The sequence below is a fragment of the Pseudomonas chlororaphis genome, assembly GCF_001921865.1.
Lineage (GTDB): Bacteria > Pseudomonadota > Gammaproteobacteria > Pseudomonadales > Pseudomonadaceae > Aquipseudomonas > Aquipseudomonas chlororaphis_D.
Genome location: NZ_MSCT01000020.1, coordinates 452,456 through 509,045, shown reverse-complemented (window position 1 = coordinate 509,045; position 56,590 = coordinate 452,456). Strand labels below are relative to the sequence as shown.

Annotated in this window: 50 protein-coding genes and 4 tRNA genes (2 of these 54 cut by a window edge); 23 read left to right on the top strand and 31 right to left on the bottom strand. The window is 63.8% G+C overall.

Annotated elements, in window-relative coordinates; translation table 11 throughout:
* From ileS to ispH, 4 genes are all read left to right on the top strand, one after another.
* A protein-coding gene (gene ileS / locus BTN82_RS25370) for an isoleucine--tRNA ligase (protein ID WP_075121804.1) crosses the window boundary here: on the top strand, positions 1-2,756 show its 3' portion. It extends 76 nt beyond the left edge of the window; the window shows 2,756 of its 2,832 coding nt (coding positions 77-2,832); the start codon falls outside the window, past its left edge; the stop codon is at positions 2,754-2,756.
* Positions 2,749-3,261, top strand: coding sequence for a signal peptidase II (lspA, locus tag BTN82_RS25365; RefSeq protein WP_075121803.1), 513 nt, complete (start codon positions 2,749-2,751; stop codon positions 3,259-3,261). The genes ileS and lspA overlap by 8 nt, the downstream gene beginning before the upstream one ends.
* Positions 3,254-3,706, top strand: a complete 453-nt coding sequence (gene fkpB, locus BTN82_RS25360; RefSeq protein WP_075121802.1) for an FKBP-type peptidyl-prolyl cis-trans isomerase — start codon at positions 3,254-3,256, stop codon at positions 3,704-3,706. The genes lspA and fkpB overlap by 8 nt, the downstream gene beginning before the upstream one ends.
* A gap of 123 nt (positions 3,707-3,829) precedes the next feature.
* Positions 3,830-4,777 (top strand): 4-hydroxy-3-methylbut-2-enyl diphosphate reductase, encoded by a 948-nt coding sequence (gene ispH, locus BTN82_RS25355; protein ID WP_075121801.1) that lies wholly within the window; start codon positions 3,830-3,832, stop codon positions 4,775-4,777.
* Here the strand turns inward: ispH and BTN82_RS25350 are convergent, their stop codons facing one another.
* The gene (locus tag BTN82_RS25350) at positions 4,778-5,302 is read right to left on the bottom strand and encodes a GspH/FimT family protein (protein ID WP_075121800.1); all 525 of its coding nucleotides are present in this window, start codon (positions 5,300-5,302) and stop codon (positions 4,778-4,780) included.
* 133 nt (positions 5,303-5,435) lie between these two features.
* On the opposite strand from BTN82_RS25350, the gene BTN82_RS25345 reads away from it, so the two are divergent.
* From BTN82_RS25345 to thiO, 7 genes are read left to right on the top strand one after another with little or no spacing between them, the layout of a single operon-like run.
* Entirely contained in the window at positions 5,436-5,906 is a 471-nt protein-coding gene (locus tag BTN82_RS25345) for a GspH/FimT family protein (RefSeq protein WP_075121799.1), read from the top strand.
* Positions 5,903-6,346, top strand: coding sequence for a type IV pilus modification protein PilV (pilV, locus tag BTN82_RS25340; RefSeq protein WP_148169613.1), 444 nt, complete (start codon positions 5,903-5,905; stop codon positions 6,344-6,346). The genes BTN82_RS25345 and pilV overlap by 4 nt, the downstream gene beginning before the upstream one ends.
* Positions 6,343-7,053: a PilW family protein gene (locus BTN82_RS25335; RefSeq protein WP_075121797.1), complete on the top strand. Its 711-nt coding sequence runs from the start codon at positions 6,343-6,345 to the stop codon at positions 7,051-7,053. The genes pilV and BTN82_RS25335 overlap by 4 nt, the downstream gene beginning before the upstream one ends.
* Positions 7,054-7,064: 11 nt before the next feature.
* Complete coding sequence (locus BTN82_RS25330; RefSeq protein WP_261793020.1) at positions 7,065-7,541, top strand: PilX N-terminal domain-containing pilus assembly protein; 477 nt, start codon at positions 7,065-7,067, stop codon at positions 7,539-7,541.
* Positions 7,528-10,617 (top strand): pilus assembly protein, encoded by a 3,090-nt coding sequence (locus BTN82_RS25325; protein WP_075121796.1) that lies wholly within the window; start codon positions 7,528-7,530, stop codon positions 10,615-10,617. The genes BTN82_RS25330 and BTN82_RS25325 overlap by 14 nt, the downstream gene beginning before the upstream one ends.
* A gap of 13 nt (positions 10,618-10,630) precedes the next feature.
* The gene (locus tag BTN82_RS25320; RefSeq protein WP_075121795.1) at positions 10,631-11,032 is read left to right on the top strand and encodes a type IV pilin protein; all 402 of its coding nucleotides are present in this window, start codon (positions 10,631-10,633) and stop codon (positions 11,030-11,032) included.
* A gap of 60 nt (positions 11,033-11,092) precedes the next feature.
* Positions 11,093-12,187, top strand: a complete 1,095-nt coding sequence (gene thiO, locus BTN82_RS25315; RefSeq protein WP_075121794.1) for a glycine oxidase ThiO — start codon at positions 11,093-11,095, stop codon at positions 12,185-12,187.
* Here the strand turns inward: thiO and BTN82_RS25310 are convergent.
* The 3 genes from BTN82_RS25310 to BTN82_RS25300 form a co-directional block, all read right to left on the bottom strand.
* Complete coding sequence (locus BTN82_RS25310; RefSeq protein ID WP_075121793.1) at positions 12,184-13,506, bottom strand: sigma-54-dependent transcriptional regulator; 1,323 nt, start codon at positions 13,504-13,506, stop codon at positions 12,184-12,186. The two genes, thiO and BTN82_RS25310, sit on opposite strands and share 4 nt — an antisense overlap.
* Before the next feature lie 289 nt (positions 13,507-13,795).
* Complete coding sequence (locus BTN82_RS25305; protein ID WP_075121792.1) at positions 13,796-14,029, bottom strand: PP0621 family protein; 234 nt, start codon at positions 14,027-14,029, stop codon at positions 13,796-13,798.
* A gap of 130 nt (positions 14,030-14,159) precedes the next feature.
* On the bottom strand, positions 14,160-15,182 hold the full coding sequence (locus tag BTN82_RS25300; protein WP_075121791.1) for an outer membrane protein assembly factor BamD: 1,023 nt from the start codon (positions 15,180-15,182) through the stop codon (positions 14,160-14,162).
* Positions 15,183-15,333: 151 nt separating this feature from the next.
* Between BTN82_RS25300 and rluD the strand changes: the two genes are divergently transcribed.
* From rluD to BTN82_RS25265, 7 genes are all read left to right on the top strand, one after another.
* On the top strand, positions 15,334-16,296 hold the full coding sequence (gene rluD, locus BTN82_RS25295) for a 23S rRNA pseudouridine(1911/1915/1917) synthase RluD (RefSeq protein WP_075121790.1): 963 nt from the start codon (positions 15,334-15,336) through the stop codon (positions 16,294-16,296).
* A complete protein-coding gene (gene pgeF / locus BTN82_RS25290) occupies positions 16,293-17,018 on the top strand; it encodes a peptidoglycan editing factor PgeF (RefSeq protein ID WP_075121789.1) in 726 nt (241 codons plus the stop codon). Before rluD ends, pgeF begins: the two co-directional genes overlap by 4 nt.
* A 130-nt stretch (positions 17,019-17,148) precedes the next feature.
* Complete coding sequence (gene clpB, locus BTN82_RS25285; protein WP_075121788.1) at positions 17,149-19,713, top strand: ATP-dependent chaperone ClpB; 2,565 nt, start codon at positions 17,149-17,151, stop codon at positions 19,711-19,713.
* Between the two features lie 306 nt (positions 19,714-20,019).
* Positions 20,020-20,095 (top strand) — tRNA-Asn (locus tag BTN82_RS25280).
* A 9-nt stretch (positions 20,096-20,104) separates the two neighbouring features.
* A tRNA-Pro gene (locus BTN82_RS25275) sits at positions 20,105-20,181 on the top strand.
* 5 nt (positions 20,182-20,186) lie between these two features.
* A tRNA-Lys gene (locus tag BTN82_RS25270) sits at positions 20,187-20,262 on the top strand.
* Between the two features lie 93 nt (positions 20,263-20,355).
* Positions 20,356-20,432: transfer RNA gene (locus BTN82_RS25265), tRNA-Pro, on the top strand.
* Positions 20,433-20,778: 346 nt separating this feature from the next.
* On the opposite strand, the gene BTN82_RS25260 is transcribed toward BTN82_RS25265, so the two are convergent.
* The 18 genes from BTN82_RS25260 to BTN82_RS25175 form a co-directional block, all read right to left on the bottom strand.
* Positions 20,779-23,271: a fimbria/pilus outer membrane usher protein gene (locus BTN82_RS25260; protein ID WP_075121787.1), complete on the bottom strand. Its 2,493-nt coding sequence runs from the start codon at positions 23,269-23,271 to the stop codon at positions 20,779-20,781.
* Positions 23,272-23,381: 110 nt separating this feature from the next.
* Positions 23,382-24,107, bottom strand: coding sequence for a molecular chaperone (locus BTN82_RS25255; RefSeq protein WP_075121786.1), 726 nt, complete (start codon positions 24,105-24,107; stop codon positions 23,382-23,384).
* Positions 24,108-24,158: 51 nt separating this feature from the next.
* The gene (locus BTN82_RS25250) at positions 24,159-24,773 is read right to left on the bottom strand and encodes a fimbrial protein (protein ID WP_075121785.1); all 615 of its coding nucleotides are present in this window, start codon (positions 24,771-24,773) and stop codon (positions 24,159-24,161) included.
* Between the two features lie 706 nt (positions 24,774-25,479).
* A complete protein-coding gene (locus BTN82_RS25245) occupies positions 25,480-26,778 on the bottom strand; it encodes an NAD(P)/FAD-dependent oxidoreductase (RefSeq protein ID WP_075121784.1) in 1,299 nt (432 codons plus the stop codon).
* Between the two features lie 60 nt (positions 26,779-26,838).
* Positions 26,839-27,012 (bottom strand): DUF3094 domain-containing protein, encoded by a 174-nt coding sequence (locus BTN82_RS25240; protein ID WP_075121783.1) that lies wholly within the window; start codon positions 27,010-27,012, stop codon positions 26,839-26,841.
* Between the two features lie 189 nt (positions 27,013-27,201).
* Entirely contained in the window at positions 27,202-27,831 is a 630-nt protein-coding gene (locus BTN82_RS25235; RefSeq protein ID WP_075121782.1) for a DUF1780 domain-containing protein, read from the bottom strand.
* 117 nt (positions 27,832-27,948) lie between these two features.
* Positions 27,949-29,355 (bottom strand): lipid II flippase MurJ, encoded by a 1,407-nt coding sequence (locus BTN82_RS25230; RefSeq protein ID WP_075121781.1) that lies wholly within the window; start codon positions 29,353-29,355, stop codon positions 27,949-27,951.
* Complete coding sequence (locus tag BTN82_RS25225) at positions 29,355-30,176, bottom strand: acyltransferase (RefSeq protein ID WP_075121780.1); 822 nt, start codon at positions 30,174-30,176, stop codon at positions 29,355-29,357. Before BTN82_RS25225 ends, BTN82_RS25230 begins: the two co-directional genes overlap by 1 nt.
* Positions 30,173-31,570, bottom strand: coding sequence for an O-antigen ligase family protein (locus tag BTN82_RS25220; protein ID WP_075121779.1), 1,398 nt, complete (start codon positions 31,568-31,570; stop codon positions 30,173-30,175). The genes BTN82_RS25225 and BTN82_RS25220 overlap by 4 nt, the downstream gene beginning before the upstream one ends.
* Positions 31,570-32,673: a glycosyltransferase family 4 protein gene (locus BTN82_RS25215; RefSeq protein WP_075121778.1), complete on the bottom strand. Its 1,104-nt coding sequence runs from the start codon at positions 32,671-32,673 to the stop codon at positions 31,570-31,572. Before BTN82_RS25215 ends, BTN82_RS25220 begins: the two co-directional genes overlap by 1 nt.
* The gene (locus tag BTN82_RS25210) at positions 32,664-33,878 is read right to left on the bottom strand and encodes a glycosyltransferase family 4 protein (protein WP_075121777.1); all 1,215 of its coding nucleotides are present in this window, start codon (positions 33,876-33,878) and stop codon (positions 32,664-32,666) included. The genes BTN82_RS25215 and BTN82_RS25210 overlap by 10 nt, the downstream gene beginning before the upstream one ends.
* Before the next feature lie 25 nt (positions 33,879-33,903).
* On the bottom strand, positions 33,904-35,253 hold the full coding sequence (locus tag BTN82_RS25205; protein ID WP_075121776.1) for a beta-galactosidase: 1,350 nt from the start codon (positions 35,251-35,253) through the stop codon (positions 33,904-33,906).
* A complete protein-coding gene (locus BTN82_RS25200) occupies positions 35,250-36,431 on the bottom strand; it encodes a glycosyltransferase (RefSeq protein ID WP_075121775.1) in 1,182 nt (393 codons plus the stop codon). Before BTN82_RS25200 ends, BTN82_RS25205 begins: the two co-directional genes overlap by 4 nt.
* Complete coding sequence (locus tag BTN82_RS25195; protein WP_075121774.1) at positions 36,431-38,413, bottom strand: GumC family protein; 1,983 nt, start codon at positions 38,411-38,413, stop codon at positions 36,431-36,433. The genes BTN82_RS25200 and BTN82_RS25195 overlap by 1 nt, the downstream gene beginning before the upstream one ends.
* Before the next feature lie 67 nt (positions 38,414-38,480).
* Entirely contained in the window at positions 38,481-39,314 is an 834-nt protein-coding gene (locus tag BTN82_RS25190; protein ID WP_075121773.1) for a polysaccharide biosynthesis/export family protein, read from the bottom strand.
* Positions 39,315-39,321: 7 nt separating this feature from the next.
* Complete coding sequence (locus BTN82_RS25185; RefSeq protein ID WP_075121772.1) at positions 39,322-40,233, bottom strand: glycosyltransferase family 2 protein; 912 nt, start codon at positions 40,231-40,233, stop codon at positions 39,322-39,324.
* Positions 40,233-41,693: a mannose-1-phosphate guanylyltransferase/mannose-6-phosphate isomerase gene (locus tag BTN82_RS25180; RefSeq protein WP_075121771.1), complete on the bottom strand. Its 1,461-nt coding sequence runs from the start codon at positions 41,691-41,693 to the stop codon at positions 40,233-40,235. Before BTN82_RS25180 ends, BTN82_RS25185 begins: the two co-directional genes overlap by 1 nt.
* A complete protein-coding gene (locus BTN82_RS25175) occupies positions 41,693-43,129 on the bottom strand; it encodes an undecaprenyl-phosphate glucose phosphotransferase (RefSeq protein WP_075121770.1) in 1,437 nt (478 codons plus the stop codon). The genes BTN82_RS25180 and BTN82_RS25175 overlap by 1 nt, the downstream gene beginning before the upstream one ends.
* Before the next feature lie 437 nt (positions 43,130-43,566).
* Here BTN82_RS25175 and BTN82_RS25170 point away from each other — a divergent pair, with 437 nt between their 5' ends.
* The 3 genes from BTN82_RS25170 to BTN82_RS25160 all read left to right on the top strand — a co-directional run bounded on the left by BTN82_RS25170 (position 43,567) and on the right by BTN82_RS25160 (position 45,001).
* Complete coding sequence (locus tag BTN82_RS25170; protein ID WP_075121769.1) at positions 43,567-44,034, top strand: FAD/FMN-containing dehydrogenase; 468 nt, start codon at positions 43,567-43,569, stop codon at positions 44,032-44,034.
* A complete protein-coding gene (locus BTN82_RS25165) occupies positions 44,031-44,720 on the top strand; it encodes an energy-coupling factor ABC transporter permease (RefSeq protein WP_075121768.1) in 690 nt (229 codons plus the stop codon). Before BTN82_RS25170 ends, BTN82_RS25165 begins: the two co-directional genes overlap by 4 nt.
* A 65-nt stretch (positions 44,721-44,785) precedes the next feature.
* Positions 44,786-45,001 (top strand): hypothetical protein, encoded by a 216-nt coding sequence (locus tag BTN82_RS25160; RefSeq protein WP_075122016.1) that lies wholly within the window; start codon positions 44,786-44,788, stop codon positions 44,999-45,001.
* On the opposite strand, the gene yacG is transcribed toward BTN82_RS25160, so the two are convergent.
* From yacG to BTN82_RS25140, 4 genes are read right to left on the bottom strand one after another with little or no spacing between them, the layout of a single operon-like run.
* Positions 44,998-45,201, bottom strand: a complete 204-nt coding sequence (yacG, locus tag BTN82_RS25155) for a DNA gyrase inhibitor YacG (protein ID WP_075121767.1) — start codon at positions 45,199-45,201, stop codon at positions 44,998-45,000. The genes BTN82_RS25160 and yacG overlap by 4 nt on opposite strands.
* The gene (gene coaE, locus BTN82_RS25150) at positions 45,198-45,821 is read right to left on the bottom strand and encodes a dephospho-CoA kinase (protein WP_075121766.1); all 624 of its coding nucleotides are present in this window, start codon (positions 45,819-45,821) and stop codon (positions 45,198-45,200) included. The genes yacG and coaE overlap by 4 nt, the downstream gene beginning before the upstream one ends.
* Positions 45,818-46,690, bottom strand: a complete 873-nt coding sequence (locus BTN82_RS25145) for a prepilin peptidase (protein WP_075121765.1) — start codon at positions 46,688-46,690, stop codon at positions 45,818-45,820. The genes coaE and BTN82_RS25145 overlap by 4 nt, the downstream gene beginning before the upstream one ends.
* A 2-nt stretch (positions 46,691-46,692) precedes the next feature.
* Complete coding sequence (locus BTN82_RS25140) at positions 46,693-47,910, bottom strand: type II secretion system F family protein (RefSeq protein WP_075121764.1); 1,218 nt, start codon at positions 47,908-47,910, stop codon at positions 46,693-46,695.
* 353 nt (positions 47,911-48,263) lie between these two features.
* Between BTN82_RS25140 and BTN82_RS25135 the strand changes: the two genes are divergently transcribed.
* Both BTN82_RS25135 and BTN82_RS25130 read left to right on the top strand, forming a co-directional pair.
* On the top strand, positions 48,264-48,680 hold the full coding sequence (locus tag BTN82_RS25135; protein WP_075121763.1) for a pilin: 417 nt from the start codon (positions 48,264-48,266) through the stop codon (positions 48,678-48,680).
* A gap of 265 nt (positions 48,681-48,945) precedes the next feature.
* Positions 48,946-49,302 (top strand): BON domain-containing protein, encoded by a 357-nt coding sequence (locus BTN82_RS25130; RefSeq protein WP_075121762.1) that lies wholly within the window; start codon positions 48,946-48,948, stop codon positions 49,300-49,302.
* 207 nt (positions 49,303-49,509) lie between these two features.
* On the opposite strand, the gene BTN82_RS25125 is transcribed toward BTN82_RS25130, so the two are convergent.
* From BTN82_RS25125 to acs, 5 genes are all read right to left on the bottom strand, one after another.
* Positions 49,510-52,434 (bottom strand): DUF748 domain-containing protein, encoded by a 2,925-nt coding sequence (locus tag BTN82_RS25125; protein WP_075121761.1) that lies wholly within the window; start codon positions 52,432-52,434, stop codon positions 49,510-49,512.
* A 112-nt stretch (positions 52,435-52,546) separates the two neighbouring features.
* On the bottom strand, positions 52,547-53,563 hold the full coding sequence (locus tag BTN82_RS25120) for a class I SAM-dependent rRNA methyltransferase (RefSeq protein ID WP_075121760.1): 1,017 nt from the start codon (positions 53,561-53,563) through the stop codon (positions 52,547-52,549).
* A gap of 183 nt (positions 53,564-53,746) precedes the next feature.
* Positions 53,747-54,925 (bottom strand): acetyl-CoA C-acetyltransferase, encoded by a 1,179-nt coding sequence (locus BTN82_RS25115; protein ID WP_075121759.1) that lies wholly within the window; start codon positions 54,923-54,925, stop codon positions 53,747-53,749.
* A 151-nt stretch (positions 54,926-55,076) separates the two neighbouring features.
* Entirely contained in the window at positions 55,077-55,943 is an 867-nt protein-coding gene (locus tag BTN82_RS25110; RefSeq protein WP_075121758.1) for an oxygenase MpaB family protein, read from the bottom strand.
* A gap of 39 nt (positions 55,944-55,982) precedes the next feature.
* A protein-coding gene (gene acs, locus BTN82_RS25105) for an acetate--CoA ligase (RefSeq protein WP_075121757.1) crosses the window boundary here: on the bottom strand, positions 55,983-56,590 show its end. It continues 1,330 nt past the right edge of the window; only the last 608 of its 1,938 coding nucleotides appear in the window; its start codon lies beyond the right edge, outside the window; its stop codon occupies positions 55,983-55,985.

The window sequence follows — 56,590 nt, the reverse complement described above, 5'->3', positions numbered from 1 at the left end:
CGCAGATTCTGCAGCGCTGGGACAGCATTGGCCTGTACGGTAAGTTGCGCGAAATTGGCAAGGATCGTCCGAAGTTCGTGCTTCACGACGGTCCGCCCTACGCCAACGGCTCGATTCACATCGGTCATGCGGTCAACAAGATTCTCAAGGACATGATCATCCGCTCGAAGACCCTGGCGGGCTTCGACGCGCCTTACGTTCCGGGCTGGGACTGCCATGGCCTGCCGATCGAGCACAAGGTCGAAGTCACCCACGGCAAGAACCTGACGTCGGACAAGACCCGCGAACTGTGCCGCGCCTACGCCACCGAGCAGATCGAAGGCCAGAAGGCCGAGTTCATCCGCCTGGGCGTGCTGGGCGACTGGGCCAACCCGTACAAGACCATGGATTTCGCCAACGAAGCCGGGGAAATCCGCGCACTGGCTGAGATGGTCAAGGGCGGTTTCGTGTTCAAGGGCCTCAAGCCGGTGAACTGGTGCTTCGACTGCGGCTCGGCCCTGGCCGAGGCGGAAGTCGAGTACCAGGACAAGAAATCCTCGACCATCGACGTGGCGTTCCCGATCGCCGACGAAGACAAGCTGGCCGCCGCTTTCGGCCTGGCCACGCTGAACAAGCCGGCGTCGATCGTGATCTGGACCACCACCCCCTGGACCATCCCGGCCAACCAGGCGTTGAACGTGCACCCTGAGTTCAACTACGCCCTGGTCGACGCTGGCGACAAGCTGCTGGTCCTGGCCGAAGAGCTGGTGGAGTCCTGCCTGGCCCGCTACAACCTGGAAGGCTCGGTGATCGCCACCGCTCCGGGCTCGGCCCTGGAACTGATCAATTTCCGTCACCCGTTCTACGATCGTTTGTCGCCGGTGTACCTGGCCGAATACGTCGAGCTGGGCGCGGGTACCGGCGTGGTTCACTCGGCTCCGGCCTACGGCGAAGACGACTTCGTGACCTGCAAGCGTTACGGCATGGTCAACGACGACATCCTCAATCCGGTGCAGAGCAACGGCGTGTACGCCACCTCGCTGGAGTTTTTTGGCGGCCAGTTCATCTGGAAGGCCAACCCGGCGATCGTCGACAAGCTGACCGAAGTCGGTGCGCTGCTGCACACCGAAACCATCAGCCACAGCTACATGCACTGCTGGCGCCACAAGACGCCGTTGATCTATCGCGCCACCGCGCAATGGTTCGTCGGTATGGACAAGCAGCCGGAAGTCGGCGACACCCTGCGCCAGCGTGCCCTGCAAGCCATCGAGGACACCCAGTTCGTACCGGCCTGGGGCCAGGCGCGCCTGCACTCGATGATCGCCAATCGCCCGGACTGGTGCATCTCCCGCCAGCGCAACTGGGGCGTGCCGATCCCGTTCTTCCTGAACAAGGAAAGCGGCGAACTGCACCCGCGCACCGTCGAGTTGATGGAAGAGGTGGCCAAGCGCGTCGAACTGGAAGGCATCGAAGCCTGGTTCAAGATGGACGCCGCCGAGCTGCTCGGCGATGAAGCGCCGCACTACGACAAGATCAGCGACACCCTGGACGTCTGGTTCGACTCCGGTACCACGCACTGGCACGTGCTGCGCGGTTCGCACTCGATGGGCCATGAAAGCGGCCCGCGCGCCGACCTGTACCTGGAAGGTTCCGACCAGCACCGCGGCTGGTTCCACTCGTCGCTGCTGACCGGTTGCGCCATCGATAACCACGCGCCGTATCGCGAGCTGCTGACCCACGGTTTCACCGTCGACGAGAACGGCCGCAAGATGTCCAAGTCCCTGGGCAACGTGATCGCACCGCAGAAGGTCAACGACACCCTGGGCGCCGACATCATGCGTCTGTGGGTTTCGGCCACCGACTACTCGGGCGAAATGGCGGTTTCCGACCAGATCCTGCAGCGCAGCGCTGACGCCTACCGGCGTATTCGCAACACCGCGCGCTTCCTGCTTTCCAACCTGAGCGGCTTCAACCCGGCCACCGATATCCTGCCGGCCGAGGAGATGCTCGCCCTGGACCGTTGGGCCGTGGACCGTACCCTGCTGCTGCAGCGCGAGCTGGAGCTGCATTACGGCGAATATCGTTTCTGGAACGTCTACTCCAAGGTGCACAACTTCTGCGTGCAGGAGCTGGGCGGCTTCTACCTGGACATCATCAAGGACCGCCAGTACACCACCGGCGCCGACAGCAAGGCCCGCCGTTCGTGCCAGACCGCGCTGTTCCACATCTCCGAAGCGCTGGTGCGCTGGATCGCGCCGATCCTCGCCTTCACCGCCGACGAGCTGTGGCAATACCTGCCGGGCGAGCGCAACGAGTCGGTGATGCTCAACACCTGGTATGAAGGCTTGAGCGAATTGCCGGAAGGCTTCGAGCTCGATCGCGCCTATTGGGACCGGATCATGGCGGTCAAGGTTGCGGTCAACAAGGAAATGGAAATCCAGCGCGCGGCCAAGGCCGTCGGTGGCAACCTGCAAGCCGAAGTGACCCTGTATGCCGAAGACGCGCTGAGCGCCGACTTGGCCAAGCTGAGCAACGAGCTGCGTTTTGTGCTGATCACCTCCACCGCCAGCGTTGCGCCGTTCGTGCAGGCTCCGGCGGATGCGGTGGAAACCGAAGTCGCCGGCCTCAAGCTGAAAGTGGTCAAGTCTGGCTTCGCCAAGTGCGCCCGCTGCTGGCACTGCCGTGAAGACGTTGGTGTGCACCCGGAGCATCCGGAAATCTGCGGTCGTTGCGTCGACAACATCAGCGGCGCAGGCGAGGTTCGTCACTATGCCTAATGCCGCGGGCCGTTTCGGCCGTCTGGGCTGGTTGTGGCTGAGCGTGCTGGTCCTGGTCATCGACCAGGCCAGCAAGCTGCACTTCGAAAGCTCGTTGTCGATGTACCAGCAGATCGTGGTGATCCCGGATTACTTCAGCTGGACCCTGGCCTACAACACTGGCGCGGCGTTCAGCTTCCTGGCGGACAGTTCGGGCTGGCAGCGCTGGCTGTTCGCTCTGATCGCGATAGTGGTCAGCGCGGTGCTGGTGGTCTGGCTCAAGCGCCTGGGGCGCAACGAAACCTGGCTGGCGGTGGCCCTGGCACTGGTGCTGGGCGGCGCGCTGGGCAACCTGTACGACCGCATCGCCCTGGGCCATGTGATCGACTTCATCCTGGTGCATTGGCAGAACCGCTGGTATTTCCCGGCGTTCAACTTCGCTGACAGCGCCATCAGCGTAGGCGCGGTGATGCTTGCGCTGGATATGTTCAAAAGCAAGAAAACCGGAGAAGCCGTTCATGACTGAACAGGTATTGGCTGGGCAACGCATCGGCCAGAACACGGAAGTCACTTTGCATTTCGCATTGCGCCTGGAGAACGGCGACACGGTGGACAGCACCTTCGACAAGGCCCCGGCGACCTTCAAGGTCGGCGATGGCAACCTGTTGCCAGGTTTCGAAGCGGCGCTGTTCGGTTTCAAGGCCGGCGACAAGCGTAATCTGACCGTCGAGCCGGAAAACGCCTTTGGCCAGCCGAACCCGCAGAATGTGCAGGTCATTCCGCGTTCGCAGTTCCAGGACATGGAGCTATCGGAAGGCTTGCTGGTGATCTTCAACGATGCGGCGAATACCGAGCTGCCGGGCGTGGTCAAAGCGTTTGACGACGCTCAGGTGACCGTTGATTTCAACCATCCGTTGGCCGGCAAGACGTTGACCTTCGATGTCGAGATCATCGACGTCAAAGCGCTTTAAAGGCATCGCGAGCAAGCTCGCTCCTACAGGGACCGCGGTGTTTGTGTAGGAGCGAGCTTGCTCGCGATCAACCGCGAAGCGGTTGCCATGATTATTCCTTGCCCGCAAGACACGAGGCACAGCATGCAAATCAAACTCGCCAATCCCCGTGGCTTCTGCGCTGGCGTGGATCGCGCGATCGAAATCGTCAATCGCGCCCTGGAGGTCTTCGGGCCGCCGATCTATGTGCGTCATGAAGTGGTGCACAACAAATTCGTCGTCGAAGACCTGCGCGCCCGTGGCGCGATCTTCGTTGAGGAGCTGGACCAGGTGCCGGACGACGTCATCGTCATCTTCAGCGCCCACGGCGTGTCCCAGGCGGTACGCAGCGAAGCGGCCGGTCGCGGCCTGAAAGTCTTCGATGCGACCTGCCCGCTGGTGACCAAGGTGCACATCGAGGTGGCGCGCTACAGCCGCGACGGTCGCGAATGCATCCTGATCGGCCATGCCGGACACCCCGAAGTCGAAGGCACCATGGGCCAGTACGACGCCAGCAACGGCGGCTCGATCTACCTGGTGGAAGACGAGAAAGACGTCGCGGCCCTGCAGGTGCGCAACCCTGAAAAACTCGCCTTCGTGACCCAGACCACCCTGTCGATGGACGACACCAGCCGGGTCATCGATGCCTTGCGCCAGCGTTTTCCGGCCATTGGCGGACCGCGCAAGGACGATATCTGCTACGCCACGCAAAACCGTCAGGACGCGGTCAAGCAACTGGCCGACGAGTGCGATGTGGTGTTGGTGGTGGGCAGCCCGAACAGCTCCAACTCCAACCGCCTGCGCGAGCTGGCCGAGCGCATGGCTACCCCGGCGTACCTGATCGACGGCGCCGAGGATATGCAGCGCAGCTGGTTCGACGGTGTCGAGCGGATCGGCATTACCGCCGGGGCCTCGGCGCCCGAGGTGCTGGTGCGGGGCGTGATCGAGCAGTTGCATGCCTGGGGCGCCACTGGCGCGGACGAACTGGCCGGCCGCGAAGAAAACATCACCTTCTCCATGCCCAAAGAGCTGCGCGTTCGTTCGCTGCTCTGATCAGCCCTCCCTGTCGCATAACGCCTGCGCGGCCTTGTCGCTGCGCAGGCTGACCCGCCCGCTGCGAGAAAGCACCACCTGATGTTCGCTGGCCCCCGGGCCGGCGGCGCAGATGTGCAGGGTGCCGGCCTGGAATGCACCGCTGGGCAGCAGCGGATCGCCCTGGCTGCTGAACCGCACGAAGTGCTGTACCGGGCGATTGCCGACAACGGCGATGCGACGGTCCGCGTGGCGTTCGAGCAGCACCGGGTTGTCGGGATCCCGAGCCCCTTCGCCGCTGATATCCAGAATGATCCGCCAGCCCTGGCTCCAGTCGTCGTTCAACCCGTGGATAAGGGTTCGCTGCTGACGCAGGACGGCTTCGGTGCGCGCATTGCGAATACCGCTGGCCAGCCTTTGCGCGGTATCCAGGCGCCGCGTCGACTGGAGCAACTCCCCGAACGACGCGCCGGCGAACAACATCAGCAGGCCGGCCAGCGCCAGGCACACGATTATTTCGAGCAGGCCGAAACCCTTCTGCAACATGTCTCTCCCTCCATGGCGGGTACCCGCCCGGACAATCCTTGTCCGGCTCATTGAGCAAAACCGCGAACGCTCGGTCTATGAGTGTTCCAGGTGCCAGGGCCAGTTATAGCCGATGGCCGTTCAAGGGGGTGGGATGGGGCGCCGTACGGAGGGCTTCACGCTGATCGAGTTGTTGGTGGCCCTGGCGGTTTCGCTGGTTTTGTTGGCCCTGGTGGTACCGACATTCAGCCGGATGGCACAGCGCACCAAGGCCGATAGCGACATTGGCGAGCTGCTGCGGAGCCTGAACTACGCGCGTTTGGAGGCTATCGATCGCGGTTTTCCGATTCGCCTGCGGCCGACGACCGTCGATTCGGACTGGAGCCGCGGGCTGTCGATTTATCAAGGCGCGGCCCCGGCGACGAATGTATTGCGGGTTGTTCCCGCGGTCAGCCGCGGTGCCCGGCTGACGCTAACCTCAGAGTTCGAGAGCATCGATTTCAATGCGCTGGGCGGGATCGCGGCGGCAGCCCCGCCGGTCCTGGACTACGTGCTTGGCGAGCAGCGTCGAAGGATCACGCTGTGCCTCAACGGACGGATCGTAGTGGGTGGGGAATGCAAATGACGGGCACGCGGGGGCAGGCTGGCATGACCCTGATCGAGGTGTTGGTGGCGGTGCTGATACTGGGCGTGGGCCTGCTCGGCGCGGCGGCTGTGCAGCTCAATGCGTTGCGTTACACCGACAGTGCCTTGATGACCAGCCAGGCCAGTTTCATTGCCTATGACATGCTCGATCGGATTCGCGCCAACAGCGGTGCGGACTACACCGTGGCCGCGCCCGCCGCGGGCAACTTCGCCGTGGTGCGGGACCAGGACCTCTATGACTTCGCCCATAACATCGAGAGTTTTGGCGGGCCGACCGCCGAGGGCCATATCGGCCTCAAGCAAGGCGTATTCACCATCAGCATCACCTGGGACGATTCCCGCGCCGAACGTTCCGCACAAAAGAGCCGCAGTTTTGTCCTGAGCAGTCGCGTGGCGGTGGACCCGGGAGGCCGGCCGTGAGGCGCGCAGAAAGCGGTTTCGGCCTGGTCGAGATGCTGGTGGCGCTGGCGTTGAGCCTGGTGGTGGTATTGGGCGTGACGCAGATTTTCATTTCGGCGAAAAACACCTATCTCAGCCAGAACGCCGCGGCCAACCTGCAAGAAGACGCGCGCTTCGTACTGAGCAAGATGGTCCAGGAAATACGCATGGTCGGCATGTTCGGCTGCCTGCAAAGCATCGCCGACGCCAGCAGCGCCGGAGACTTCGCCGGCCATCGGCAGGCTCCGATCCGCTGGGACAACGCCAACCGCCGGCTGGCGCTGGTCACCGCTGATGTTGGCGACGGCGGCGGTGCCCCGACCTGGACCGTGCTGTCCGATTGCCGCAACAGCGCGACTGCTTATACCGGCCAGCGCAAGGCCGCCGCGGGGCAGCAAGCATTTGCGGTGCGGCGGCTGGTGTACAGCCTGAAGGACGATCAACTGCTGATGGGCACGGGAACCGGTCCCGGCCAGGCGGTGCTGGTCAATCACGTCAGCGCTTTCGAGGTGTCGTTCGGCATGGCCAGCAGCGCAACGGATATCGCGGCCTCGCGCTACAGTCGCGAGCCCGGTGACCCGGCCCGGATCCGCAGCGTGCGCTTGAGCCTGACCCTGAGCGATCCTCAGGCGCGCGTGCGGCCGCAGACGTTCAATGTGGTGGCCGCCTTGCGCAATCGCCTGCTGTGAGCCGCTTGCCGATGACTTCGTACCGCCCGATGGCGCAGGGGCAGCGCGGCATGGCGCTGCTGATCAGCCTGGTATTCCTGTTGCTGCTGACCTTGATCGGCATTTCGTCGATGCAGAACGCCACCTTGCAGGAAAAGATGGCCGGCGGCCTGTGGCTGCGCAACCAGTCGTTCCAGGCGGCGGAAACGGCCCTGCGGATCGGCGAGAGCGCGGTGCAGCAGGACCGTTATTCGTTGCCGGTCTGTGCCGGCAGCCAATGCGCGCCGCCCGGCGAAGCCGCGGTGGTCGGCGCCGCGGGTCACAACAGCCATTCGGGGGCGACCTGGATCGCCACCGACAACGGTTTCTACGCGGTGCAGAACATCGGTACGACGCTGGGGGCGGTCAATGTGCCGAGCAACACGTCCGCGACCCTGTACCGGGTGACCGCCGTCGGCCTGGCCGGCCACTCGCGCAGCGTGCTGGAGAGTATCTATGCCAAGTATTGAACGCCGGGCTCGGCGGCTCGAGAGGCTGGCGGTTGGCGCTGCACTGGGCTTCTGCCTAGGGGCGACGGCCTATGGCTTCACCCCGGCGCAGGCACCCCTGGCGAACGCGGCGGCGGTGGCGCCGAACGTGATGCTGCTGCTCGACGATTCGCAGCACATGAGCAGCATCGTCTACGCTGCGGGTTTCGACCCCGGGCAGGAGCGGGGGCCGGTCAGGCCCTGCCGGATGCAGGCTGGCCAATGCCTGGCCGGCGCCAGCCTGGATGCGCAGTCGGTGGCCCTTGCAACCCTGGAGCAGGCAGGCTGCGCCGCCGGTAAGGTCGGTTTTTACCGCGACGGTGCCCGACCGCTGTGCCTCAAGCTGCCCGATCCGGCCGGCAGCGGCAGGACCCGCTACCCGGCGGCTTATCTGGCCTATCTGATTGCCCTGGCCGATGGCCGCGACCGGGACTTCACCGACGGCTCGATTCCCGACCAGGATCGCATGACCCAGGTTCGCGATGCCGCCAGCAGGCTGGTGGCGGACAATCGCGCGCTGCGCATCGGGCTGGCCAGCTTCAATCCGCCAGCGGGCAGCGACATGGCGCCGGGCGGGCGCATCGTGCGGGTCATCAGCGATCTGGCGCCGGTAGGCCAGCACGTCAGCCAGGCTCAGGCCGACGACAATTATCGGGCCTTGCAGGCCGCCATCGGCACGCTCAGGGCGACGGCCGAGGCACCGTTGGCGGAAACCTATTACGAGATCAGCCGTTATTTCCGGGGGATGGCGCCTTACTACAACACGGCACCGTCGACCTACGGCAGCCCGATCCAGTATCGCTGCCAGCGCAATTACGGCCTGGTGGTCAGCGCTGGCTTGCCCAGCTACGACCACAGCTTTCCGCTCCGTGACCCGCAGAGCGCCAGCCGCCTGCCCGATTGGGACGGCGTGGCCAACGACGGCAGCAACCCCGGGGGCAACGAGGCGGGCAGCAGCCTGTACCTGGACGACATCGCCAAGCTGGCGGCGGATATCGACATGCGCACAACGGGCGCGGATATCGCGGGGAAGAGCTGGGACTCGGCGGGGTTCGCGCAGCAGCACCTGAACACCTACACCGTCGGCCTCGATGCGCGCTACCCGATGTTGGTGGATGCGGCGAACTACGGTCAGGGCAAGTTCTACCCGGCGGCCGACACGCCGAGCCTTGAGGCGGCGCTGGCCGCGGCGCTGGACGAGGTCGCGGCCTCCGCCGCCCAGGCCGGCAATGCCACGGCTGGCGCCGCCGGGCTGGCCAGCGGTTCGAGCTATTTCCAGGCCTCTTATGATCCCGCCGATTGGCACGGCACCGTCAGGGCCTATGGCATCGACCCTGCTGGCGTGGTCGATACCGCCGCGCCGCTGTGGAGCACGGACTCGACCCTGGTGCCCAATGCCCCGTCCGGCGTTTTCCAGACCTGGAACAGCGCGACCCGGACGCCAGTGGCCTTGCGCCTCGAGCAATTATCCACAATGCAGCAGGCTGAGGTCGCTCAGCACCTGCCGCCAGGCATCGGCGCGGCCGATCTGCTGGCGTGGAGCCAGGGCGTTAATCGATCGGGGCTTCGGCTGCGTAGCCGTTTGCTCGGCGACATCGTCAACGCGCCGTTGGCCATGGCCGCGCCGGCCGCGCGGGACGCCGCCGACCTGCAGGGCGACAGCGGCTATAGCACTTATCTGGCGACCAAGAGCCAGGGCATGCGCCCGAGCTTGCTGGTCAACGCCAATGACGGCCTGCTCTCGGTGATCGACCCGGCCAACGGTACGCGCCGTTACGCCTACATGCCCTCCAGCGCATTGCCGTTGCTACATGCGCTTGCCGACCCGGGCTACGCCAACGGCGCCCGCCACCGGTTCCTGGCCGATGGCCCGGTGGCGGTGTTCGATACCCAACTCGGCGCGGCCTGGGCCACCCTGGCGCTGGCGGGCACGGGGGCGGGAGGCAAGGCGTTCTACGCCGTGCAGCTGCATGGCCAGGCCGGCAATACGCCCCAGGCGTTGTGGGAAATATCCGCGCCGGCGGTAGCCGATCTCGCTCACCCTTTCAATGATCTGGGTTATGCCTACGCCCGCCCGGAAGTGGCACGCTTGGCCGACGGACGCTGGGCGGCCTTTATCGGCAACGGTTATGGCAGCCATTCCGGGATCGCGGCCTTGTACGTGGTGGATATTCGCGACGGCTCGTTGATCAGGAAAATTGTGGTCGATGGCAATGGGCAAAATAATGGGCTGTCCTCGGTGAAGCTGCGGGTGGACAGCCAGAACGTGGCCCAGGCGGCCTATGGCGGCGATCTCCAGGGGCGGCTATGGAAGTTCGACTTGAGCGACGCGACGCCTGAACGTTGGGGGCTGGCTTTCGCCGGCGCTCCGCTATTCAGCGCGCACGGTGGCGCGACCCAGCCCATCACCGCGCAACCGTTGCTGGCGGATCATCCCGACGGCGGCAAGCTGGTGCTGTTCGGCACCGGCAAGCTCAGCGAACTGGCCGATAAGCGCAGCCAGGATGCCCAGGGTTTTTATGGGGTCTGGGATGCTCCGGGAGGGGCGGGGCGCCTGGTCGAGGCGGATTTGCAGGCGCAGGCGATCACCGGGCGGTTTGCCGGCAGCGCGGGTTCCTATATCACCAGCACGCAGGCGGAAGTCGGTTACCCGCTGCAAAAGGGTTGGTACCTGCCGTTGGGAGATGGTCCGGCGTCGAGCGGCGAACGGGTCCTCAACCCGGCCACCCTGGTGGCGGGGCGTATCGTTTTCAGCACGGCGGCGGTCGAGGCTGACGACCCCTGTTCCACCACCGGCAGCGGCAAATTGGTCGAGCTGGACGCATTCAGCGGTAAGATGCAGGCCGACGCGGTGCTTGATACCAATGGCGATGGAAGGGTCGACAGCCTGGACACGCCTTCCAGCGGCGTCATCTTTACCGGCGGCATCCCGGCATTGAGCGCTGTTCTAAACCGTGCGACCCGCAAGATCGTCAGCGATTCCGGTGGCGGCATTGCCGCGCTGGTGGAAAAGCCGGGTGGTGGCAGCCGCCGCATCATGTGGCGACAAATTCAGTAAACGAGAGTGTGGCATGCGCAGATCCAACCAAGGTTTTACCCTGATCGAAATCATGATCGTGATCGCGATCATCGGGCTCGTCGTCACCCTGAGCCTTCCCAGCATCACCGAGTACGTGAAGAAAACCCATCGCACACAAATCGCCGGGCTGCTGTCCGAGCAGGCGCAGAGCCTTGAGCGTTTTCATTCCAAGGGTGGTGTCTACAGTAATGCCCCGGGCCTGAGCAACGGCAACGATGACTACAGCATCGCCCCGGTCCTGGCCGACCAGAGCTTTACCCTGACCGCGACGCCGAAAAGCGAAAGCATGATGGCCGGCGACAAGTGCGGCGAGTTCACCCTCAGCCATACCGGCGCCATGGGTAACAACAACCTGGCCGACGGGGTGACCAGCAAAGAGTGCTGGGGGCGCTGACCAAGCGTGGCGGGTGCCGGCGGTGCCCGGTGTTTTTATTTCCTGGACTGGATTAAGGCAATGCAACAGCAAGTGGTGGTTGTCGGCGGTGGAGTAATCGGCCTGCTGACCGCGTTCAATCTGGCGTCTGCCGGGCAGCGGGTGGTGTTACTGGATCGCTCGAACGTTGGCCAGGAATCGTCCTGGGCCGGCGGCGGGATCGTTTCGCCGCTGTACCCCTGGCGCTACAGCCCGGCGGTCACGGCGCTGGCGCATTGGTCGCAGGATTTTTATCCACAGCTGGCCGAACGCCTGTTCGCCAGCACCGGGGTCGATCCCGAAGTGCACACCACCGGCCTGTACTGGCTGGACCTGGACGATGAAAGCGAGGCGCTGGCCTGGGCCCGTCGGGAGCAACGGCCGTTGAGCGCCGTGGATATCTCCGCGGCCCACGATGCCGTACCGGTGCTGGGCGGCGGCTTTGCGCGGGCGATCTACATGGCCGACGTGGCCAATGTGCGCAACCCGCGCCTGGTCAAGTCGCTGAAGGCCGCCCTGTTGGCCTTGCCGGCGGTGACGATTCACGAGCAGTGCGACGTCAGCGGGTTTATCCGCGAGGGCGAGCGGGTGCTCGGGGTCCAGACCTCCCGGGGCGACATCCGCGGCGATCAGGTGGTGCTCGCGGCGGGCGCCTGGAGCGGTGAGCTGTTACAGAGCCTGGGCCTGGCGTTGCCAGTGGAGCCGGTCAAGGGGCAGATGATTCTCTACAAGTGCGCGTCGGACTTTCTTTCCTGCATGGTCCTGGCGAAGGGGCGCTATGCCATTCCGCGGCGCGATGGCCACATCCTGATCGGCAGCACCCTGGAGCACGAAGGCTTCGACAAGACCCCGACCGTATCGGCCCTGGAAAGCCTGAAGGCTTCGGCCGTCGAGCTGATCCCGGCGCTGGCGCAGGCCGAGGTGGTGGGGCATTGGGCGGGCCTGCGCCCGGGGTCGCCCGAGGGCATTCCCTATATCGGCCGGGTACCGGAGTGGGAAGGCTTGTGGCTGAACTGCGGGCATTACCGCAACGGCCTGGTGCTGGCGCCGGCCTCCTGCCAACTGTTTGTCGACCTGATGCTGGGGCGGCAGCCGATCATCGATCCGGCGCCTTATGCGCCGGCGGGGCGGATCTAGTCCAGCCCGAGCTTTTTCAGGCGGTAGCGCATCGAACGAAACGACAGGCTCAAGCGCTGGGCCGCCGCTGTGCGGTTCCAGCGGGTGTGCTCCAGCGCCTGAAGGATCAGCTGGCGTTCGATCTGCTCCAGATAACGTTCAAGGTCGATCGCTTGGCTTGAATCGGGCGCGATGGCTGGCAAGAGGCTGTTCGGCGTCAGACGCAGGTCCCCGGCTTCGATCTGGCGGTTTTCGCACAGGGTGTGCGCCCGTTCGAGCAGGTTCTCCAGTTCGCGCACGTTGCCGGGAAAATCGTAGCTCTGCAGAGCCAGCAACGCGCCCGGCTGAAGCCGCGCCAGACGTTGTTCGTCGCCTTGTGCCAGGCGCTCGAGAATGGCTGCGGCCAGCGGCTCGATATCGCTTTTGCGGGCGCGGAGCGGCGGCACGTTCAGCTCGACCACGTTCAGGCGATAGTAAAGGTCCTGGCGAAAGCGCCCGGCCTGCACCTCAGCCAGCAGCGGCTTGTGAGTGGCGCAGAGAATCCGTACATCGACCGCGACCTCCTGTTGTCCGCCGATACAGCGCACCGCCTTTTCTTGAAGCGCGCGCAGCAGCTTGACCTGCATCGCCAGCGGCAGGTCGGCCACCTCATCGAGAAACAGCGTGCCGCCGTGCGCCGCCTGGAACAGCCCGGGTTTGTCCTCGACCGCGCCGCTGAAGCTGCCTTTGCGATGACCGAAGAACTCGCTCTCCATCAGCTCCGACGGAATCGCCCCGCAGTTGACCGGCACGAAGGCCTGGCCGGCCCGTGAGCCCTGATCGTGCAGCGCGCGGGCGGCCAGTTCCTTGCCGCTTCCGGATTCGCCGCTGATATAGACCGGGACTTGGCTGCGGGCCAGTTTGGTGATCTGCCCGCGCAATTCGCGCATGGGGGTGGAGTCGCCCAGCAGCGAGCTGGCGCCGGACTGCGTCGGTGTGTGGCGGGCGCGGTTCAGCAACTCGCGCAAACGTGTCAGGTCCACGGGTTTGCCGAGGAAGTCGATGGCACCGGCCTTGAGGGTGTGGATCGCGGTTTCCTGGCGCCTACAGGCGCTGAGTACGGCCAACTGCATGGGCAACTGCTGGCTGCGGATATGTTCCAGCAACTCCAGGGCGCTGCCGTCGGGCAGGTGCAGGTCGCTCAGGCACAGGTCGAAACCTTCCCGGCCCAGCCAGCGACGCGCTTCGCCCAGGGTGCGGGCGCTGCGGGTATGGCGCTGCATCCGGCCGAGGCTGATTTCCAGGTATTTACGCACGCCTGGATCGTCATCGACGATCAGGATTTTTTGCCGAGAGCTCATGCCGCTTGCTGCTTCATCCGTGAGTGAAAGAGGTGCGAGAACATCCGCCATCCTGGCGTGTGATGAAGCTTAGGCAGGCTGGCGGGCGTTCGCCCTGCCGAGGGTCGAGCGGGGGAGGGGTGCCGGGGAGGTCCGCTGAGCCGGTGCGGGGCTATAGCCCCGGTTTACCGAGCGTTGCCGGGCGAAAACCGGACGCTGCCGAGGCGGCGGTTTTTGTGTAGCGAATTATTCGATGGCGCCTGCACGGTCCTTTCGACCAGCAGGCGTTGGCGTCGGCCGAGGCTGGGTCTCAGCGATCGCGGGAGACCGGACCTTGTTCCAGGTGCGCCTGGCTGCAATACCATTGTTGTTCGACGCCCAGGGCTCGGTCGCGGGGCAGGTGCACGCCGCAATGGGCACAGCGCACCATCGGCGCGGCGCCGGGTTCGCGGGGCGCGACAGTGCCGGAGGCGGGCTGCTTGAATTTGCGCCAGAGCCATACCGCGGCAGCAATCAGAGCGATCCAGAACAGTAAACGAAGCATGGTGGCCAGCTATATGAGTGAGGAGTTGGCAGTTTAGCCAAGGTCATGCCGGGCGCACAGTGCCGGCGATGAAATCCGCACATGAAAAAGGGAGGCTTGAAAGCCTCCCTTTTTCGTTGCCCCGGCAGTGTCAGTCGAACACGCCGAACGTCATGTAGCTGAACCAGGAGCGGTCGCTGTTGTTGCCTTCGGCTTCGTGCTGTTCTTCCTCGATGGCATCGCCGTTGGCGTCCTTGGCCTTGAGCTCGGCGGGAATCGCGTCCTTGGCGTCCTGGTATTGCTTCATCACGTCTTGGTTGGCGCGGGTTTCTCCCGGCGGCAGCGGTGGACGGGACTCGATCAGGCCCAGGGTGGCCTTGCTCAGCCAGGAGCGGTTGTCCGCCTCGGCGACCCGCGGTACGAACTGGCCGTCGACCAGGGTCGGGTGGTCCGGGTAGTTGAGCTTCAGGGTTTCCAGGCTGGTGGCGGCCAGTTCGTCCAGGTGCAGACGCTGGTAAGCCTCGGTCATCACCGCCAGGCCGTCGCCGACCGACGGGGTTTCCTGGAAGTTTTCCACCACGTAGCGCCCACGGTTGGCGGCGGCGACGTAGGCCTGACGGGTCAGGTAATAGTCGGCCACGTGGATTTCGTAGGAGGCCAGCAGGTTGCGCAGGTAAATCATGCGCTGCTTGGCGTCCGGCGCGTAGCGGCTGTTCGGGAAGCGGCTGGTGAGCTGGGCGAACTCGTTGTAGGAGTCGCGAGCGGCGCCCGGGTCACGCTTGGTCATGTCCAGCGGCAGGAAGCGCGCCAGCAGGCCGACGTCCTGGTCGAAAGAGGTCAGGCCCTTGAGGTAGTAGGCGTAGTCCACGTTCGGGTGCTGCGGATGCAGGCGGATGAAACGCTCGGCGGCGGATTTCGCAGCTTCCGGCTCGGCGTTCTTGTAGTTGGCGTAGATCAGTTCCAGCTGCGCCTGGTCGGCGTAGCGGCCGAACGGATAGCGCGATTCCAGGGCCTTGAGCTTGGCGGTGGCGCTGGTATAGCTGTTGTTGTCCAGGTCGGTCTGCGCCTGCTGGTACAGCTCGACCTCGCTCAGGTTTTCGTCAACGACTTCCTTCGATGAGCAAGCAGCGGTCAGTGCGAGGATGGCGATCAGCAGCAGGTGTTTCACTTGCATGGCGGCTTGCGTCCCTATGACGGCCGCTGTCTTGGGCGGGGCCGTCCTGTTATGATGAGCGCCCCGTTGAAAAGCCTCGGGGCAAAAGACGCCGTATTTAACCACAAGCGCGCAGCCGAAACCAAAGGCTGTGCCGACGCCTAGTCTGAGCATGTCCGATAAAATTGAACTTCGCGCAGAGGTGCCGTCCGAACTGGGCGGCCAACGCCTCGATCAAGTCGCCGCCCAATTATTCGCTGAGCACTCGCGCTCGCGCCTTTCCGCCTGGATCAAAGACGGCCGCCTGACTGTGGATGGAGCGGTTATCCGCCCGCGAGACATCGTCCATGGCGGTGCGATCCTCGAACTGACCGCCGAGCAGGAAGCCCAGGGCGAATGGATCGCCCAGGACATCGAGCTGGATATCGTCTATGAAGACGACGACATCCTGGTCATCAACAAGCCGGCCGGCCTGGTGGTCCACCCTGCGGCGGGCCATGCCGACGGCACACTGCTCAATGCCTTGCTGCACCACATCCCGGACATTATCAATGTGCCGCGTGCGGGCATCGTCCATCGCCTGGACAAGGACACCACCGGCCTGATGGTGGTGGCCAAGACCATCCAGGCGCAGACCCAGCTGGTTGCCCAGTTGCAGAGCCGCAGCGTCAGCCGCATCTATGAATGCATCGTGATCGGCGTGGTCACCGCCGGCGGCAAGATCAACGCCCCGATCGGCCGCCATGGCCAGCAGCGCCAGCGCATGGCCGTGATGGAAGGCGGCAAGCCGGCGGTCAGCCATTACCGCGTGCTGGAGCGTTTCCGTTCCCACACCCATGTGCGGGTCAAGCTGGAAACCGGCCGTACCCACCAGATTCGCGTGCACATGGCGCACATCAACTTCCCGTTGGTCGGCGACCCTGCCTACGGTGGCCGCTTCCGCATTCCGCCGGCGGCGAACCCGACCATGGTCGAGTCCCTCAAGCACTTCCCGCGTCAGGCGCTGCATGCGCGTTTCCTGGAGCTGGATCATCCGACCACCGGTGAGCGCATGAGCTGGGAGTCGCCGTTGCCGGAAGATTTCGTCTGGCTGCTGACCCTGCTCAAGCAGGATCGCGAGGCCTTCGTCGGATGAGTGACTGGCTGATTCCTGACTGGCCTGCGCCGGCCGGGGTCAAAGCCTGCGTCACCACCCGTGCGGGCGGCGTCAGCCTGGCGCCGTTCGACAGCCTCAACCTGGGCGATCACGTCGACGACAACCCGCAGGCGGTGGCCGAAAATCGCCGGCGCCTGACCGAACGTTTCTCCCTGCAACCGGCCTGGCTCCAGCAAGTTCACGGTATCCATGTGGTCGAGGCCGATCCTTCGGTCGTCGCCACCGCCGATGGCAGCTGGACGGCCACGCCGGGCATCGCCTGCACCGCCATGACTGCCGACTGCCTGCCGGCGCTGTTCTGCGACCGCGCCGGTACTCGCGTGGCGGCGGCCCATGCCGGCTGGCGCGGGTTGGCGGGCGGGGTGCTGGAGGCGACGCTCGACAGCCTGAACCTTGCGCCGACCGACGTACTGGTCTGGCTGGGGCCGGCCATCGGCCCGCAAGCCTTCGAGGTCGGCCCGGAAGTCCGTGAAGCCTTTGTCCGGCACCTGCCGCAAACCGAACAGGCCTTTGTGCCGAGCCACAACCCCGGCAAGCTCATGGCCGACATCTATAGCCTGGCCCGTCTGCGCCTGGCGGCCCGCGGCGTCACGGCCGTGTATGGCGGCGGTTTCTGCACCGTGAGCGATCCTCGCTTCTATTCCTACCGCCGCAGCCCGCGCACGGGTCGGTTTGCCTCCCTGGTCTGGCTGGAACGCTAGACTCTTCTGACCCATGTCAAGCTCTCAAGGCTTGAATCTTCCAGAATCGACCGCATCTACAGGGGTATCTGGCAGGTTTCTCTATTCAGGTGTGTCCATCGCTCCGGCCTGCTCAAAAGGAAGGTGACTAATGCGTATAGACCGATTAACCAGCAAATTGCAGCTGGCCTTATCCGATTCTCAATCCCTGGCGGTTGGCCTCGATCATCCGGCCATTGAACCGGCGCACTTGATGCAGGCCCTGCTCGAACAGCAGGGTGGCTCGATCAAGCCGCTGCTGATGCAAGTGGGCTTCGACGTCAACAGCCTGCGTAAAGAGCTGAGCAAAGAGCTCGACCAACTGCCGAAAATCCAGAACCCCACTGGCGACGTGAATATGTCGCAGGATCTGGCGCGCCTGTTGAATCAGGCCGATCGCCTGGCGCAACAGAAAGGCGACCAGTTCATCTCCAGCGAGCTGGTGCTGCTGGCGGCCATGGATGAAAACAGCAAGCTCGGCAAATTGCTGCTGGGCCAGGGCGTCAGCAAGAAAGCCCTGGAAAACGCGATCAATAACCTGCGTGGCGGCGAGGCGGTGAATGACGCCAACGTCGAGGAGTCGCGCCAGGCCCTGGATAAATACACCGTCGACCTGACCAAGCGCGCCGAAGACGGCAAGCTCGATCCGGTGATCGGTCGTGACGACGAGATCCGTCGGACCATCCAGGTGCTGCAGCGTCGGACGAAGAACAACCCGGTGCTGATCGGCGAGCCTGGCGTGGGTAAAACCGCCATTGCCGAAGGCCTGGCCCAGCGCATCATCAACGGCGAAGTGCCGGACGGCCTGAAAGGCAAGCGCCTGCTGTCGCTGGACATGGGCGCGCTGATTGCCGGGGCCAAGTACCGCGGTGAGTTCGAGGAGCGCCTGAAGTCCCTGCTCAACGAGCTGTCCAAGCAGGAAGGGCAGATCATTCTGTTCATCGACGAACTGCACACCATGGTCGGCGCCGGCAAGGGTGAAGGCTCGATGGATGCGGGCAACATGCTCAAGCCGGCCCTGGCCCGCGGCGAGCTGCACTGTGTCGGCGCGACCACGCTCAACGAGTACCGCCAATATATAGAGAAGGACGCGGCCCTCGAGCGGCGCTTCCAGAAAGTCCTGGTGGACGAGCCGAGCGAAGAAGACACCATCGCGATCCTGCGTGGCCTGAAAGAGCGTTATGAGGTGCACCACAAGGTGGCGATCACCGACGGCGCGATCATCGCCGCGGCCAAGCTCAGCCATCGCTACATCACCGACCGTCAACTGCCGGACAAGGCGATCGACCTGATCGACGAAGCTGCCAGCCGTATCCGCATGGAGATCGACTCCAAGCCGGAGGTGCTGGACCGTCTGGAGCGGCGCCTGATTCAACTGAAGGTTGAGTCCCAGGCCCTGAAGAAAGAGGACGACGAAGCGGCGATCAAGCGCCTGGAAAAACTCCAGGAAGAGATTGTCCGCCTGGAACGTGAATACGCTGATCTGGAAGAAGTCTGGACCTCGGAGAAAGCCGAAGTGCAGGGTTCCGCGCAGATCCAGCAGAAGATCGAGCAGTCGCGCCAGGAACTGGAAGCGGCGCGCCGCAAAGGCGACCTCAATCGTATGGCTGAGTTGCAGTACGGGGTGATCCCGGACCTGGAGCGCAGCCTGCAGATGGTCGATCAGCACGGCCACAGCGAGAACCAGTTGCTGCGCAGCAAGGTTACCGAGGAAGAAATTGCCGAAGTGGTGTCGAAGTGGACCGGCATCCCGGTGTCGAAAATGCTCGAAGGCGAGCGCGACAAACTGCTGAAAATGGAAAGCCTGCTGCACCAGCGCGTGATCGGCCAGGACGAGGCCGTGGTGGCGGTGGCCAACGCGGTACGGCGTTCCCGGGCCGGTTTGTCCGACCCGAACCGGCCGAGCGGCTCGTTCATGTTCCTCGGCCCGACCGGTGTGGGCAAGACCGAGCTGTGCAAGGCGCTGGCCGAGTTCCTGTTCGATACCGAAGAGGCCATGGTGCGGATCGATATGTCCGAGTTCATGGAGAAACATTCCGTGGCACGCTTGATTGGCGCGCCGCCGGGGTATGTCGGCTACGAGGAAGGCGGTTACCTGACCGAGGCGGTACGGCGTAAGCCTTACTCGGTAATCCTGCTGGACGAGGTCGAGAAGGCTCATCCGGACGTGTTCAACGTGTTGTTGCAGGTGTTGGAAGATGGCCGCCTGACGGACAGCCACGGGCGCACTGTGGACTTCCGCAATACCGTGATCGTCATGACTTCCAACCTGGGCTCGGCGCAGATCCAGGAGCTGGTGGGGGATCGCGAAGCGCAGCGGGCGGCGGTGATGGATGCGGTCTCGACCCACTTCCGTCCGGAGTTCATCAACCGGATCGACGAAGTGGTGATCTTCGAGCCATTGGCCCGGGATCAGATCGCCGGTATCACCGAGATCCAGCTGGGTCGCCTGCGCAGCCGCCTGGCCGAGCGTGAGCTGAGGCTGGAACTGAGTGGTGAGGCCCTGGATAAACTGATCGCGGTGGGTTACGACCCGGTCTATGGCGCACGGCCGCTCAAACGCGCGATCCAGCGCTGGATCGAGAACCCGCTGGCGCAGTTGATCCTGTCGGGCAGCTTCTTGCCTGGCGCTACCGTGACGGCCAAGGTGGAAAACGACGAAATCGTCTTCGCCTGATCCGGATAGCAGGTGGTTATGCAGAAGGCCTCGCTCAGCGAGGCCTTTTTTTGCATAGGGCGTTGAACTGTAAGGCAAAGGCTTGTAAAGTGCGCCCCGCAGTACGTCGCCCCAAGGGTTTTTCCTCACTGAGGAAAAAACTGAAATAAGTTGCAAATCAGTGTCTTGAAAGCAATTTAGGGGGTTGACAGAGGTTTTTAAAATTGTAGAATAGCGCGCCTCAGAGACATGAACGCAGCGATGCGAACAAGGTCGAAGAGGATGGCTTCTAGAAGTAAAAGCCTGTTGTAAATTGAAATGTGTAGTTCCGTGATAGCTCAGTCGGTAGAGCAAATGACTGTTAATCATTGGGTCCCAGGTTCGAGTCCTGGTCACGGAGCCAATTTCAAACCGGGGTATAGCGCAGTCCGGTAGCGCGCCTGCTTTGGGAGCAGGATGTCAGGAGTTCGAATCCCCTTACCCCGACCATTTTTGGGTCGTTAGCTCAGTTGGTAGAGCAGTTGGCTTTTAACCAATTGGTCGTAGGTTCGAATCCCACACGACCCACCATTTTTGAAACCAGTTCGCTGGAATCGAATCTTAAGATCAGAGGCCAAAAGCGCTGATCGAAGAAGGCGCCTTTAATGGGTGCCTTTTTTTTACCGGGGTATAGCGCAGTCCGGTAGCGCGCCTGCTTTGGGAGCAGGATGTCAGGAGTTCGAATCCCCTTACCCCGACCATATTTCAAGAGAAAAGGCGCCTTTCAGGCGCCTTTTTTCGTTTTGGCTGCACGCAATGTGTGGCTGCTGGCTTGCGGGTTTTGCCCTCTCACTCGTACATAACATCTCTTTTTGTTCGGCTGGACAGGCTACACCGTGCATCGTTGCCGGGGGCGGGCTGCTGACGGGACTGGGACCTTCTTGCAAGCCTTGGGAGTACCCGCTTAGGGGCGATTGCGCCGTACCAGGTTGGTGTGGGATTCAGCCTGGAGCGAAGGGGGATGTAGGAGGGAGTAACGTGATCAGCAACAGCACTCTTTCAATCAGTGTGCTCGGGATGCACTGAGTGAAAGAGTGCTGGCGCTGCTCATGAGGCGCGGCAGGGGATTTGTACGCGTTCGTAGGCCAGTTCTTTCTTGGCCGGTTCCAGCTTGTAGTCGACGGTGCAGCTGCCTTGGGCCCAGCGTACTTCCAGTTTTCCCTGGTCGGGAACGCCGAAAACCAGCAGGCGCGAAAGGTTGTCCACCATGCCCAGCAGTTTGCCCTGGTCGTCGTAGCCCTGGGCGCCAAAGGGAATGCGGCCACCCTGGTCGGCTTGCAGCTCGAACTGCAGGCGGCGCCCGCTCTGCGCGGCGTAGCTCGCCTTGACGATAGCGCCGCGGGTAGGCACCAGGACCTTGGAGGTTTCGGCGACCTCGGTATCGGTTCCCAGGGTTTGGGTATCCAGGTCTATCCAGTTATAGCGATATGGCTGCATATAAGGCACCACGGCATACCCTTTGCGGTCGGTACGCACGGCGTTCCAGCCAGAGACCCCGGCGTTGTTGACATCCGGTATTTCCAATAGGCCGAAGGTTTCGCCCAGAGGCTGGCCCAGAGTGACGCCCCCGCTGTGCACCACGACTGAACCTGACGCGTTCAAGTCAAGGTGTTTGTCGTCGCGGCCCTGACTGTAGTTGGCGGTCAGTTTGGCGGATGGGGTGTCCCAACCCAGTCCGACACCGGTGTTGGTGCCACTGAGTTTGCTGTGGTTGGCCTGGGCCAGGTAGTTGACAGTCTGCTTGTCGTCCAGATAGCCCGATACGCTGCTGTTTATGCTGGTGTCGCCATTTTGGGAAGACACAGCGTTGCTGCTGAGGCGGTGTGAGCTGCCCGACTTGCCGATCGGCATGCTGAGCGTCGCGGTCAGTTGGGTATCCGAGCCACGGCTCATCTGGTCGCCCTGGGTTCGGGCAACCGCCAGGCTGTAGCTGACGTCCGAGATGCTGCTGCTGAAACCGACCTGCCAGTTGCGGGTGCGGCCCTGGGTTCTCCAGTAACTGGTCTCGCCCATGCTCAGGTACAGCGACGAGCGCTGTGACAGGTTCTGGTTGACGTTGAGGTCGAGGCGGCTTTTCTGTATGCCGTAGCCGGCGCGATCCCGATACAGAAGATCGTCCACGTGCTGACTGAGGCTGCGGTAGCCTTCCGTGGAGTAGCGGTAGGCGGCCATGGTGAAGGTGGTATTGGTCGCCGACAGGGTCTTGGAGTACAGAAGCCGCGCACTGTGACCCTTTGCGACTTTGCGGCTCGGCGCCTTGGATTCACTGCTGGTGATGTCCATCGAAATACCGCCTAGGCCCGAGTTCACCCCGGCCCCGAGGTTGATCGCGTGATAGCCCTGGCCGACAAGTGCGCCGCCGTAGCTGGTGATGTTATCCGTCAGGCCGTAGACCAGGGTGCCCTGGGTGAACTTCGGCGAGGGGCGGCCGTCGGAGCTGTACTCGCCGCTGGTAAGGCTGTAGCGCAGGTTGCCGCGGCGGGTCATGACGGGTTGGTAGGCATAAGATTGCTGGTATTCGCGTACCCGGCCGTCGGCCTCGATGATCTTGATTTGCAGGTCGCCGTTGGAGCCACTGGGGTAAATGTCGGTGAACTCGAAAGCGCCCGGCGGCACGGCGGCGGAGTAAATCACATAGCCGCCTTGCCGCACTTCGACGGTGGCGTTGGTTTCGGCGATCCCGCGGATGACCGGCGCGTAGCCGATTTCGTTGTCCGGCAGCATGCCGATGTCCGAGGCAATCTGCGCCCCGCGAAAACGTACGCTGTCAAAGATCTCGCCGGGGGTGTACAGCTCGCCCAGGGAGAGTTTTCCTTTCAGGCGCACGATATCGCGCTCCACATAGTTGCGGTTGCTTTTGAAGGTGCTGGCGCTGCCGTTGCCACCGGTCAGCGCGGAGTCATTGCGAAAGCGCCAGCCGCCGAGGTTGAAGCCGTTGCGAAGGCCCAGGTAGTGGTAGTCGCTCTTCACGCCCCGGCTGTTGTTGCGGTTGAAGTTGGCCTGGTAGTCGCTGTAGAACGCGGTAATACCGTTATCCCAGACCGAGGGGTCGACGTAGCCCCGCGAAACACGTTTGACATAGGCTTGCGGAATGCTGAATTGCAGTATCAGGCTGGTGGAGTCGAAGGCGATTTCGCTGCCCTCAATCTGCGCCGGGACATCCACCGGTGTTTCATTGTCGATATCCGCGGCGATGAGGCCTTCTTTCTGGGCTTTCTGGGTGTCGACGCCGAGCTCCTTCAACAGGCCGAGCGAGACGACCGGTTTGACCTGGCCCCGGGCGTCGGCGCTGAAGGCGATGTCCTGGCGCTTGATCAGCATCTGGTTCAGGTAGAGGTCGACACTGTAGGTTCCTGGCGGAATGGCGTTGCCCTGCTCGAAGTACTTGAGATCTATCGGGGCACCATTCATTTGCAGGAAGGTGTCGTTGAACTCGAGCTCCGTCGCGGACAGTTCCGAAGTCAGCCCCAGGGTCATGAGACAGGTTGCCCACAGGTGCCGGCTGATCCTGTTGCTGAGCTTTTTTTGAAAAACGGACATACGGAGCCCCTTCTGTCACGCATCGGGCATCCATGGCGGTGACATGATAGAAATTCGGGTGAAGAAACTGCGTGCATCAAGACGCGATGCGAGTGGCGAACAGGCTTTCGTCAGTTGGAAAGCGTGCTGGTGATCCGGTCCAGGCCGCCGTAATCGTTGATGCTGTCGAACTCCACTGTGGCTGCGCCGAGTGCGCTGCCTGGCGCGCCTTTCACGGCAAACATTCGCGTTGCGCCTGGCGCCAGCATTTCGGCTGGAGCGGTGTAGGCGCCTTTTCCGCTGCGCAGCGTCACTTTGCTGCCGGCGAAGGACACGTGAAATGCCGAAGGGTTGGTCACGGCAAGCTCTGTCTTGTCGCCTTGCCGTGCCAGTTTCCACTGCAGGCTTTTGGCGGCGTCAGCGGCTTTTTCGGTCAGGCCGGCTGGGCGATAGAACAGTTTTATCCGTTGGCGGATGGCGATCTGCAGGGCGTTCTCGTCTTTGGCTTTCTGCGGAATTTCCTGTACGGCCAGCCAGAACACCGACTCCTTGTCCGTAGGCAGGCCCTGGCCCTGATAGAGGATGCGCAAGACTTGCTGTTTCTGGCCTCCCAGGCGTACGAGAGGGGGGGTGATGGCAAACGGTACATCATCCGACAGGCTCTTCTGGTCTGCTTCGACCCAGGACTGGACCATGATGTCCGTCGAGGCCTGGTTTTTGACGATGATGGAGGCTTCCTTGCTCGGTGCGGAAAAGACGACGCGCGTACCGTCCAGGGTGATCCCCGCATTGGACGTCGATGCGAAGAGCGTCGTGGTTACCAGCAGCGCGATACAGGCTAATGGCGAAGCTTTCATAGGCGGCTCCAGGTTAGAGGGAGGGGGCCAGGCCCCTCCCGGTATGGCGGATTACTCGTAGGTCAAGGTAAACGGCAGGGTGCCGACGGCATTGCCTGCTTTGATGGGCGCGCCGTTAGCTACAAAACCCGCGCGCAGGTTGAGCTTGGCGCTGTAGCTGTACTCAGCTGGGTTTTGCCCTTCTTGTGGCTTTGTTTCTGTCTTCACCAGTGGGGCGTCAAAGGTTTCGTTCGCCGATAGGTCCAGCAATTTGTTGTCGGAGTTGTAGAGGCCGATACCAACACCCTCGGCAGTGCCGGTGATTTTCAGCAGGGCGTTTTTCTTCGGATCGAGGCCGGTGCCGGAAGAGGGGTCGAACTGCAGCTTGACGGTGGTCAGGCCGGTACCGGTCTGGCCGCAGTCCAGGTTCAGGTTGATGTTCTTGCCCGCGACGATGCCACTACCGCTGGTACCGCTGAGGGACTCACTACTGACTTTGCCGAGCGAGACGTCGATGACTTGTGCGCCTGCGCCCCCTGTTACGCCGGTGCCTGGGGCGCCGGCGATTTTGCAGGACGCCGCGATGATTTCGCCGGTGAAGTTGATGGTGCCGTCTGCTGCGGTGGCGGAAGTACTAACCGCTCCCACGATAGCCAGTGGAAGAAGACTTTTGAGAAGTTTGGACATTGCTTAGTACCTGCTAAGAGTTGGGGGTACGATTCTGATATTTCACTGTTAGTTGTGACAATGAGAAGATTCTTAAAGGTTCTAAGACTTTTATGTGGCTGGGAGTCTTGCTAATTTATTTTTGGTATTTGTATCAATAAGAAGATTCTTAAAGTGCTATAGAGCTTTCCTGGGTTTTGCAGGTTTTGTAAGAGTTAATGTGGGGATTTTTTCCTTTGTGGCTGAAGAATCCATGTAAAGAAGTATATTTATCAATATTTTATGGTTTTTGTTTTTGGGGTTGAAAGCCGCTCTATGGGAGGGGTAAATGCATTCTTATATTGATTTTGGCTTGTTTATAAATGCGCTTCGCAACTAGATAAGATTGTTGGTGAGGAGGGGGGTTAACTTTTTTAGTTGCTGCGGCTTATGGTTGTCGAGCGAGGATGGATTGGGCGGGCTAATGAGTTGGCTGTTTGGATTTACCCGTCTTAAATTGTCGGTTTGTCCGACAATAGTTGCACTTTCAGATTTGCAGAATCCTGAAAGTTGGCTGGTTTTCTCTTGGGAATATGTAGAAAACTCTGTGGCTTGAGTCGTCTTGATCTCTGGCAGTGAAATACGGTGTGTTCTGAGGTTCCTAGTGGCTCACCGAGTCTTGAGCGGACAACGAACAGGCAAAAAAATACCCCGGTCTCCCGGGGCATTCTGTTCTGGCGTCGATGGCTCAGTGCAACTTGAGCCGTGGCTCGGTGCCGCGGCCGATCCGGCTGCCGAGCATTAGCATGGCGGTGCGGAACGGGCCGTAGAGCGCCATCTGGTGCATGCGGTACAGCGAGACGTAGAACATCCGCGCCAGCCAGCCTTCGAGCATCACGCTGCCGGTCAGGTTACCCATCAGGTTGCCCACGGCCGAGAAACGCGACAGCGAGATCAGTGAGCCGTAGTCGGTGTATTTGTATTGCGGCAGGGCCTTGCCTTCGAGGCGCAGCCTCAGCGATTTGGCCAGCAGCGAGGCCTGTTGGTGAGCCGCCTGGGCCCGTGGCGGAACGTTGCGGTCGGTACCCGGTTGCGGGCAGGCGGCGCAGTCGCCGAAGGCGAAAATGTTCTCGTCGCGAGTGGTCTGCAAGGTCGGCAGTACCTGCAGCTGGTTGATCCGGTTGGTTTCCAGGCCGTCGATGTCCTTGAGGAAGCCCGGCGCGCGAATCCCTGCGGCCCAGACTTTCAGGCTGGCCGGAATTACCTGGCCGTCGGCGGTGAGCAGGCTGTCGGCGGTCACTTCGCTGACCGCGGCATTGGTCATCACCCGGACCCCGAGTTTCTCCAGGGTCTTGTGCACCGGGCCGCCAATCCGTTCCGGCAGGGCCGGCAGTACCCGTGGGCCGGCCTCGATCAGGGTGATGTGCATGTTTTCCGGCTTGATCCGGTCCAGGCCGTAGGCCGCCAGTTCATGGGCGGCGTTGTGCAGCTCGGCGGCCAGCTCGACGCCGGTGGCGCCGGCGCCGACGATCGCCACGCTGATCTGCTCCACCACATCAGCCTGTCCGGCATGGGCCCGCAGGTAGTGGTTGAGCAGTTGCTGGTGGAAACGCTCGGCCTGTTTGCGGGTGTCGAGGAACAGGCAGTGCTGGGCCGCGCCCTGGGTGCCGAAGTCGTTGGTGGTGCTGCCCACGGCGAGCACCAGGGTGTCGTAGCCCAGCTCGCGGGCCGGCAGCAGTTCCACGCCGTTTTCGTCGTAGGTGGCGGCCAGCTGGATTTTCTTCTGCTGGCGATCGAGCCCGCTCATGCGGCCCAGCTGGAACTCGAAGTGGTTCCATTTGGCTTGGGCGACATAGTTGAGTTCGTCTTCGGAAGAGTTCAGCGACCCGGCGGCCACCTCGTGCAACAGGGGCTTCCAGATATGGGTCAGGTTCGCGTCGACCAGCATCACACTGGCGGTGCCACGCTTGCCCAGAGTCTTACCCAGACGGGTAGCCAACTCCAGACCGCCGGCGCCGCCGCCAACGATGACAATACGATGAGTCATGGGGATATCTCGCAAGGCTAAAAGAAATCGGTACGGTTACCCGAGCGAGCGCGAGGCGGCTCATAGCGTCAAGTAACTGATAAATCGGCTCAGCAGGCCCAGGCCAATGGTGATCGCCAGTACCACCACCAGGAGCATCCACGGCCGGAAGGGCCGGCGCTCGACTCGGTGTTGGGCCAGTTGCAGGTATTCTTCGACATGGCGCTGGTCGTCAGGGTTCAGGCGGCTGGTCATAAAAAGCCTCGTCAGGTAGACGTTGCGAAAGGTATGAACGTTACAGTCAGGTTGTCCGGCATTGAAAGGAGCATAGCCGTGCGCTTGCGAGGGCTCGCCGCCCACCCCGCCATCCAGGCGAATGAGTGCGTTTTGTATCATTCACAGGTCGATTGCGCCATATCCGCGAGGTGGGCGGACAGGGCCGGTTCACAGGCTGATACCGACGTCGAAGAGGATGCTGCGCCCCAGGTTGCTGCGCAGGAAGTCCGGCGCGTCGGGGTGGGCGAACAGCACGCGGGCGAAGGTCGGCCCGACCAGCGACAACGAGCGCCACCCCTGGCGCAGGTATTCGGTCGGTGGCGGGAAATGGCTGTTGAGGTCCAGCACTTCGCGCTTGAGGCTGGCGAAGGCGATGATGTCCAGCTCCCCCAGGTCCATGCCGCGTTCCTTGTAGTTGTGGGCCTTCTTGCGCAGGGTCGGGGCGAGCCTGAGCAGCAACTCGTTGGCAGGAATGCGCTTGGGCTTGGCCTCGCGCCGTACCAGCTGGCTGAGGGAGAAGGCACTGCGACGGCGTTGCAACTCGTCGCGCCACTCGTCGTTGAGGCGCCGGCCCTCATCCAGCACGAAGAACACCTCGAAGCTGGCCTCGCGAAACAGGACGTCCGGCGGCTCTTGCCCGGCCGGCGTGAATTCGTCGGCACGGTAGGGGATGTTCAAGCCTTGCAGCAGGCGCTGGCAGACCCAACGCTCACGCTCCCATTTGCGCGCATTGGACAGGAACGCGTTGGCTTGTTCGGCCTGAATGGTGAGCAGGCGCAGGTAATCTGAGTCATCCATAGTCCAAGCTTAGCGTCCAGACGCTGATCCTAGAAATACACACTGCCGGGTCGGCGAGGGCTGACTGCACTTATAACGGATAAGTGTGACATCAGGTCAACCCCGCACCGACGGGGTTCAGGTTCTCCAGGGTTTCAGCCAGAGGCCCAATGCGATCAGCAGGAGCAGCCCGGCGATGCTGCTGAGCCCCAGTTGCAGCCAGATATTGAGCAGCGGATGCAGCAACAGCGCCGCGCCGGCCAGCAGCACTGCACTTAAGGCCCAGCGCAGCGGCCAGCCGATCAGGGCGAGCAATTGTTGGCGCTGCATCAGCAGCAGGTTGGTCAGGATCACCCCGCCGAGGGCCGCCAGGGGGATCGCGGTCAAGCCCAGGAGCGACGGCAGGCCGGCCAGCAGCAAGGCGTTGAGCAGGCTGCCGAGCAGTTCGCAATGCAGCGGCGTGCGAGTATCGCTGGCGGCGTAGGCGTAACGCGCGAGCATGGCATTCCAGGCGCCGAACACCAGCGAAGTGGCGAACCAGCCGAGCAGCGCCGGCAGCGGCCCGTCGGCGCTCTGGACGGGCAGCAGCCAATGGATCAGCGCCGGGCTGGCGCCGACCAGGCCGAAGGCGGCCGGCAGGCTCAGCAGGGTCGCGGCGTCGAGCCCGCGGTGTAGCAGCCCGAGGCGCTGGTCGTCGGACTTGCCGCTCATCAGGCCGAGCAGGACCTGGTTCAGGCTCATCAGGGCAATCAACGGCAGGTTGATCAGTTTGCGCGCCAGGTTGACCCAGGTCACCGCGCCTTCGCCCAGGTAACTGGCGACCAGCCGCTCCACCAGCGCCAGGCCCTGGCTGGCCAGGTTGCTGGTCAGCAGCGGGCCGAGGCGCCCGAGCAGTTCCCGACCGGCCCCGGCGTCGCCGCGCACTTGCCAGGGGCGCCAGCCGATTTGCCAGATCGCCGGGACCAGCGACAGGCACATCAACAGGCTGCCGAGAAAGAACGCCAGCGCCAATTCGGAGCTCTGGCTCGCCCGGCCGTAGAAAAACAGGTAGAGCACCGGCGGCAGGTTGAACAGCAGCGAGCCCAGCCCCGGCAGGACAAACCGTTGCCGAGCGTGCAGCGGGATGCTGAACAGCGCATGCAACAGCAGGCCGGGAATGCAGGCCGCCAGGCTGCGCAGGTTGGCGGCGGCTTCGGCCTGGGCGGCGTTGTCGAGCCCGGGGCCGATCAGGCGGACCCACAGCGACGCACTCACCGCCAGCAGGACATACAAGCCCAGGCCCAGGCCCAGCAACTGCGGACTCAGCCCTGCCAGCCAGGAGCGCTGGCGCTGGGCGTCGCGCTGCTGATAGAGCGGCAGCGCCGCGGCCGCGAGGATACCGGCGGCCAGGGTCATGCGCAGGGCTTCGGGAATGAACACCGCGACCAGGAACGCATCGCTGCGGTTGCCCGCGCCCCAGGCCGCCACCAGCAGCCATTCGCGGGCGAAGCCGGCGACCAGCCCGGCGAGGGTCGCCAGGGTCAGCAGCAGGGTGCTGCCGAGCATCAGTGAAAGAGGGTGAACAGGCCTTTGCCACCCACCTTGTAGTTCAGCTCATGAGGGCGTTCGCCCATGGGTTTGGCGCCACTGCCGCCGATGATCTTGTAGGGTGCGACCGCCTTGGCCACGATGGTGTTGGCGGTCACCACGGCCCCGCGCCCGATATGCGCGCCATGGCCGATCAGCGCCCGGCTGGCAATCCAGGCGTAGTCGTCGATGTAGATGGGCGCGGACACCGACCAGAACTCGGGCGCCGTCAGGTCATGGCTGCCGGCGATGATCAGCACATGGGAAGCGACCGCCACGTGGTCGCCGATGATCAGCCCGGCTCGCGCATCCACCTGGCAATGCCAGGCGATCACGCTGTCGTCGCCCATCACCAGGTTCTCCACGCCCAGCACTTCGGTGTTGCGCCAGATGCTCGAGCCCTTGCCGATCTTCGCGCCGCCCAGGCGCAACCAGGCGATCCGCACATGGTGGCTGGGAATCTTGTTGATCAGAATGTTGTAGGCCTGTTCCCAGGCCCGCAGCCAGCGGTCCTTGAGGGTGGCCAGGTTCTTGCCGTAGCGCGGCACCAGGGTGGTCGGGATGTCCCGCTTCAGGCGCTGGTAGAGGCGCCGGGCCAGGGGATGTTCGATGACATCTTCGATGTTGACCGAGCAGATGCTGTAGCGCACCTGCTCGCCGTCGCCCTCGACGAACAGCACGTCGTGGTTCAGCCCCCAGCTGTAGGCCTCGAGCAGTTCGTCGTGGCCCACGCCCAGCTCCGAGGCCAGGGCAGGCAGGCGTTCCGGCAGATCCGTCGAATGGAAAATACGATGTTTCATGCGTGGCTATCCTTGGGGCTGGCGAGGGGGCGAGTGATGATCGGATGCAAGCGGACCTGTTGCAGGCTCATGCCCATCAACAGCCAGAACAGACCGATCAGCACGAAGGTGAAACTGAAGTAGTGGTCGAACAAACCGGTCAGCAGCGCCGCCAGCAGGCCGCAGATACACCCCAGCCACAGCGCGTTGTCGGCGGTCACCTGGCGAATCGGCGCCAGCGGTCGCACCTCGCGCCACCACAGCAGGGTCACGGTGATGAACAGCAGCATCCCCGGGATACCGATCTTGTAGATGAAGTTCAGCCACAGGTTGGAAATGCCCGGCAGGCCGCTGCCCGGCACGGGCGGGTCGACCTTGAAACCGATGCCCAGGGGGTAGCGCAGCATCGCCTCGGGGAATTTCGAGTACTCGTCGAAACGCACCTCGGTACTGGCGTTGGTCGCCGAGAACATGGTCATCAGGCGTTCTTGCAACGGCGGGTAGAACATCACCAGGGCCACCGCGAAGGCCGCGCCGAGGCCAATGATCCGGCCGCTGTAGGGCACCCGCTTGTAGGTCAGCCAGATCAGCACCAGGGCCAAAGCCAGGATCGCCCCGCGGGAAATACTCAACAGCAGCCCCGCGCACCCCAGGATCGCCACCGCCAGCCCCAGGGCTCGGCGCGCGCCGGTGCGGGTCCAGCCATAAAGCAGCGCCAGGGGAATGAACAACACCAGCACGCCGCCGGTGAGGTTGGGGTGGACCCAGGGCGACGCCATGCGCTGGTAGTTGGCGGAGAAGATGTCTTTCACCGCTTCGGGGTGGGCGTACTTGAGGTCGGTGAGGATCGGGATCATCGACATCGCATTGCGCGACTTGATGAACATGCCGATCGACAACAGCAGCATCAGCAGGTTGCCCAGCAGCAGGGCGATCACCACTTTGTCGCGGTCGGCGTCGGTGCGCAGCAGCAGCGGCACCATGAACAGCAGCGACAGGTTCATCAGCCAGCGCACCCAGTTCACCGGGCCGTTGCCTTCGGCGTGGATGATCAGCATGCCCCAGACAAAGGGGATCGCGCTGAACAGCATCAGCCACGCCATGGCCTGTTCGGTGGGGCGCCAGAGCATGAGGTTGCGGGTCTTGCCGATGAACGACTGCCAGAACACGCCGACCCAGGTCAGGCCCAGCACCGCTTCGCTGACGGTGGTGCGGATGCCCAGCTCCAGGGTGGTGTAGGGAATGCTGGTGGCCAGCACGGCGAAGATCAGCAAGCCCCACAGCGGCTTGCGGATCAGCGTCAGGGTCACGGCCAGGCCGATCACCACGAAGATGACTTTCACCGGAGGCAGGGCCCACAACAGAATCCCGAAGACCAGCCCCAGGATCAGGCCAATGAATTTTCCGGGCAGCATCAGTGAAAGAGCCCTGTGAGCAAGGTGTCGAGGCGCTGGCGGTAGGCCGGCTCCGCAAATTGCCGGGCCCATTCGCGCAGGGTGTCGGGATCGGGCCTGGCGCTGTCCTGGGCTTGCTCTATCAGCGCGCTGCGCAGGCTGGCGCGGTCCCGCGGGTCGAAACGCCGGGCGCCGGGCGGGGCGACTTCGTCGAGGGCCGAGCCCCTGGCCACCGCGACCGGCGTGCCGTGCCACAGCGCCTCGACTACCGGCAGGCCGAAGCCTTCGGCATAGGACGGCTGCCACAGGCAGTCGGCGTGCTGGTACAGGGCTTGCAACTGGTCGTCGCTGACCCCGTTGACCCAATGCAGGCCGGGCAGCGCGCTCAGGTTCGCCGGCAGGTCGCTGGCGTGGCCGACCAGCACCAGGTCCGGAACGTTCGGGTTTTCCTCGCGACAGCGTTGCCACTGTTCGATGAAGAACGGCATGTTCTTGCGCGGTTCCCGGGTGCCGACGACCAGCCAATAGCGCTCGGGCAGGCCGGCCGGCAAAGGGCCGGGGGTGCCGCGGTATTCCGGTACCAGGTTGTTCAGCACGCGGAATTTCGGCCGCGCCCAGGGAAACAGCCGGGCCGCTTCGCTGCAGGAGAAGCGCGAAGGGCACCAGACTTCGTCGGCGACCCAGATCGACCAGGCGATCGACACTGCGTCGATCAGCCGATAGGCCAGGGCCTTGAGCCGCGAGCGGTGGAAGTTGTGCTGGGTCAGCTGGAACAGGTCATGCAGGATCAGCACATAGCGGGTGCCCGCGGGCTTGTGGCCGATCGGCAGGCCCATGTTGGCGGTCGCAATATACAGGTCCACCGACTGCTCGCGAATGGTCGCCGGCAGGAATTTGCGCTCGAAGCGCAGGCGCACGCCGGGGCGTTGCAGGCCATCGAGGGGGCTCGGCCAGGCGGGGCAAAGGGCGCTCTGGCGTTGCGCGTGCTCCAGCGGCGCTTCGCTGACCAGCAGCAGTTCGCTGTCGTCGCGGGCGCGCAAAGCCTGTTCCAGTGCCTTGACCTGACGCGCGATGCCAGAGGAGGGCGCGACTGTGGCCGCACGATAATCGAGGGCTACACGCATGCGGGGTGCTCCTGTGTGGAAGGCAGGGTGCGGTAGATCTGTTCCAGCTCGTCGCCGGCCACCGCCCAGTCGTGATGTTGGCGGGCGTACAGGCGGGCGGCGTCGGCCAGGCGAACGGCGAGGGGCGCGTCGCTGAGCAGGCGGACCACCGCGTCGGCCAGGGTCTGCGCGTCGTCGCCGGCCAGGTAGTGTTCCGCGTCGCGAACGGCCAGGCCTGAGGCGCCTTGCGCGGTGCTGACCAGCGGCAGGCCGGCGGCCATGGCTTCGAGCACCTTGAGCTTGGAGCCGCCGCCCTGGCGCAACGGCGCGATGAACAATGCACAGCGGCGTTGCAGGTCGGGCAGGTCCGGGACGAACCCGACCCACTCGATGCGGCTGTCGCGCCAGCGCTCGGCCCAATGGGCGGGCAGGGCATAGCCGGCCACCGCCAGGCGGGCTTCGGGGCAACGGGCCCAGACCCGCGGGAAAATCTCATCAAGCAGCCACTGCACGGCGTCCAGGTTCGGTGCGTATTCGTAGTTGCCGACGAACAGCACGCGCTGGCTGTGAGGGTCGGCCGAGACCTGGGCAAAGCTGCGGCTGTCGACGCCGTTGACCACCACTTCGACCGGGGTACGGGTCAGTTGGCGCATGTCCTGGGCGTCGCTTTCGGTCACAGCCACCACTTGGCGGGCGGCGTCGAACGCCTTGCGTTCCCACTGCCGGCAGCGCCATTGGTCGTAGCGCACGAAGGGGCTGGCCCAGGCCGGGAAACGGTCGTAAGTCGCGCCGCCCAGGCTGGATTCGAGGTTGTGTTCGGTGAGCACGAAATCCCGCCCGGCCTGCCGCAGCGGTTGCAGGTAGGGTTGCAGGCTGTAGCTGTGTTCGACCTGGATCACATCCCAGGGCTCTTGCAGCAGGCTGGCGAAACGCTCGCGCAGCGGGCGCGACACGCCATTGACCGTGGTCAGCAGCGGCCAGGGCGCGAACAGCCCGGCCAACAGCGTGAGCGGATGCTTCAGCGGACGCCGGGGCACCACGATCAGGCGTTCGAGCCAGGGTTCGAGGGCCGCGCGGGTGACGGCATCGGCCGCGGTCTTCGATTGCACCAGCAAGGTGATGCGGTGCCCCCGCTCGCTCAGGGTCCGCAGCAGGTGAAACTGCCGGGTCTTGCCGCCGCTGGTCGTGGGCCAGGGCAGGTAGGGGAGAATCCAGAGAATCTTCACGTACGGCGCTCCATGTCCAGGTCGGTTACCACACGAGAATCTGCAGGGATGTTTTCACCGTCGGCTGGATACCGTTCGCGCCGTCGAGGCTTGCGCGGGTACCCGTCAGCGGGTCGTAGAGCTCGGCCTGGCGCACCTGCGGCAACCTGATGGTGCCGCCCTTGGCGCTCCAGAACATCAGCAGGCGCTTACCGTCGTCGCGGGTCCAGGACACGCTGTAGAAGGTGTCGGGCAGGTTTTCCAGCGCCGGGGTCTTGCCGGGCGTGAGGCGCGCGCCAGTGATCTCGAGAAAGCGCGCGAGCGCCTTGTACACCGGCTTGGGTTCGCCGTTGAGGTCCAGCAGGCCGTAATGCTGGTCGCGGGCCGAGGCGCGCGAGTCGAGGTCGGAAAGGGCGAAGAGGAAGATCCGCTCGTAGGCCTGGTCGCTCATCAGGGCCAGGCGGCGCAGGGTGTAGTCGGCCTGGCCGTCGACGCCGATCAGGCGCTGCATTTCCTTGGGGCCGGCGTAGCTCGACCAGCCCCACTCGGTGGCCCAGATCCTTTTCAGGCCGGCGCCGTGCAGCATGTCGTTGAGCTGGGTGCCGCGCAGCAGCACTTCGTTCTTGCCCGGTTCGTCGCTTTCCGGGGTTTCCGAGTAGGGGTGGTAGGCGGCGACCATGCCCAGGCTCTGCACGCCCAGTTCGCCGAGTTTCTCGAACATCAGCGCGTTGCGCTGGGTTGGCAACTGGCTGTAGTAGGCCATGCCGCCCATGACCTGGGTCTTGTCGGGCGCGACCTGGTTCAGGGCCTGATGAGTGGCCAGCAGCAGTTCGCCGTAGCCCTTGGCATCGGGTTTCGGCCGCCAGTTGTTGGGTATGTTCTGTTCGTTCCACACCTGCCAGGCGTCGATGTTCGGGTAACGCTGGGCCAGCATGGCCATGCGCGTGGCGAAGATTTTCGGATCGCGCGGCGGGTACTGATCCTGGAAGGGGCCGCCTTTGGGCGCGGTGGTCACGAACGGCGCCGAGCCCACCAGGTAGAACAGCGACTTGAGGTGCGATTCGGTCAGGGTCCTGTCCAGTTCGTCGAGGGTGCTGAGCTGGTAGCCCTCTTCGGTGGGTTCGAGCCGGTCCCAATGCAGGTCGACCCGTACCCATTGCAGGCCGAGCTGTTTCAGGGCGGCGATCTGCTTGCGGTACTGCGACGGGGTGAACCACAGGAAGTGTGCGTTGACCCCCAGGTAGTCCTTCCACACCAGGGTGCGGTCGGGCGCCAGGTTGATCGGCGTGGCGTCGACCTGCCCGCTGCGCAGCAAGACGCCGCCCACTGCCAGCACGGCCAGCAGCGGCAGGCAGCGCAACAGCAAGCGAGGTTTCAGGGGTAATCGGGTCTTCATGACGACCGCTCCTTGCACGCCTCGTTGAACAGTTCGGCGAAACGCTGCGCGGTGGCGCTCCATTCGCGTTGCCGTCCGGCTTCGCTGGCCCGGGCGGCCCATTCGCGGGCCAGTTCGGGCTCCAGCACCAGGCGGCTCAGGTGCTGGCTCAGCGCTTCGACATCGCCTTGTTGATAGGTCACGCCATTGCCGCCGGCGACCTCTTCGGCAAACGCCCGGGCATTGGAGGTGACGACCCCGCGCCCACAGGCGTTGGCCCAGGACAGGGCGCCGCTGGTGCCGCGCATCTGGCCCAGCCAGGCGAGCTTTTTCGATTCACGGTACGGCAGCACCATCACGTGATGGGCCTGGATGGTGCTGGCGATCTCGGCGGAGGGCAGGTCCAGCCGCCAATCCACCACGTCGTCCAGTTGCAGTTCGCGAATGCGTTGGCGCAGGCCGTCGAGGTAGTTGCCGGCCGGGTCGAAGGTCATTTCCGGCGCGGTGCCGCCGGCCAGGGTCAGGCGTACCTGGCCGCGGCACTGCGGGTTGGCCGCCAGGGTGCGGGCCAGGGCTTCGATCAGGTCTTCGATGCCCTTGCCGCGGTAGATGAAGCCGAAGTACAGCAGGCGCAAAGGCAGTAGCGGCGGCAGTTCGGCGGCCGCGATCGGCAGGTTGCCGTGGGCGATCACCGCCACCTGCCGCGGTTGCAGGCCCATGCGTTGGCGCAGGCAATCGCCGCCCAGGCGGGTCAGGGTGATCAGCCGCCGCATGCCGCGGGCCAGGCGTCGCTCTTCGTGCAGGGTCAGCGGGTCGGCGAGCAGCGCTGCGGCTTGCGGCAGCGGGTGCGGCAGGCGTTCGAGCAGGGTCAGCGGCCAGAACAGCCGGGCGCGCCGCCAGATCAGGCGCTCCGGGTCGTGCACGGTGGCGGTGCGGGGAATCTGCGGTTGCGCGCGGCTCAGGTATTCCAGGGCCTGGAACTCGCCGAAGCGTCCGCCGCCGAGTTCGGCGTGCACCAGGTCGATGCCCGTCCAGTCGAAGGCGCGCAGGCGGGCCAGCTGTTCGGCGGGCTCGTGACAACCGGCCAGCGGCGTCAGCACCTCGATGCCCAGGCTGCGCAGGGCATGGCTGAAATGCGCGGCGTAGTCGGCGATGCCGGTCTGTTCCGGCGGCAGCGGGGCCAGCAGGGCGATACGCATCAGGCCGCCCCGCGCCAGCTGTTGATCCGCTCCAGCACCCGGGACGGCACTTCGAAGCGGCGACGGTTGAGGATCAGCCCGTCGACCTTGCCGAAGGCGGTGGTCAGCAGCGACAGCGCGTTCTCGATCATCGGCACGGTGCTGGTGCGCGCCTCGATCACCAGGGCGATCAGGTCGGCGCGGCGCAGGATCAGGAAGGCTTCCTGGTTCGACAGCAGGGCCGAGGCATCCAGCAGCAGGACTTCGCCGGGCTGGGCCGGGGCGCTGTCGTCGACTCGCACGCGATGGCCGCGCTCTTCCAACAGGCGGCGCAGGCGCTCGAGGATGAAACTCACGCCTTCGCCGGGGCGCGCCGAGGTCAGGCTCAGGGTCAGGCCCTGGCTCTCGATACGGTCCAGGGGCAACAGGCTGTAGAGCCGGTAGATGCTCGCGGTCATGGCCGCGGGCGTGGCGTCCTCGAGGTCCGGCACGCTGCCCCACAGCGGCACCTGGAACACTTCCGGCAGGCGCGCGCCGTCGTGGATGCGCTGGTCCAGCAGGTAGCAGACGTAAATGGTCAGCAGCCCCACGGCGACCCCGGCGGGAATGGCGAACAGCAGGATCAGCAGGCTCTTGGGGAAGACCCGCGCCGGGTTGAAGGTGGCGTGCTCGATGATCGCGATATTGCTGATCTGGCTGCTGTCGAGCTCATGGTCGATGCGTGCCTGTTCGAGGTTTTCCGAGTACAGCGCGTAGCTCTTCTCGGCGGTGCGCAGTTGCTGGGTCAGGCGGTTCAGCTCGGGTTCGTCGGTCAGTACCCGGTCGCGCTCGGTACGCAGCGCGGCGAGGGTCTTGTCGTAGTCCTCGATCTGCCCGGTCAGCTTGCGCTGTTGCAACTGGGCATCGATGACCTGTTGCTTGACGTTGATCACCAGGCTGTTGGGCGCGGTGTTCTTCGAGCGTTCCAGGCGGGTTTCCTCCTGGGCGCTGAGGGCTTGCAGGTCGTGGATGTTCTGCTCGATCTGCTTGACCGCCGGGGCATCGGGCAAATAGGTGCGCAGCAGGCGCGCGCGCTCCACCTGCAAGGTGTTGAGCTGACGCTTGAGGTCGAGTTGGGTCGGGTTGAGGCTGGTCTCGCGGCTGGTCACCACTTCGCCGGGCTGTTCCTGGATCTGCTGGCGAGCGTTGACCAGGAAGCTGCTGATCCCGGACAGCTGGTTCTGCGCGTTGACCCGGGCGTCGGTCAGCCGGTCGATCTGGCTGGTGAGGTTTTCCAGGCGCGCATCGACGCTGATCGAATCGATCTGCTTGAGGCGGCCCTGCAACTGCTCCTTGAGGCTGAGGATCTGCCCGGCCACCTTGTTGCCTTCGCCCTCGTAGAAGGCATAGAGGCTTTTGCGCCCGAGCACCCGGGCGCGCTCCTCGAGGAAGGTATCGACCCAGATCTTCACCACTTGCTGGGCGACGTCCGGTTCGTCCCAGGTAAAGCTGATGTCGATCACCGACGAGCCCGGTTCATGGCTGGCCTGGAAGTTTTTTTCCAGGCGGGTGGCCAGGCGGTCCAGCGGGGTCTGCGGCTCCGACAGGCCGACCAGTTGCAGCAGGCTGCGCAGGGCGTCGATGGCCGAGGCCATGGCTTTCTTGACGTAGAACTTGAGGGTTTTCCAGAACCCCTGGGGCTCGGCCGCCGCGCTCATCTCCAGGTAACGCTCGGCGACCTTGTGCACGATGGGCCGGCCGGTGAGCATCTTTTCCTCGTCGACGATCGGGTCGTGCTGGGTGCTGGGCGAGATCAGCGTCTGGCGGTTGCCGGCTTCGATCGGCACCGTGGTGCTGTCGCGCCCGGGCTTGACCAGCAGGCGCGCGTCGGACTCGTAGCGCGCCGGCAGCAGGAAGGCGCCGAGTACCGCGACCACGATGGTGGTGACGACCGCGAGCTTGAACTCGCGGCGGAAAATGAAGAACAGGCGCAACAGGTCGCGCAGAGAACGTATTTCGATCACAGGATCACTCCGTTGAAAATTCTTGAACCAATGGCTGATGGAGGCCGATCAAACGAATCGATCCTGTTTACTGTCCCGTCCCGGTACCGGTGGAACTGCTGGTGAAGTTGTTGATGGTGTTGCCGCTGTTTTTCACGTCCTGCTGGTTCAGGTCATAGTTGAAGCCGACGCCGATCCCCTTGTTGATCGGGAACAGCTTGGTGAAGTACATGTCCACCGCCTCCACGGTGCTGCCGATCCTCGACTGCGGCACGTAGATCAGGTCGCCGCGCTGCAGGGCGACCATGGGGTGGTCGGGGTTGCTGAGCATGCTGGCGAGGTCGACGAAGTACATCTTGTACTTGCCGTCGGCGCCGGTGCGCAGCAGGGCGATGTTGGCGCTGTCGGCCGACGGCAGGACGCCGCCGGAGCTGAGCACGGCCTGTTCCACCGACACCTGGCCTGCCAGGTTGAAGAACGACGGGTTGGCCACTGCGCCGCCGATGAAGACGCGGTTGCTCGGGGCAATGGCGATGTTCACGGTCACCTCGGGCTCGCGATAGATGCGCTTGTAGCGCCCGGTGACTTCCTTGCCCAGGTCTTCCGGGGTCAGCAGCGCGGCCTTGATCCGGCCGATGCCGGGCATCGAGATGAAACCGTCCGGGCGCACCACGAACAGCGTCATCTCGTCGGAGCTGGCCGGCTCCTGCGCATCGCGGACGATGCGCAGGGTGTCGCCGCTCTGGATCAGCACCTGGGCGGGCGGCAGGTCGGCCAGGGTCAGGGCCGCCGCGTGGCGGGCCTTGAGGGTGTCGCTGTCGGGGAGCGCGACATGCGCGGGCGTCGAGCAGCCGCCCAGCCACAGGGAGGCGGTCAGGATGCTCAACAGACAAAGACGGGAACGTCGGTTAGTAGTCATCATTGACAGCTCAGGTCCAGTAGTTTGAAAACATGCTCAAGCGACGCTTGAGCGGTGTCGGCAGGTGCTGTTCGGCATGGCCGAGGCGATAGCCCAGCAGTTTCAACGCGCTGCGCAGCAGCACTTCGGGTACGCGTTGCAGCTGGCCGGCGTCGCGCAGGGCGCGCAGCTCGGCCAGGACGTAGCGCTTGCCCTCGCCGCCAGCGGCGCCGAAGGCTTCGCGGATCCACGGCTCGCGGCCATAGAACACGCCGATGTCGAAATAGCGGCGGAATTCCTGCATCAGGTTGTAGTGGTGCGAGTGCTGCACGCAGGCACTGGCGGCGTAGCGCACCAGGTAGCCGTCGAGCAGCATGCGCGCGGCAACGTGGGCGTCCTCGCTGCCGATGACATCCTCGGGAAAACCGCCCACCGCTTGCAGGGCGCTGCGCCGGTAGACGGAAAACGAGTCGGAGCTGAAGCAGGTCTTGATCCCCAGCTCGCTGGCATCGGCCAGGCTTTTGCTGCGGCTCTGCGCGCCGTAGTTGAAATGGCGCGATTGCGCTTCGAGAATCCCGGCCCCGGGGTGGGGCAACTGACGGCCATAGGCGAGGCCGATCCGCGGGTCGGCCTGCAGCTCCTGGATCAGGTTGGCGAAGGTCTGCGGTGTGGCCGGAATCGCATCCTGGGTCAGCAGGATCAGCGCGTCGGCATCCACCTGTTCGCTGGCCCAGCGCCGGGTACCGCCATGGTTGAACTGGTTGGCGGCGATGACCTCCACCCGCGCTCCGAACTGGCGGAAGCGGCTGACGGTGTCATCCGTCGAGCTGCTGTCGACCACCAGCACGCTGTCCGGTTGCAGCGTCTGCGCGGCCAGCGCCGCAAGCAGCCGGTCCAGGTGCGGTCCGGCGTTGCGGGCGGGGATGATCAGCGCCACTTTCATCATGGCTTGGCCTGGGCCGGGGCGCGGCCGTAGATGTCCTCGAAGCGCACGATGTCGTCTTCGCCCAGGTACTCGCCGCTTTGCACTTCGATCATCACCAGATCGATCACCCCGGGGTTGCTCAGGCGGTGTTTGTGGCCGGCGGGGATATAGGTGGACTCGTTGCTGTTGAGCAGGATTTCCTGGTCGCCATTGGTGATCAGCGCCGCGCCGCTGACCACGATCCAGTGCTCGCTGCGGTGATGATGCATTTGCAACGACAGCGATTCCCTGGGCTTGACCATGATGCGCTTGATCTTGAAGCGGCTGCTTTCCTCCAGCACGGTGTAGGTGCCCCAGGGCCGGGTGACCGTGCGGTGCAGGCTGTAGGCACTGTGGCCCAGGCGCTTGAGCTCGGTGACGATATGGCGCACGTCCTGGGTCCGGGCAGCGTCGGCCACCAGCAGTGCGTCCGGGGTGTCGACGATGATCAGGTTGCTCACGCCGACCGCGCCCAGAACACGCTTGGGCGAGTCGATGTAGCAGTTGCTCACGTCATGCAGGATGGCCTCGCCGTTGACCTGGTTGCCGGCCGCGTCGCTCGGGGTCAGTTGGCGCAGCGCGTCCCAGGAGCCGATGTCGCTCCAGCCAATGCTGCAAGGCACCACGGCCACCCGTTCGGAGCGTTCCATCAGGGCCACGTCGATCGACACGTCCGGGGCGCTGGCCAGGCTGTCGGCGTCGAGTTCGCGCTGGCGGCAGTGTTGGTTGTCCAGGGTCGTGCCCTGTTCCAGGCAAGCCTGGGCGGCGCTCAATACCTCGGGGGCGTGCAGGGCTAGCTCTTGCAGCAAGGTGTCGGCCTGGAAGCAGAACATCCCGGCGTTCCACAGGTGCTTGCCGCCATCGAGGTAGGCCTGGGCGGTGGCCAGGTCGGGCTTTTCGACGAAGCGCGCGACCTGGAACCCCTGTTGCAGCGCCGCTCCCTGCTCGATGTAGCCGAAGCCGGTCTCGGCCTTGTCGGGCTGGATGCCAAAGGTCACCAGGTAACCTGCTTCGGCCAGGCTGCGCGCCTGGCCCACGGCTTCGACGAAGGCGTCCTGGTCGAGGATCAGGTGGTCGGCCGGGAGGATCAGCAACTGCGCTGCGTCGCCCCAGTGCTCGCGCACATGCAGGGCCGCGACGGCGATGGCCACCGCGGTATTGCGTCCGAAGGGCTCGAGCAGCAGGTCCAGGCGCAGTTTGTGCGGGTTGACGCCGCGGTATTCGTCCAGCGAGCGGAACAGCAGGTCACGGTTGGTCACTGTGACCACGCAACCGACATCCGGCAGGCTGCTGGCGCGCACGAAGGTCTTTTGCAGCAGGCTCTGGCCGTCGCGCATGCGGATGAACGGCTTGGGCATGTTCTGCCGAGACACAGGCCACAGGCGCGAGCCCGAGCCGCCGGAAATGATGCAGGGGATCAAGCCAGCGAATGTGCTCATCAATAGACTTCCTTCGTCGAGAGAACGGCCGGGACCGTCATGAAAACGATGTATAGATCCAGCCAGACCGACCACTTGGAGATGTAGTCGAGGTCGTACTCCACGCGTTTCTGGATTTTCTGCAGGGTGTCGGTTTCTCCGCGGTAGCCATTGATCTGCGCCCAGCCGGTGATGCCGGGCTTGACCCGGTGGCGCGAGCTGTACTCACGCACCGCCTGCTCGAACGGCACGCCCGCGGCCTTGGTGGCGGTGGCGTGCGGGCGCGGCCCGACGATCGACATGTTGCCCTGCAATACGTTGAACAACTGGGGCAGCTCGTCGATGCTGGTTTTGCGGATGAAGCGGCCGACCCGGGTGATCCGCGGGTCTTCCCGAGTGGTTTGCTGCTCGGCGTTGAGGTCTGCCTGTTCGACATACATCGAGCGGAACTTGAACACACGGATCAGCCGGTCGTTGTAGCCGTAGCGCTTTTGTCGGAACAGCACCGGGCCCTTGGAGTCGAGCTTCACCGCCAGCGCGGTGATCAGCAGCACCGGAGACAGCAGGACCAGGCCCAGCAGGGCGAGCGTGATGTCTTCGCAGCGTTTGATCAGCGGCGACCAGCCGCGCAGCGGCAACTCCGAGGTGTTGAACATCAGGATGCCGCCGACATCGGTCATGCGGTTATGGCCGAAGCGCAGGGTGGTGATATCGGGCACCAGGGCGACATTCACCGACAGGTGGCGCAAGCGCTGGACCAGTTCGCCGATACGCGCATGGGCGGTCCAGGGTAGGGCGATCAGCACCTGGTTGACCTGCTCGCTGCGGATCAGCTGTTCCAGGTTGCGGGTGTTGCCCAGGAACGGCAGGTCGCAGAACTCCTTGGGGACCCGGTCGCTGCGGTCGTCGATGAAACCGATCAGGCCGGAGCGGATATCGCCGTGGCGCTGGATATGTTCGGCGAGGAACTGGGCGCTTTCGCTGAAACCGAGGATGACCGTGCGTTGCAGGTATTTACCGTGGGCCATCCATGAATGGAACAGACGCAGCAACAGCAAGCGCTCGATACCGAACAGCACCAGGCCGGCGATGAACCAGAGAAACAGGTCCTGCAGGCTGAAGACCGGAAGCAGGTGCAGCCCCAGGTACATGACCAGCAGGATGCAGAAGGCGGAGGTCCAGGCCACCAGCATCGTGCGAAAACGCAGGCGGTTGCTGAAGAACTCCTCGGAATAGACCCCCAGGGCCTGGAACAGGATGACGGTGATCACCGCAAAGAACAGCAACAGCCCGAACACGGTGGACCAGAGCTCCGTGCTGTCCGATTCAAGGCTCAGGAACAGCAGGATTCCAGGCAAGGCAGCCGACAGCGCATGGGTCAGCTTTACCCCGGCGATAAAGAGCTCCATGAATCCTGTTCGTGTCAGAAACCTGCTATCAATCGATTTCTTAAGCATCGAATCCCATCGCTGCCAGGTAAAACCCAGCTCTGTCAAAGGTGAAGCCGCTACAGAGGCAGGGTTGAAAACTATGGTTATTGCGGAATGTCTATTTTCCGTCAGCCAGAGATGGCCCAAAGACACTATCACCTGACTTTAATGGTCAACTAATTGACTAATTATCGCAGGTAAACCTTTTTTTTGCATTATGCATCGGTTTTTTGACGGTTTGTTGTATTCAAGACGAACGGAAAATGTGCACGAGCGTCACGAAGTTGGCTCGCTTGCAAGCCCTCAGAACCGATGATTGGAGTGTTGTTCAGGGGGTGGGTCTTGTCCAACTGGTGGCGTTTTATTCCTTTTTCACCCGCGGATTCGCGGGTCATCGCCGACCGGAGTAGCATGCCTCGGCGGTGTCGACTGGGCACCGGACTCATCAAGGGAGGGGAGAGGTTGTGAGGTATTGGTCATTGCTGTTGCTGGGATTCCTGCCATGGCTGGCGCAGGCGGTTGAAGTGGGCGAGCGGTTGGCGCCCTGGACCCTGCTCGATCAGTTCGACCAGGCTTATAGCCTGGACGGGCAGGCACGGACGCTGTTGGTGGCACGCAGTATGGACGGCGCCAAGCTGGTGAACGCGGCTTTGCAGGACCGCCCCAAGGGTTACCTGGAATCGCGGCAGACGGTGTTTGTTGCGGATATCCAGCGTATGCCGACGGTGATCGCCAGCCTGTTCGCGGTGCCGGCAATGCGCGATTACCGTTACCGGATCATGCTCGACCGCGACGGCCGGGTGGCGCCGCGCTATGCCGGCGCGGTGGATAAAGTCCTGTGGCTGCAACTGGACGATGGCCGGCTGGTTGCTCGGCGAGAGTTCGCCTCGGCCGCCGAGCTGCGCGCGGCGCTGGAGCAGGCGCGGCCATGATCAGCGCCGGGTTGTTGGCGCCAGCGACCCTAGGCATCGGCTGGCTGATCTATCTGCCGGTGTTGGCCTGGGCCGTGTGGCGCTCGCCCTGGGTCGAGCTGTTCAGCGACAGGCGGCGCCAGCACCTGCTCTTCGGTACGGTGTTCGCGCTGTTCATGCTGTGGTTGGTGCGCCGGGATTTCGATACGGGTGTGTCCTATCACTTTATTGGCATGACCGCGGTGACCCTGCTGCTGGACTGGCCGCTGGCGATAGTCGGCGGGCTGATTACCCAACTGGGGCTGGTGGCGCTGGGGCGCCAGGACCTGGCCGCAGTCGGGATCAATGGCGCCTTGCTGATCCTGCTGCCGGTGCTGGTCACCGAATGCTGCGCCATCCTGGTGGAGCGTGCGCAGCCGCGTAATCCCTTTGTGTATATCTTCTGCGCCGGTTTTTTTGCCGCGGCCCTGTCGGCCCTGTTGTGCCTGCTGATCGGCCTGGGCCTGTTGTGGTTCGACGAGCGTTTTGCCATGCCGGAATGGCTGGAGGATTTCATCGGCTACCTGTGGCTGATCATCTTTCCCGAGGCCTTCATCAACGGCATGGTGGTCAGCGCCCTGGTGGTGTTCTGCCCCGAATGGCTGGAAACCTTCAACCGCACCCGTTACCTGTCGGCACCGTGGAAGGATGACGATCCGCGTTCTTGATCCATATCAAACACTCCTGGCTGGCGCGGTTTCATGCTCTGGCAAAACCGTTCGGGAGCATGGGCATGAGTGTGTATGAGTGGGCGCGGCAGGAACTGCGCAACAGTCTGAGTGCCGCGCAGGAGGAGGGTTTCGAGCCGGGCTTGAGCTTGCGCGCCTTGCTCAGCGCGGTGGTGCAGGAGAGTCGGCGGGTGCGCAGCGCCGAGGATCTGGCCGACGAGTTGCAGTTTCTCGCGGAGAACCTCGACGATACGCAGGACTACGGTTTCATGCGGCCTTAGTGGGCGCGAGGTGGCAGATCGTCGGAAAACAGCTCGTCCTCGGCATCCGGGCCGACGGGAATCTTGTGCTCTTCGGCGGCCCAGGCGCCGAGGTCGATCAGTTTGCAACGGTCCGAGCAGAAGGGACGGTTGACGTTGTTCGTGGTCCATTCCACGGGCGCACCGCAGGTTGGACATTCCACGGTCAGGGGTTGGCTCATGACTGGCCTCCACGCAAGGTAAGGTAAAAGTGATGCAGGCGTTCGACCTCGCTGTGCAGCCAGGCGCGGTCGCGGTCATTGACCAGCACATCGTCGGCATGGCGCAGGCGGTCTTCGCGGGTGGCCTGGGCCTTGAGGATCGCCTGAACCTGCTGTTCGCTGATTCCGTCGCGCTGCAGGGTCCGCTCGATCTGCACGTGCTGCGGTACATCGATCACCAGGATCCGCTCGGTCATCGTGTGCTGCCCGGACTCGATCAACAGCGGCGACACCAGGATCGCGTAGGGCGATTCGGCGCGGGCCAGGTGGGCGGCAATTTCATCGGCAATCAGCGGGTGCAACAACGCCTCCAGCCAGAGGCGTTGTTGCGGCACCTCGAAGATCAGTGTGCGCAGCGCGGCGCGGTCCAGCTGGCCGTCGGGTTGCAGCACGCTGTCGCCGAAATGCTCGGCGATGCGGGCCAGGGCCGGACGGCCAGGCTCGACCACCCAGCGGGCCGCGTGATCGGCATCCACGACCTGGATACCCAGGTCGATGAAGTGCTGGGCGGCGGCGCTTTTGCCGCTGCCGATACCGCCGGTGAGGCCGAGGATCCAGGGTTTGAGAACAGGCTTGGTCATTTGAAACCGACAAACTGCAAATAGAAGTCGGTTATTTGACCACCCCAGAGCAAGGCAATCCAGCCGGCAATGGCCAGAAAGGGGCCGAAGGGGATCGGCGTCGACATCTGCGCCCGTTGCCGACGCAGCAGCGCAGCCCCCACCAGGGCCCCTGTCAGCGAGGCCAGCAACAGGGTGATCGGCAGAATCTGCCAGCCGCCCCAGGCGCCGAGCATGGCCAACAGCTTGAAATCGCCGTGGCCGATGCCTTCCTTGCCCGTCAGCAGCTTGAACAGCCAGTACACCGTCCACAGGCACAGGTAGCCGGCCACGGCGCCCCACAGGGCATCGTGCAGCCCGACGAACAGCTCGAAGCCATTGGCGATCAGGCCCAGCCATAACAGCGGCAGCACCAGAACATCGGGCAACAGCTGATGGTCGGCGTCGATCAGGCTCATCGCCAACAAGCCCCAGCTCAGGATCAGCAGCAGCCCGGCCTGCCAGCCAAAGCCGAAGTGCCAGGCCACGAATGCCGAAGCCACGCCGCAGGCCAGCTCCACCAGGGGGTAACGCTGGCTGATTGCGGTCTTGCACGCGGCGCAGCGCCCACCCAGCAGCAGGTAGCTGAGCAACGGGATGTTTTCCCAAGGACGGATCGGGTGGGCGCAGTGCGGGCACTGGGAGTGCGGGAGCAACAGGTTGTAGGTCGGCCCGGCGGGCTCCTCGGGCAACCCGAGGATGTCACGGGCCTGGGCGCGCCAGTCGCGCTCGAGCATCTTCGGCAGGCGCCAGACCAACACGTTGAGGAAGCTGCCGACAATCAGGCCCAGGACCAGTGCCGATGACACGAAGGCCAGCGGATAGCTGGCCAGGACTTCACTCAATGACATGTTCAGATCGCTGTACCAAGTTGGAAGATGGGTAAGTACATGGCGACCACCAGGCCGCCGACAAGGGTGCCCAAAACTACCATGATCGCGGGTTCCATGAGACTGCTCAGGGTGTCGACCAGGGTATCGACTTCCGCCTCATAGTGGATCGCCACCTTTTCCAGCATGCCGTCCAGGTTCCCGGATTCCTCGCCGATGGCGGTCATCTGGATGGCCATGCCGGGAAAAACTCCGCAGGCGCGCATGGAAAAGTGCAGCTGCATGCCGGTCGCCACGTCTTGCCGGATCCGCTTCACCGCCTGTTTGAACACCCGGTTGCCGGTGGCCCCGGCCACCGAGCCCAGGGCCTCCACCAGCGGTACCCCGGCGGCGAAGGTGGTGGACAGGGTACGGGCGTAGCGCGCCACGGCGGACTTGTACAGCAGCGGCGCCACCAGCGGCAGTTTCAGCAGGACGACGTCCAGCCACTGGCGAAAGCGCGGTGAGCGCCTGTGGGCCTGGCGCAGGCCGAACACGCCGAGCGCCAGGCCGCCCAGCAGCAGCCATCCCCATTGCTGCACGAACTCCGAGAGGGCGATGACCCATTGGGTGAACACCGGCAGTTGCGCGCCGAAGCCCTCGAACATCGATTGGAATTGCGGTACCACCTTGACCAGCAGGATGCCCGTCACCACCAGCGCCACGCAGACCACTGCCAGTGGATAGGTCATGGCCTTGCGGATACGCGTCTTGAGGTTTTCGCTTTTTTCCTTATAGGTCGCCACTCGCTCCAGCAGGGTTTCCAGGGCCCCGGCCTGCTCTCCGGCGTCCACCAGGTTGCAGTACAGATCGTCGAAATGTTGCGGCCGCTTGCGCAAGGCGGCAGTGAAGCTGCTGCCGGCGGCGATGTCCTGCTTCAAGTCTTCCATCAGCTTGCGCATGTTCGGATGGTCGAAGCCCTCGGCGATGATGTCGAGGGCTTGCAACAGCGGCACGCCGGCCTTGAACAGGGTGGCCAACTGCCGGGTGAACAGGCTGATATCGCGGGCCTTGATGGCCGGTGTGCGTTGCAGCAGCGAGCGAGGTTTCTTCCTGACCCTGGTCGGGATGATGCCTTGCTTGCGCAACTGGGCCCTGATCAGCGAAGGGCTATGGCCGCTCAACTCGCCACGCAGTGGGCTGCCTTGCCTGTCGGTGCCTTCCCACAGGTAAACGCTGATTTTTATTGCCTTGACCGCCATGGTGTTCAGTCCCGGGGTGATGGAGGTGCTCGGTGCCGGCAAGGCCCGGAGCGATGCCGGGCTCGTTGCTGCGTGAGGCGCGGCGTCCGGCTCATAGAGTTTGAATCGGCCGATACGTTCCTTGGCCGGGTCGGGCGACATGGGGAGTCGGATGACAGCGTAGCCCGCCATGGCGGCCGGCCGAGGGCACTTGGCTGACGAAAAGTGTCAGATAGTGCGACTTCTGGCGCTCACCGCCATGGGGCTGTGCCGCGCGGCCCGCGTTTCCGTGGGGCGCGGGGGCTGGCACAGGCTGTGCTATGGCGGTGTGGTGAGTGTCCAGACCATCCGCTATCCCTGCCTGGAGCAGTTATATGAAGTATCAGAAAGGTTTTACCCTGATCGAGTTGCTGGTCGTCGTGGCGATCATCGGCATCCTGGCGACCGTTGCCATGCCGCTGTATTCCAAATACCAGGCGCGAGCCAAGGTTACCGCGGCGTTGACCGAAACCTCGGCGCTGAAGGTCAACTTCGAGGACGTGCTGAACCAGGGCAGCGATCCGACCCTGGAGCTGGTGGGGGGCAAGGCGGCGACATCGAATTGCACCCTGACCGCCGCGGGTTCCGCCGCGACCGGCGCCGGGACGATCGGCTGCACCATTCTCAATGCGCCGGCGCCAGTGCTGAACAAGAGCCTCACCCTGACGCGCACCACGGCCGACGGCTGGGTCTGCACGACCACGGTGCCGGCGGACTACTCGCCCAAGGGTTGCACGGCCAGCGGCAGTTGAAGCCTGGGGTGACAGGCGCCTGAAACATTCAGGGAAAGTATCGGAAATTCAGTGGCTTAGACCGTCACGCAGAAATGCAACTTGCATGCAGATTATCCGCAGGTCATGCATTTTGCATGATTCCGGTTTTTTCTATTTTCTGTAAGTTGATGAAAATTAAAGGTTTTTTTGTTTTTGTGAACTTGGCATAACGACTGCAATCTACTTAAGTAACCCTGCTGCCGGGACTTGGAGCAGGTTTTCCAGAAGAACAGGAGTTACTCGTATGAAGAAGTTCGCTATCGCTGCTGCAACTGCTACCGCTCTGACCCTGACCATGGCTAACGCTGCATTTGCCCAGACCACTCAAGCTACTCAGGCGCCAATGGTGGTCGCGGCGGGTGAAGTGACCAAGGCCAAGGAAGCCACTTCCGATACCTGGATCACCACCAAAGTCAAAGCGGATCTCGTGACTGAAAAAGGCATTCCGGGTACCGACATCAAGGTCGAAACCAACAAGGGTGTGGTTTCCCTGTCTTCCACCACTGCTGTGACCGACTCGCAGAAAGAAGTCGCGGTCAACATTGCCAAGAAGATCAAAGGCGTGAAGGCGGTATCGGCTGACGGCCTGAAAGCCGAGTAAGCCTCGCGCTTCTGCCTGAACAGGGAGAAGGGCCGGCAGATGAGTCAGGGCACGCATCTGCTGTTTCCTTGAAGGTTCATGCGATGGCCACAGGGAGGTGGCCCCTTTCATAAACAAAACAGGCCCCGGCACAGTGTGTCGGGGCCTGTTTTGTCATGGGCGGAAAAACCGCCGGTCGACCCGTTCCCGGGCCGATTTGCCGCGGGTTTACTCGGCGTCCAGGTGCATGGGAGTAACGACCCGGCCATCGCTTTCGGCCTGGCCAAGGTTGGCGTCGATGAAGTACACCCGATCGTCGGTGAGCTGGCCCTTGTCCACCAGGAAGTCCTTGATGCTGCTGGCCCGTTCCTGGCCCAACTGGCGCAGCAGCACATCGCTGCCGCTCCAGAACGTGATCAGGCCTTCGCGCATTTTTGCGGTGCGTTCTTCCTTGCCCAGATCCTTCCATTCGGCCGGTGGCTGAGCCTTGAGGCGGGTGCGGTAGATGCCTTCGAGCAGCGGGCCCTTCTCGCCCTCCGGTACCTTGAGCAACGATGCCTGGGCTGGCACTTTGTCGCCGCGCCGCTGGAGCATCTTGTAGTAGTTGTACTGGTATTCCCGCTCCAGGCGCTGGTCGGCGATCAGCGGGCCGTCGCTGCTCTGCGCTGCGGTGCCTTCGATTTCCAGGCGCAGGGCCGGGCGTTCCTTGAGCGCATTGGACAGTTTGACCAACGCCGCTTCTGCGTCCTTGCTCAACTCGCTGGAGCCCGGGGCGAACGAGACACTGCCCAGGTCTTCCGAACCGCCGCCGGCCACCAGCCCGCCGATCAATTTGAATGGCGCCGCGGCCGCCTTCACGATCAGGTTGCGCAGGGTCTGCCAGACAATCGGCATGACGCTGAACTGCGGGTTATTGAGGTCGCCGGTCACTGGCAATTCGATAGAGATTTTGCCATCGACATCCTTGAGCAGGGCCACGGCCAGCTTCAGCGGCAGGCTCACGGCATCCGGGCTGTCGACCTTCTCCCCCAGTTCCAGCTGCTCGACCACCACTTTGTTCTCGGCCTTGAGCTGGCCCTTGGTGATCATGTAATGCAGGTCGAGGTTGAGCCGGCCCTTGCGGATCCGGTACCCGGCGAACTTGCCCGAGTAGGGAGTCAGGGTGGTCAGTTCGACGCGTTTGAAACTGGTGGCGATGTCCAGCGCGGCCATCGGATCGAAAGGGTTCACGCTGCCCTTGATGGTCACCGGAGCATAACGATCGACCTTGCCCTTGATGTCGACGGGGGCCGGTTTCGCCTGGCGACTGTCGATGGTGCCGATCTGGCCGTTGAGCTGCTGGATGGCCGTGGCGAAGTTGGGGGTCAGGCTGAAGTCGGCGAAGTTGGCCGAGCCATCGTTGATGGCGACCTGGCCAATGTGGATGCCCAGGGGCTTTTCCTTGCCGGCGGCCGGTTTGGCGGCGGTCTTGGGCGCGTTGCCGGCCGGTTGCGGAATCAGCAGGTCGTCGATGTTGGTGGTGCGGTCATCGTTGATCATGAAGCGCGCATAGGGCTGCAACAGGTTGACCTTGTTGATCGTCAGGCTGTCGCCGTGCTGGTAGTTGAGGCCTTCGAGCACCAGTTGCTGCCATTTCACGAAGTCGCGGGTTTTCAGGGTATCCAGGGTGTGCAACTGGTCTACCTGGGCGCGGCCGGTCACGCTGAACGCCAGGGGATCGACGTTTTTCAGGTCCACCGCGAGGTCGCTGCCGAGCATGCCGCTGCGCAGTTCCAGGCGAATGAACGGGCTGATGTAAGACTGCGCGACCCGCAGGTCGATGTCCTTGGTCTGCACCGCCAGCTTGGCGGTGATCGGCTGCAGGTTGACCACGCCGCTGGCGACGATCTTGCCCTGTTTGCCCAGCCCGGTGTCGAGCTTGAGGTTGAAAGGCGACTGGTTGAGGCTGTCGAAGTTTTGCACGTCGAGATTCAGCGGGCCGACCTCCAGGGCCACGGCTGGCTTGGCCTGGCGGTCCGCCAGGTGCACCTGGTAATTACGCAGTTGCACGTCCTTGAGCAGCACCTGCCAGGGTTTGCTCGGCGCCGGAGCGGGTGCTGGCGGTGGGGCATCGGCGGCTGCCGGCGCGGGCTTGGCGGCGGGTTTGGCTGGCTGGCTGGCGAACAGCTTCTGCCAGTCCAGCTGGCCGTCGGCTTCCAGGGCGGCCCAGGTTTCCAGTTTCTGGCTGCGGATCTTGCCGACCACCACTTGCTGCTTGGCCAGGTCGACCGAGGTTTCGCTGACGTCCAGGCGCTCCAGGCGGGCCAGTGGCCGGCCATCGGGGGCCTTGATGGCGAAGGGTGCGACGCTGACCGAGGCATCGCTGAGCAACAGCTCGGTTTCCTTGGCCAGGTTCAGCTTGTAGTGGGTATCCAGGTTCAGCACGCCGTCTTCGAGAACCAGCGGTACCGCGTCGCGGACATAGGGCCACCAGGCTTTCATCTGGCCGTTGGTGACTTTCAGGCGACCCTCGGAGGCGATCGGCGTCAGGCTGAAGTTACCGCTCCAGTCGAGCTGGCCACCCGCGGGGCCCATGGCGACCAGGGTCATGTCGGTGCTGTCGTCGGGCAGGGTGCTGAGGTTCTTCAGTTCAAGGTCGAGTTTGTCGTAGAGAAACTTGATCGGTTCGCTGGGGCGCTGGTCCTCGAAATGCACATAACCGTCGGCCAGCTTGATACGTTCGATCCGCAGCGGGAACGGCTTGGCGTCGGGGTCTTCCGGGGTGGGTTCGCCAGCCGGGATATTGAACAGGCCCAGCAGGTTGAGCTTGCCATCCTTGGCGAACAGGATCTCGGTCTTGGGTTTGTCCAGCTCGACATCGGCCAGGTGCAGCGCGCGGGTCCAGAGGCTGTCCAGTTGCAGGTTGGCGTAAAGGCGCTCGAAGGCCACTTGCTCCTTGCCTGGCTCACCGATGTTCAGGCCCCAGAGCGTCAACTCAAGGCTGAACGGGTTGAGTTCGATGCGCTGGATCTTTGCCGGCACCGTCGCGTAGTTGGCCAACTGTTGATTGGCCACCCGCAGGGCGATGCCCGGCAAAATCAGAAACCCCAACAGACTGTAAAGGGCGAGAGCGGTCAACAAGGCGCCGATAGCGCGGATCAATCCTTTGGACATGCGAGGCTTCATCTATCTGAATCGGAAGTGCGTTGGAGTATGGCACGCGTTTCCGGTTCCGAAACAATCCATGGATGTCGCTAACAGGATTGTTCAGATTCCTTCCCGGGAGTCAGAGATGCAGGATCAGGGTCTTGAGCGGCGGTTGCTGGTCCATGGACGGGAAGTCGCGACCGGGTGTCAGCACCTGCCATTCGCGTACCGGACGCCCGGCTTTTTCGGCGCAGCGCAGCACCTGTTCGCGCCAGTCGTCCATGGCGACTTTAGCCAGATTGTTGCAGCAGATCAGTACGCCATCTTCAGCCGTGGCCAGCAGGGCTGGCTTGAGCAGGCTCTGATAGTCGCGCAGCAGGTCGACCGTGCCGAAGGCACTCTTGGCCCAGGCCGGTGGATCGAGCAGCACCAGGTCGTACTGGCGCTGTTCCAGGCGCGGGTAGCTGGGCAGTTTCTGCCCGCGGCGCTGAGTGATGGGCAGGCCCGCCAGTTGGCGGATCGCCGGGAAGTAATCCGATTGCACGAATTGCATGCTCGGCAACTGCGGATTGAGCTGGCCGTTCTCACGGCCGACGGCCAGGTTGCCTTCGGCGAAGTCCAGGTTGCACACCTCGCTGGCACCGCCCGCCGCGGCGCTCAGGCCGACGCCGCAGGTATAGGCAAACAGGTTCAGCACGCTTTTGCCGGCGCTGTGGGCCTTGACCCAGCCGCGGGCGTTGCGCAGGTCGAGAAACAGTAGCGGGTCCTGGCCGGCGTGGCGACCGCGGACCCGGTAGTTCAACCCCCATTCGTGGCCGACCAGGTCGGCCAGCGCGGCGTCTTGCGCACGGTAAACCGGGTCTTCGCGGTCGATGCGCGAATTGCCGCGGGAGCGATCGTTGTAGACCAGCAGGGTTTCCAGGCCCAGCTGCTCATGGACCGTTTCGTGCAGTTGCAGCAGGGCTTCGCGTTCCAGCGTCTGGTGAAAACTCTGCACCAGAAGTTGCCGGCCGTAACGATCGATGGTCAGGCCCCCGACGCCTTCCTGGCTGCCATGGAACAGCCGATAGCAGTCGGTGCCTTGGTGATGCAGTTCGACGAGCAGATCCTGGCGATGATCGAGGGCGGCGCGCAGCGCCTGATTCAAGGAAGACATGCGGGCGCCTTGCGAATGATTGGGCGGGGCAGTCTACCAGTTTCCCCCAATCCTGTAGGAGCGGCCGGTCGACGCTCGATTGCCCGCGATCAACCAGCCGCAACGCCGCAATGCATCAGATGGACCGCGTTATCGTTAACGATTTATCGCGGGCAAGCCTCGCTCCTACAGGGTAAAGCGGGCTTAGCGTTCGATGGCCAGGGCCACGCCTTGCCCGCCGCCAATGCACAGGGTGGCGAGGCCTTTCTTGGCGTCGCGCTTGAGCATTTCGTGCAGCAGGGTCACCAGCACCCGGCAGCCTGAGGCGCCGATCGGGTGGCCGATGGCGATGGCGCCGCCGTTGACGTTGACCTTGCTCGCGTCCCAACCCAGCTCCTTGCCCACCGACAGCGCCTGGGCGGCGAAGGCTTCGTTGGCTTCGATCAGGTCCAATTGGTCCAGCGACCAGCCGGCCTTGTCCAGGCAGCGGCGGGTGGCCGACACGGGGCCGATGCCCATGATCGCCGGATCGACCCCGGCGTTGGCGTAGGCGGCGATTTTCGCCAGCACCGGCAGACCCAGGGCGCGGGCTTTTTCGGCGCTCATGAGGATCACCGCGGCGGCACCGTCGTTCAGCGACGAGGCGTTGCCGGCGGTGACTGTGCCGTCTTTCTTGAAGGCCGGCTTGAGCTTGCCCAGGGATTCGGCGGTGGTGCCGGCGCGCGGCTGCTCGTCGGTGGCGAAGGCCACGGGTTCGCCCTTGCGCTGGGGAATCAGGATCGGCGTGATCTCGTCGACGAAACGTCTGCCTTCGATGGCGGCCACGGCCTTCTGCTGCGAGGCGGCGGCAAAGGCGTCCTGGGCTTCGCGGCTGATGGCGTATTTGTCCACCAGGTTCTCGGCGGTGATGCCCATGTGGTAGTCGTTGAACGCATCCCACAGGCCGTCGCTGATCATGGTGTCGACGATCTGGCTGTGGCCCATGCGCAGGCCGGTGCGGGCGCCGGGCAGCACGTAGTTGGCCAGGCTCATGTTTTCCTGGCCGCCGGCGATGATCACCTCGGCATCGCCGCAGCGGATGGCCTGGGCGGCCAGGTGCAGGGCCTTGAGGCCCGAGCCGCAGACCTTGTTCAGGGTCATGGCGGGCACGGCGTGGGGCAGGCCGGCCTTGATCGCGGCCTGGCGGGCGGGGTTCTGCCCGGCGCCGGCGGTGAGCACCTGGCCCATGATCACTTCATCGACCTGGGCCGCGTCCAGGCCGGTCTGGGCCAGCAGTTGGCGGATGACCGCGGCGCCGAGGTCGACCGCGGAAACGTTCGCCAGCGAACCCTGGAAACTGCCGACCGCGGTGCGGGTGGCGGCAACGATTACGACGTCTTGCATGGCACGAATCCTCATGGTTATTGGCGGCATCGGTCGAGGGCCATTGGCAGCTGGCCGGTGCGCGAGCCATTGGAAAATCATGGTTGCATAGAAGGTCGCGACGCCGCCAATCGCGAACCGGCGGGTCGCGTTCTGTTCGCCCGGTCGGGTATTACAGGCCCATGCGCCGGCGTGCGCGATGCACCGAGGCGTTGCGTACTGCCCAGCGCAGCATCGGCGCGCTGCGATTGACGCTGGCGCGGATCAGTTGGCGTCGCAGCGGGCTCTGTTGGACGCCGAGCATCTCGCTGGCCCAGTCGGGCAACAGGTCGATGCCGGCCTGCATCATCAGCGAGCCGAAGGGCTTGGCCAGGCGGCTGGGAGCAGGGGCTGCCAGGAGCAGGCGCAAGACTTCATGGCTGCGTTCGTCGCAGAGCAGTTGTGGGCGCATGCGCGACAGGTAGTCCGCCACGGCCTGGCGCGAGCGCGGTACATCGCTGGCCCCGAGGCGCTCGGCGACCAGGGCGATTTCCGCGTAGTAACGGTCCTGGTCGGCGGGCGACAAGTGCGGGTTGTGGTAACGCAGGTGGGCGGTCAGGAAGCTGCTGACTTCGGCCACATGCACCCAGGTCAGCAACTGCGGGTCGCTGGCGGCGTAGGGCCGGCCATCCGGCGCGTGGCCGACGACCTGCAAGTGAATGGTGCGGACCTTGTCGATCAGCCATTCGGCATCCTGGCGGGAGCCGAAGGTGGTGCCGGAAATGAACTGCGCGGTACGCCGCAGGCGCCCGAGCATGTCTTCGCGAAAGTTCGAGTGATCCCAGACTCCGGCCAGGGCCAGCGGGTGCAGGGCTTGCAGCAGCAAGGCGCTGATGCCGCCAATCAGCATGCTGCTGAAATCGCCGTGCACCTGCCAACTGATCGAGTCTGGGCCGAACAGCCCCGGGTCGCCCTTGGGGTTCTCCAGGTCGAGCTGGCCGAGCGACAGGCCGGTCAGGCTCATGACTTGGGTTTCGATACGACTGCGAATGAATTCCATACCGCGTGCGGGTTCCTTGGTTGGGCGCCCGAGCCTCGCTTAGAGGTTCAGGCGCTTGTCGATCAGGCCCTCGACCACGCTCGGGTCGGCCAGGGTCGAGGTATCGCCCAGGCTGTCGAGCTCGTTGCAGGCGATCTTGCGCAGGATACGCCGCATGATCTTGCCTGAGCGGGTTTTTGGTAAGGCCGGGGCCCATTGGATCAGTTCCGGCTTGGCGAAGGAGCCGATCTCGCGGCTGACCAGGCCCAACAGTTCCTTCTTCAGTTCGTCGCTGGGTTCGACGCCGTTCATGGGGGTGACAAAGGCATAGATGCCCTGGCCCTTGAGATCATGGGGGTAGCCGACCACGGCGGCCTCGGCGATGGCGTCGTGCAGGACCAGTGCGCTTTCGACTTCGGCGGTGCCGATGCGATGCCCAGAGACGTTGATTACATCGTCGATGCGCCCGGTGATCCAGTAGTCGCCGTCTTCGTCGCGACGGGCGCCGTCGCCGGTGAAGTAATAGCCCGGGTAGGGTTTGAAATAGGTGTCGACCATGCGCTGCGGGTCGCCGTAGACGCTGCGGATCTGCGCCGGCCAGCTGGCCTTGATCGCCAGCACCCCGCTGCCGGCGCCGCTGATTTCCTTGCCGTGTTCGTCCAGCAGCA

Bases quoted from the DNA above. Each gene is read 5' to 3' on its own strand.
- lspA (WP_075121803.1), top strand. From the start codon at position 2,749: ATGCCTAATGCCGCGGGCCGTTTCGGCCGTCTGGGCTGGTTGTGGCTG.
- fkpB (WP_075121802.1), top strand. From the start codon at position 3,254: ATGACTGAACAGGTATTGGCTGGGCAACGCATCGGCCAGAACACGGAA.
- ispH (WP_075121801.1), top strand. From the start codon at position 3,830: ATGCAAATCAAACTCGCCAATCCCCGTGGCTTCTGCGCTGGCGTGGAT.
- BTN82_RS25350 (WP_075121800.1), bottom strand. From the start codon at position 5,302: ATGTTGCAGAAGGGTTTCGGCCTGCTCGAAATAATCGTGTGCCTGGCG.
- BTN82_RS25345 (WP_075121799.1), top strand. From the start codon at position 5,436: ATGGGGCGCCGTACGGAGGGCTTCACGCTGATCGAGTTGTTGGTGGCC.
- pilV (WP_148169613.1), top strand. From the start codon at position 5,903: ATGACGGGCACGCGGGGGCAGGCTGGCATGACCCTGATCGAGGTGTTG.
- BTN82_RS25330 (WP_261793020.1), top strand. From the start codon at position 7,065: ATGACTTCGTACCGCCCGATGGCGCAGGGGCAGCGCGGCATGGCGCTG.
- BTN82_RS25325 (WP_075121796.1), top strand. From the start codon at position 7,528: ATGCCAAGTATTGAACGCCGGGCTCGGCGGCTCGAGAGGCTGGCGGTT.
- BTN82_RS25320 (WP_075121795.1), top strand. From the start codon at position 10,631: ATGCGCAGATCCAACCAAGGTTTTACCCTGATCGAAATCATGATCGTG.
- thiO (WP_075121794.1), top strand. From the start codon at position 11,093: ATGCAACAGCAAGTGGTGGTTGTCGGCGGTGGAGTAATCGGCCTGCTG.
- BTN82_RS25310 (WP_075121793.1), bottom strand. From the start codon at position 13,506: ATGAGCTCTCGGCAAAAAATCCTGATCGTCGATGACGATCCAGGCGTG.
- BTN82_RS25305 (WP_075121792.1), bottom strand. From the start codon at position 14,029: ATGCTTCGTTTACTGTTCTGGATCGCTCTGATTGCTGCCGCGGTATGG.
- BTN82_RS25300 (WP_075121791.1), bottom strand. From the start codon at position 15,182: ATGCAAGTGAAACACCTGCTGCTGATCGCCATCCTCGCACTGACCGCT.
- rluD (WP_075121790.1), top strand. From the start codon at position 15,334: ATGTCCGATAAAATTGAACTTCGCGCAGAGGTGCCGTCCGAACTGGGC.
- pgeF (WP_075121789.1), top strand. From the start codon at position 16,293: ATGAGTGACTGGCTGATTCCTGACTGGCCTGCGCCGGCCGGGGTCAAA.
- clpB (WP_075121788.1), top strand. From the start codon at position 17,149: ATGCGTATAGACCGATTAACCAGCAAATTGCAGCTGGCCTTATCCGAT.
- BTN82_RS25260 (WP_075121787.1), bottom strand. From the start codon at position 23,271: ATGTCCGTTTTTCAAAAAAAGCTCAGCAACAGGATCAGCCGGCACCTG.
- BTN82_RS25255 (WP_075121786.1), bottom strand. From the start codon at position 24,107: ATGAAAGCTTCGCCATTAGCCTGTATCGCGCTGCTGGTAACCACGACG.
- BTN82_RS25250 (WP_075121785.1), bottom strand. From the start codon at position 24,773: ATGTCCAAACTTCTCAAAAGTCTTCTTCCACTGGCTATCGTGGGAGCG.
- BTN82_RS25245 (WP_075121784.1), bottom strand. From the start codon at position 26,778: ATGACTCATCGTATTGTCATCGTTGGCGGCGGCGCCGGCGGTCTGGAG.
- BTN82_RS25240 (WP_075121783.1), bottom strand. From the start codon at position 27,012: ATGACCAGCCGCCTGAACCCTGACGACCAGCGCCATGTCGAAGAATAC.
- BTN82_RS25235 (WP_075121782.1), bottom strand. From the start codon at position 27,831: ATGGATGACTCAGATTACCTGCGCCTGCTCACCATTCAGGCCGAACAA.
- BTN82_RS25230 (WP_075121781.1), bottom strand. From the start codon at position 29,355: ATGCTCGGCAGCACCCTGCTGCTGACCCTGGCGACCCTCGCCGGGCTG.
- BTN82_RS25225 (WP_075121780.1), bottom strand. From the start codon at position 30,176: ATGAAACATCGTATTTTCCATTCGACGGATCTGCCGGAACGCCTGCCT.
- BTN82_RS25220 (WP_075121779.1), bottom strand. From the start codon at position 31,570: ATGCTGCCCGGAAAATTCATTGGCCTGATCCTGGGGCTGGTCTTCGGG.
- BTN82_RS25215 (WP_075121778.1), bottom strand. From the start codon at position 32,673: ATGCGTGTAGCCCTCGATTATCGTGCGGCCACAGTCGCGCCCTCCTCT.
- BTN82_RS25205 (WP_075121776.1), bottom strand. From the start codon at position 35,253: ATGAAGACCCGATTACCCCTGAAACCTCGCTTGCTGTTGCGCTGCCTG.
- BTN82_RS25200 (WP_075121775.1), bottom strand. From the start codon at position 36,431: ATGCGTATCGCCCTGCTGGCCCCGCTGCCGCCGGAACAGACCGGCATC.
- BTN82_RS25190 (WP_075121773.1), bottom strand. From the start codon at position 39,314: ATGATGACTACTAACCGACGTTCCCGTCTTTGTCTGTTGAGCATCCTG.
- BTN82_RS25185 (WP_075121772.1), bottom strand. From the start codon at position 40,233: ATGAAAGTGGCGCTGATCATCCCCGCCCGCAACGCCGGACCGCACCTG.
- BTN82_RS25180 (WP_075121771.1), bottom strand. From the start codon at position 41,693: ATGAGCACATTCGCTGGCTTGATCCCCTGCATCATTTCCGGCGGCTCG.
- BTN82_RS25175 (WP_075121770.1), bottom strand. From the start codon at position 43,129: ATGCTTAAGAAATCGATTGATAGCAGGTTTCTGACACGAACAGGATTC.
- BTN82_RS25165 (WP_075121768.1), top strand. From the start codon at position 44,031: ATGATCAGCGCCGGGTTGTTGGCGCCAGCGACCCTAGGCATCGGCTGG.
- BTN82_RS25160 (WP_075122016.1), top strand. From the start codon at position 44,786: ATGAGTGTGTATGAGTGGGCGCGGCAGGAACTGCGCAACAGTCTGAGT.
- yacG (WP_075121767.1), bottom strand. From the start codon at position 45,201: ATGAGCCAACCCCTGACCGTGGAATGTCCAACCTGCGGTGCGCCCGTG.
- coaE (WP_075121766.1), bottom strand. From the start codon at position 45,821: ATGACCAAGCCTGTTCTCAAACCCTGGATCCTCGGCCTCACCGGCGGT.
- BTN82_RS25145 (WP_075121765.1), bottom strand. From the start codon at position 46,690: ATGTCATTGAGTGAAGTCCTGGCCAGCTATCCGCTGGCCTTCGTGTCA.
- BTN82_RS25140 (WP_075121764.1), bottom strand. From the start codon at position 47,910: ATGGCGGTCAAGGCAATAAAAATCAGCGTTTACCTGTGGGAAGGCACC.
- BTN82_RS25135 (WP_075121763.1), top strand. From the start codon at position 48,264: ATGAAGTATCAGAAAGGTTTTACCCTGATCGAGTTGCTGGTCGTCGTG.
- BTN82_RS25130 (WP_075121762.1), top strand. From the start codon at position 48,946: ATGAAGAAGTTCGCTATCGCTGCTGCAACTGCTACCGCTCTGACCCTG.
- BTN82_RS25125 (WP_075121761.1), bottom strand. From the start codon at position 52,434: ATGTCCAAAGGATTGATCCGCGCTATCGGCGCCTTGTTGACCGCTCTC.
- BTN82_RS25120 (WP_075121760.1), bottom strand. From the start codon at position 53,563: ATGTCTTCCTTGAATCAGGCGCTGCGCGCCGCCCTCGATCATCGCCAG.
- BTN82_RS25115 (WP_075121759.1), bottom strand. From the start codon at position 54,925: ATGCAAGACGTCGTAATCGTTGCCGCCACCCGCACCGCGGTCGGCAGT.
- BTN82_RS25110 (WP_075121758.1), bottom strand. From the start codon at position 55,943: ATGGAATTCATTCGCAGTCGTATCGAAACCCAAGTCATGAGCCTGACC.